Source organism: Aeromonas sp. 603079 (assembly GCF_049172135.1).
In the GTDB taxonomy this organism is placed as follows: Bacteria; Pseudomonadota; Gammaproteobacteria; order Enterobacterales; family Aeromonadaceae; genus Aeromonas; species Aeromonas veronii.
On sequence record NZ_JAAKPX010000030.1, the window covers coordinates 1 to 55045 of the forward strand.

49 protein-coding genes are annotated in these 55045 nt (G+C 58.7%); 29 read left to right on the forward strand and 20 right to left on the reverse strand.

Annotated elements, in window-relative coordinates:
• Positions 1-178: 178 nt before the first annotated feature.
• From G5287_RS18985 to G5287_RS18995, 3 genes are all read left to right on the forward strand, one after another.
• Positions 179-1351 carry a CD0519/CD1768 family membrane protein gene (locus tag G5287_RS18985; protein WP_005355060.1) on the forward strand — a complete coding sequence of 391 codons (1173 nt, stop codon included), beginning with the start codon at positions 179-181 and terminating at the stop codon, positions 1349-1351.
• Positions 1352-1804: 453 nt separating this feature from the next.
• Positions 1805-2260, forward strand: a complete 456-nt coding sequence (locus G5287_RS18990; RefSeq protein WP_421172526.1) for a hypothetical protein — start codon at positions 1805-1807, stop codon at positions 2258-2260.
• A 151-nt stretch (positions 2261-2411) separates the two neighbouring features.
• Positions 2412-3386, forward strand: a complete 975-nt coding sequence (locus G5287_RS18995; RefSeq protein WP_421172492.1) for a hypothetical protein — start codon at positions 2412-2414, stop codon at positions 3384-3386.
• A gap of 102 nt (positions 3387-3488) precedes the next feature.
• Here G5287_RS18995 and argH read toward each other — a convergent pair whose 3' ends face one another.
• From argH to argC, 5 genes are all read right to left on the reverse strand, one after another.
• Complete coding sequence (argH, locus tag G5287_RS19000) at positions 3489-4874, reverse strand: argininosuccinate lyase (RefSeq protein WP_421231727.1); 1386 nt, start codon at positions 4872-4874, stop codon at positions 3489-3491.
• A gap of 415 nt (positions 4875-5289) precedes the next feature.
• On the reverse strand, positions 5290-6525 hold the full coding sequence (locus G5287_RS19005) for an argininosuccinate synthase (protein ID WP_421231728.1): 1236 nt from the start codon (positions 6523-6525) through the stop codon (positions 5290-5292).
• Positions 6526-6593: 68 nt separating this feature from the next.
• Positions 6594-7505: an ornithine carbamoyltransferase gene (locus G5287_RS19010; RefSeq protein WP_201968011.1), complete on the reverse strand. Its 912-nt coding sequence runs from the start codon at positions 7503-7505 to the stop codon at positions 6594-6596.
• Positions 7506-7530: 25 nt separating this feature from the next.
• Entirely contained in the window at positions 7531-8310 is a 780-nt protein-coding gene (gene argB / locus G5287_RS19015; RefSeq protein WP_421231729.1) for an acetylglutamate kinase, read from the reverse strand.
• 22 nt (positions 8311-8332) lie between these two features.
• Complete coding sequence (gene argC, locus G5287_RS19020) at positions 8333-9340, reverse strand: N-acetyl-gamma-glutamyl-phosphate reductase (protein ID WP_421172488.1); 1008 nt, start codon at positions 9338-9340, stop codon at positions 8333-8335.
• A 271-nt stretch (positions 9341-9611) separates the two neighbouring features.
• Here argC and argE point away from each other — a divergent pair, with 271 nt between their 5' ends.
• From argE to G5287_RS19050, 6 genes are all read left to right on the forward strand, one after another.
• Positions 9612-10757 (forward strand): acetylornithine deacetylase, encoded by a 1146-nt coding sequence (gene argE, locus G5287_RS19025; RefSeq protein ID WP_421172487.1) that lies wholly within the window; start codon positions 9612-9614, stop codon positions 10755-10757.
• Between the two features lie 231 nt (positions 10758-10988).
• Positions 10989-13622, forward strand: a complete 2634-nt coding sequence (gene ppc, locus G5287_RS19030; RefSeq protein WP_421231730.1) for a phosphoenolpyruvate carboxylase — start codon at positions 10989-10991, stop codon at positions 13620-13622.
• Between the two features lie 294 nt (positions 13623-13916).
• Positions 13917-14381: a Cys-tRNA(Pro) deacylase gene (ybaK, locus tag G5287_RS19035; RefSeq protein WP_005336092.1), complete on the forward strand. Its 465-nt coding sequence runs from the start codon at positions 13917-13919 to the stop codon at positions 14379-14381.
• 147 nt (positions 14382-14528) lie between these two features.
• A complete protein-coding gene (locus G5287_RS19040) occupies positions 14529-15422 on the forward strand; it encodes a hypothetical protein (protein WP_421172486.1) in 894 nt (297 codons plus the stop codon).
• A gap of 67 nt (positions 15423-15489) precedes the next feature.
• Positions 15490-16281: a substrate-binding periplasmic protein gene (locus G5287_RS19045; RefSeq protein WP_421231731.1), complete on the forward strand. Its 792-nt coding sequence runs from the start codon at positions 15490-15492 to the stop codon at positions 16279-16281.
• A 111-nt stretch (positions 16282-16392) separates the two neighbouring features.
• On the forward strand, positions 16393-17277 hold the full coding sequence (locus G5287_RS19050) for a hypothetical protein (protein ID WP_421231732.1): 885 nt from the start codon (positions 16393-16395) through the stop codon (positions 17275-17277).
• Here G5287_RS19050 and G5287_RS19055 read toward each other — a convergent pair.
• Positions 17271-18155 carry a LysR substrate-binding domain-containing protein gene (locus G5287_RS19055; RefSeq protein ID WP_421231733.1) on the reverse strand — a complete coding sequence of 295 codons (885 nt, stop codon included), beginning with the start codon at positions 18153-18155 and terminating at the stop codon, positions 17271-17273. The two genes, G5287_RS19050 and G5287_RS19055, sit on opposite strands and share 7 nt — an antisense overlap.
• A 134-nt stretch (positions 18156-18289) precedes the next feature.
• Between G5287_RS19055 and G5287_RS19060 the strand changes: the two genes are divergently transcribed.
• From G5287_RS19060 to dhaR, 5 genes are all read left to right on the forward strand, one after another.
• Positions 18290-18691, forward strand: a complete 402-nt coding sequence (locus tag G5287_RS19060; protein ID WP_040069042.1) for a CidA/LrgA family protein — start codon at positions 18290-18292, stop codon at positions 18689-18691.
• Complete coding sequence (locus tag G5287_RS19065; RefSeq protein WP_421231734.1) at positions 18684-19373, forward strand: LrgB family protein; 690 nt, start codon at positions 18684-18686, stop codon at positions 19371-19373. Before G5287_RS19060 ends, G5287_RS19065 begins: the two co-directional genes overlap by 8 nt.
• A gap of 74 nt (positions 19374-19447) precedes the next feature.
• Positions 19448-20347, forward strand: a complete 900-nt coding sequence (locus G5287_RS19070) for a hypothetical protein (protein WP_421231735.1) — start codon at positions 19448-19450, stop codon at positions 20345-20347.
• 277 nt (positions 20348-20624) lie between these two features.
• Entirely contained in the window at positions 20625-21485 is an 861-nt protein-coding gene (locus tag G5287_RS19075) for a patatin-like phospholipase family protein (protein WP_421231736.1), read from the forward strand.
• Between the two features lie 122 nt (positions 21486-21607).
• Entirely contained in the window at positions 21608-23509 is a 1902-nt protein-coding gene (gene dhaR, locus G5287_RS19080; protein ID WP_421231737.1) for a dihydroxyacetone kinase operon transcriptional regulator DhaR, read from the forward strand.
• An 89-nt stretch (positions 23510-23598) separates the two neighbouring features.
• On the opposite strand, the gene G5287_RS19085 is transcribed toward dhaR, so the two are convergent.
• The 8 genes from G5287_RS19085 to G5287_RS19120 form a co-directional block, all read right to left on the reverse strand.
• Complete coding sequence (locus G5287_RS19085; RefSeq protein ID WP_064337434.1) at positions 23599-24681, reverse strand: glycerol dehydrogenase; 1083 nt, start codon at positions 24679-24681, stop codon at positions 23599-23601.
• A 138-nt stretch (positions 24682-24819) separates the two neighbouring features.
• Complete coding sequence (gene dhaM, locus G5287_RS19090) at positions 24820-25536, reverse strand: dihydroxyacetone kinase phosphoryl donor subunit DhaM (RefSeq protein WP_421231738.1); 717 nt, start codon at positions 25534-25536, stop codon at positions 24820-24822.
• A gap of 1 nt (position 25537) precedes the next feature.
• Positions 25538-26167, reverse strand: coding sequence for a dihydroxyacetone kinase subunit DhaL (gene dhaL, locus G5287_RS19095; RefSeq protein ID WP_041209684.1), 630 nt, complete (start codon positions 26165-26167; stop codon positions 25538-25540).
• Between the two features lie 15 nt (positions 26168-26182).
• Positions 26183-27253 carry a dihydroxyacetone kinase subunit DhaK gene (gene dhaK / locus G5287_RS19100; RefSeq protein WP_005340163.1) on the reverse strand — a complete coding sequence of 357 codons (1071 nt, stop codon included), beginning with the start codon at positions 27251-27253 and terminating at the stop codon, positions 26183-26185.
• A gap of 238 nt (positions 27254-27491) precedes the next feature.
• Positions 27492-28850, reverse strand: a complete 1359-nt coding sequence (locus G5287_RS19105) for an NCS2 family permease (RefSeq protein ID WP_005340164.1) — start codon at positions 28848-28850, stop codon at positions 27492-27494.
• A 305-nt stretch (positions 28851-29155) separates the two neighbouring features.
• Positions 29156-29368, reverse strand: a complete 213-nt coding sequence (cspE, locus tag G5287_RS19110) for a transcription antiterminator/RNA stability regulator CspE (protein ID WP_005316548.1) — start codon at positions 29366-29368, stop codon at positions 29156-29158.
• Positions 29369-29962: 594 nt separating this feature from the next.
• Positions 29963-30247, reverse strand: a complete 285-nt coding sequence (gene yjbD / locus G5287_RS19115) for a DUF3811 domain-containing protein (protein WP_005340165.1) — start codon at positions 30245-30247, stop codon at positions 29963-29965.
• A gap of 146 nt (positions 30248-30393) precedes the next feature.
• Entirely contained in the window at positions 30394-31296 is a 903-nt protein-coding gene (locus G5287_RS19120) for a cation diffusion facilitator family transporter (protein ID WP_167573702.1), read from the reverse strand.
• 460 nt (positions 31297-31756) lie between these two features.
• Here G5287_RS19120 and G5287_RS19125 point away from each other — a divergent pair, with 460 nt between their 5' ends.
• Positions 31757-31882, forward strand: a complete 126-nt coding sequence (locus G5287_RS19125; protein ID WP_019445191.1) for a hypothetical protein — start codon at positions 31757-31759, stop codon at positions 31880-31882.
• Positions 31883-31954: 72 nt separating this feature from the next.
• Here the strand turns inward: G5287_RS19125 and G5287_RS19130 are convergent, their stop codons facing one another.
• Both G5287_RS19130 and G5287_RS19135 read right to left on the reverse strand, forming a co-directional pair.
• A complete protein-coding gene (locus G5287_RS19130) occupies positions 31955-32698 on the reverse strand; it encodes a substrate-binding periplasmic protein (RefSeq protein ID WP_421231744.1) in 744 nt (247 codons plus the stop codon).
• 150 nt (positions 32699-32848) lie between these two features.
• Positions 32849-33427 (reverse strand): single-stranded DNA-binding protein, encoded by a 579-nt coding sequence (locus G5287_RS19135; protein WP_204480312.1) that lies wholly within the window; start codon positions 33425-33427, stop codon positions 32849-32851.
• A 426-nt stretch (positions 33428-33853) separates the two neighbouring features.
• Between G5287_RS19135 and G5287_RS19140 the strand changes: the two genes are divergently transcribed.
• From G5287_RS19140 to G5287_RS19195, 12 genes are all read left to right on the forward strand, one after another.
• The gene (locus G5287_RS19140) at positions 33854-34501 is read left to right on the forward strand and encodes a LuxR C-terminal-related transcriptional regulator (protein WP_158113813.1); all 648 of its coding nucleotides are present in this window, start codon (positions 33854-33856) and stop codon (positions 34499-34501) included.
• Positions 34501-34944: a curli production assembly/transport protein CsgE gene (locus G5287_RS19145; protein ID WP_421231739.1), complete on the forward strand. Its 444-nt coding sequence runs from the start codon at positions 34501-34503 to the stop codon at positions 34942-34944. Before G5287_RS19140 ends, G5287_RS19145 begins: the two co-directional genes overlap by 1 nt.
• A gap of 11 nt (positions 34945-34955) precedes the next feature.
• A complete protein-coding gene (locus tag G5287_RS19150) occupies positions 34956-35357 on the forward strand; it encodes a curli assembly protein CsgF (protein ID WP_227341853.1) in 402 nt (133 codons plus the stop codon).
• A 7-nt stretch (positions 35358-35364) separates the two neighbouring features.
• Positions 35365-36204 carry a CsgG/HfaB family protein gene (locus tag G5287_RS19155; RefSeq protein WP_005355003.1) on the forward strand — a complete coding sequence of 280 codons (840 nt, stop codon included), beginning with the start codon at positions 35365-35367 and terminating at the stop codon, positions 36202-36204.
• A gap of 186 nt (positions 36205-36390) precedes the next feature.
• Positions 36391-36912 (forward strand): curlin, encoded by a 522-nt coding sequence (locus G5287_RS19160; protein WP_201952781.1) that lies wholly within the window; start codon positions 36391-36393, stop codon positions 36910-36912.
• A 34-nt stretch (positions 36913-36946) separates the two neighbouring features.
• Entirely contained in the window at positions 36947-38398 is a 1452-nt protein-coding gene (locus G5287_RS19165) for a curlin (protein WP_227341854.1), read from the forward strand.
• A gap of 110 nt (positions 38399-38508) precedes the next feature.
• Positions 38509-38823 (forward strand): hypothetical protein, encoded by a 315-nt coding sequence (locus G5287_RS19170; protein ID WP_227341855.1) that lies wholly within the window; start codon positions 38509-38511, stop codon positions 38821-38823.
• Positions 38824-38912: 89 nt separating this feature from the next.
• Positions 38913-41741 (forward strand): excinuclease ABC subunit UvrA, encoded by a 2829-nt coding sequence (uvrA, locus tag G5287_RS19175; protein WP_421231740.1) that lies wholly within the window; start codon positions 38913-38915, stop codon positions 41739-41741.
• A gap of 121 nt (positions 41742-41862) precedes the next feature.
• A complete protein-coding gene (locus G5287_RS19180; RefSeq protein WP_421231741.1) occupies positions 41863-43539 on the forward strand; it encodes a sensor domain-containing diguanylate cyclase in 1677 nt (558 codons plus the stop codon).
• Between the two features lie 458 nt (positions 43540-43997).
• Positions 43998-44594 carry an OmpW family outer membrane protein gene (locus G5287_RS19185; protein ID WP_227342973.1) on the forward strand — a complete coding sequence of 199 codons (597 nt, stop codon included), beginning with the start codon at positions 43998-44000 and terminating at the stop codon, positions 44592-44594.
• Between the two features lie 222 nt (positions 44595-44816).
• Positions 44817-46796 (forward strand): HAMP domain-containing methyl-accepting chemotaxis protein, encoded by a 1980-nt coding sequence (locus tag G5287_RS19190; protein ID WP_421231742.1) that lies wholly within the window; start codon positions 44817-44819, stop codon positions 46794-46796.
• A gap of 8 nt (positions 46797-46804) precedes the next feature.
• Positions 46805-48301 (forward strand): ABC transporter substrate-binding protein, encoded by a 1497-nt coding sequence (locus tag G5287_RS19195; protein ID WP_421231743.1) that lies wholly within the window; start codon positions 46805-46807, stop codon positions 48299-48301.
• A gap of 73 nt (positions 48302-48374) precedes the next feature.
• On the opposite strand, the gene G5287_RS19200 is transcribed toward G5287_RS19195, so the two are convergent.
• Positions 48375-49175, reverse strand: coding sequence for a GNAT family N-acetyltransferase (locus tag G5287_RS19200; protein WP_421172473.1), 801 nt, complete (start codon positions 49173-49175; stop codon positions 48375-48377).
• 329 nt (positions 49176-49504) lie between these two features.
• On the opposite strand from G5287_RS19200, the gene metF reads away from it, so the two are divergent.
• Positions 49505-50395, forward strand: a complete 891-nt coding sequence (gene metF, locus G5287_RS19205; protein ID WP_005340191.1) for a methylenetetrahydrofolate reductase — start codon at positions 49505-49507, stop codon at positions 50393-50395.
• 69 nt (positions 50396-50464) lie between these two features.
• Here metF and G5287_RS19210 read toward each other — a convergent pair whose 3' ends face one another.
• On the reverse strand, positions 50465-51529 hold the full coding sequence (locus tag G5287_RS19210) for a DUF3103 family protein (RefSeq protein ID WP_227341860.1): 1065 nt from the start codon (positions 51527-51529) through the stop codon (positions 50465-50467).
• Positions 51530-51651: 122 nt separating this feature from the next.
• Positions 51652-52827: a benzoate/H(+) symporter BenE family transporter gene (locus G5287_RS19215; protein ID WP_227341861.1), complete on the reverse strand. Its 1176-nt coding sequence runs from the start codon at positions 52825-52827 to the stop codon at positions 51652-51654.
• Between the two features lie 119 nt (positions 52828-52946).
• Here G5287_RS19215 and G5287_RS19220 point away from each other — a divergent pair, with 119 nt between their 5' ends.
• Entirely contained in the window at positions 52947-53516 is a 570-nt protein-coding gene (locus tag G5287_RS19220) for a helix-turn-helix domain-containing protein (protein WP_202006101.1), read from the forward strand.
• Between the two features lie 16 nt (positions 53517-53532).
• On the opposite strand, the gene G5287_RS19225 is transcribed toward G5287_RS19220, so the two are convergent.
• Positions 53533-54729 (reverse strand): NnrS family protein, encoded by a 1197-nt coding sequence (locus tag G5287_RS19225; RefSeq protein WP_227341863.1) that lies wholly within the window; start codon positions 54727-54729, stop codon positions 53533-53535.
• Positions 54730-55045 lie beyond the last annotated feature (316 nt).

Sequence of the window (55045 nt, forward strand, 5' to 3'; positions counted from 1 at the left end):
TCCTTAGTTCAGTCGGTAGAACGGCGGACTGTTAATCCGTATGTCACTGGTTCAAGTCCAGTAGGAGGAGCCAATTCAAAAAGCCCTTGTCGCAAGACAAGGGCTTTTTTCTATTTGGCGCAGCCATTTTTTAACCATAAAAACAACCACACACGCACAGATGAACCGCAGGATAGATATGGAAAATCATGTAGTTATAGAGTCAAAGGGGCGACTTGCCGCCATTCGAAACTGGATGGAACCCGTGCTGGTGCTGCTTATTCTTGGCAGCCTGTTCGGTTACCTCGGCAGCCAGATGGGCCTCTCTGCCATGGTCAACACCCTGTTCAATACCGCCCACCAGCTGCTGCTCAATACCGTGCTCTTTATCATGGGGATCACGGTGCTCTCCGGTGCCCTGAGCCAGCTCTTGAGCGAGTTCGGGGTGATCCGCCTGCTGGAGGTGCTGCTGGCCCCACTGATGAAGCCGGTGTTTCGTCTGCCCGGTCGCACCGCGCTGGCGGCGCTGATGACCTTCTTCTCCGACAACCCGGCGGTGATCAGCCTCGCCAAGGACAGCCGCTTTCGCAAAGGCTTCACTCCGTGGCAGCTGGTGTCGCTGACCAACTTCGGCACCGCCTTCGGCATGGGGCTGATCGTGGTGACCTTTATGGCCACCCTGCAACTGCCGAGCGGTGAATCCACCGCCAGCGCGGCGCTGATCGGGCTGCTGGGTGCTCTGGTGGGCTCGGTGGTCTCTACCCGATTGATGCAACGGATGATCCGCCCCTTGGTGGGGGAAGTGCTGAACGATGACGCTGTATCGTCCGACGGCCGCAAGGTCGGGGTGACCAAAGAGGCGGCTCCCGGCTGGCTGCGGATCCTCAACTCTCTGCTCGATGGCGGCAAATCCGGTGTGGAGCTGGGGATGGCGGTGATCCCGGGTGTGCTGATCATCAGCACCTTCGTGATGCTGCTCACCTTTGGCCCGGGCGACAAGGGCTATACCGGCGAAGCGTTTCAGGGGGTTGCCCTGCTGCCGGTGCTGGCCGCCAAGGTGAGCTGGCTGTTTGACCTGCTGTTCGGCTTCCAGCAGCCGGAGCTGGTCGCTTTCCCCGCCACCTCGCTTGGTGCGGTTGGTGCCGCCATGTCACTGGTGCCGCCTTTTATTGCCAAGGGGTGGATCACCGGTAACGAGGTCGCGGTGTTTACCGCCATGGGGATGTGCTGGAGTGGCTTCCTGAGCACCCACACCGCCATGCTGGATGCTCTCGGCTATCGCCACCTCACCTCCCGCGCCATCGTTGCCCACACCATCGGCGGCCTGTGCGCCGGTGTGGCCGCTCACCAGCTCTATCTGCTGCTGGGCTGAGTCGGGTTCAGACACGGATACAAAAAGAGGCTCTTCGGAGCCTCTTTTCATTTCTATTGGTCACGCCTTGTGGGCGGATCACCGCTCGATTAGTAAGCCCGCAGGTCGTTATTCGGTGCCTGATCGCTGCGGTGCTTTTGTCAGGTTTTACTCTGTTGGTGCCATCAGCAGCGCAAGTGGCTCAAAGAGTTGGCGATCAGGGTGTGAAAGGAAGGTGTCGCGGCTCGGGTGGGCGGCAAAACGCTTTGCCACCATATTGCCACTACCGCCCGTGGCGGCAGCTACTGGCCGCCTGACTCCCCTTTGCGCTCGGCTATCTCCTGCGTGCTGCTTGAACAAATAGATCAGCCATTCAAGGGATTAGCCGGTGCGGTACGTTTTATCGCCGTGCTGGCCCCGCTTATGCACATCTCTTGGCAACACCATCAAGGGTCGTTGTCGCGGAGAGTTATCATGATCAGCAGCCTGCTTCCCCTTGCCTCGATCGCCCTCAAGCTGGGCAGTCAGCTGCTTGTCAGCAGTAGCAAACCTGAGCCTGTGCAGCCTGCCGTACAGGAGGATCGCCTTGCCCCGACTGTCCAGAGCTTGTTCCAGCGACTCGGTATCAAGGATGCCGATAGCGAACAGAACCGCTCGGCCATCAACCACTTTATGGGGGAGCTGATGCAGACTCTGGGGCAGGAGAATGGCGGTCAATCCCTCCCAGCCGCCATCGATAGCGCCCGCAACCAGCTGGCGAGCGGCATCCAGAGTACCCGCCTCGATGCGTTGCAAAGTGAACTCGATACCCTCAAGGGCACCCTTGGTGCCAGCGATCTCAACCTCGATCAGCTGCTCGGCGCCTTTAAACAGACCCTGCCCAATGGCAAGGGGGAGGGGGTTGGCAAGCTGCTCAATGCCAGTGCGTAAAATATAAGGTAAGGAAATAAGGTATTATCACCTGTTAGATTGATCCAAAATACGATAGATTAGTATCGACTTTAATTTTAAAAAATCACAATTGCATTATAAATATACAGGTTATTTTTAATGATATCTTGTTGCTTATTTTGGAGGCAGGATGGTGGATTTATTACCTATTTTTATTAAGGTGACAGAAACTATAAAAAATAACATGCATGAATGGTTTGAAAAATATCCGGATGGAATGCCATGGACTGTTGTTTCAGATTATTGTGTGGGAGATAACGAGAAAAATAACGATGTGTTTTCTTTTGTGATTATAGCTAATCATGATAAAACTGAAAACATAATGGAATATATATCTAAAGTGGCGCCTCGAGATTTGAAAAAAGTCAGACGGGTTCCTCAAGGACTAATTGACTATTTGACATGTGAATATCCTATAACATTTAGCATATCATTTGTGATAAATAGAAAGTCGGCTTTGTTACGTGATTATTTGGGTGTGGCTGAAATGCGTGAATTTATCCCAGATGTATCTAATTTAATAAATTCGCTTAAGGATAGCTCTCTTAAAAGTGATACATTAGACCCTACTTATTTCACTGATACATTGAAAAGATTGGATGTATTTTTGAATGACTTAGGCCGAAAACAGCTGAATGTTAGTCTGGCCAGACAAATTCATCTTGCATCTTCATTTGCTGCAACAGTGTTCTATCTAGTTACAAAATCAACTGGTGCGGGTCATATCAGATGGGTCTCAGATAGAGATAAGTTAATTGAACATAATGATACGGTTGTATATGACTTATCCTACATATACTTTATTTTAATGCTGTCGGCTTGTGATAATAACGAGACGAATGAATTGGGCAATGTAATATTAAACAACCCTAATGTCACTTTTGAAGTGCCAGACAAAGTAGGTAAAAATAGATTCGATGCACTGATAAGGTTGCCTGACTATTTAGCTGGTACATTAGCTGATATTAGTGAAAACCTAACCTTCTCAAAAGATAAGTTTGATGTTGTATTTCAAAGTGTTTATGTACACTCATCTAATAATTGTATTGTTCAGCTAGGATCTGATGGCGAAAATATTTTTGCTCGTTCGGTGTTATATCGCTAGTGGGCTAACAGTTAATTTAATTGAGATAAAATGAATTTGTAAGCAAAGCGGCAACCTCGGGTTGCCGTTTTGCTTTCAACTTTGGATCACAAGCCGGTTGGCTTAACCCACCCGCTTGGCCAGCCACTGCTCTGCGGCAGTAAGGGCTGCTTCTACTTGCTCGCGGGCGACGCCGCCTTTGGCGACCCGCTTGGCCAGGGTCGCTTCCAGCTCCAGATTGGGGTAGACGTCGAACTCGATCACCGGGCTGAAACGTTGGAATTCACCGATGGAGAGCTCCTCCAGCGGGCGGCCCACGCTGATGGCAAAGACCACGGTTTCACCGACGATATGGTGCGCTTCACGGAACGGAATCCCTTTGGCCACCAGATAGTCTGCCAGCTCGGTAGCGTTGGCATAGCCGCCCTGCGCCGCCGCCATGGTGCGCTCACCATTCACCTTCAGATCGATCAGCACCAGCGCCGCCATATCGAGGCAGTCGTGCCAGGTATCGAGGGCATCGAACAGCCCCTCCTTGTCTTCCTGCATGTCCTTGTTGTAGGCCAGCGGCAGCGCCTTGAGGCTCATCAGCATGCCCATCTGGGCGCCGACTACACGGCCGGTCTTGCCACGAATAAGCTCCAACGCATCCGGGTTCTTCTTCTGCGGCATCAGCGACGAGCCGGAGGTAACCGCGTCGGAGAGCTCGACAAAGCCCGCCTCGCCGGTGTTGTAGAAGATAAGGTCTTCGGCAAAGCGCGACAGGTGGGTCATGGAGAGGGACGCCACGTGCATCAGTTCCACCACGTGATCCCGATCGGAGACCGAATCCAGACTGTTGCGGGTGGCACCGGCAAAGCCCATGTCGAGCGCCAAGGCTTCGCGGTCGATGGCATAGGCGGTGCCCGCCAGCGCACCGCAGCCGAGCGGGCTGGTGTCGAGGCGCTTGAGGGCATCCTGCAGCCGGGAATAATCCCGCTCCAGCATCTCCACATAGGCCAGCGCCCAGTGGGCGTAAGTGACCGGCTGGGCCCGCTGCAGGTGGGTGTAACCGGGCAGCACCGCCGCCTGATTGGCGCGGGCAGAGGCGACCAGCCCCTGCTGCAGGGCGGTGATGGAACTGAGCAGCAGCTCGCCCTGCGCCTTGCACCAGAGTTTCAGGTCGGTGGCGACCTGATCGTTGCGCGAACGGCCGGTGTGCAGCTTCTTGCCAAGATCGCCGACGGCGGCGATGAGCTGGCTTTCGACCCAGGAGTGGATATCTTCGGCGTCCGAACTCAGGACCTGCCGGGGATCCTGCTGCACCGAGGCGAGCAGCACCTCCATCGCCTGTTGCAGTTTGCCCTGCTCATCGGCGGTCAATACGCCCACTTTCACCAGCGCTTTGGCCCAGGCCATGGAGCCTTGAATATCCTGCTCCGCCAAGCGGTAATCGAACCGCAGCGAATCGTTGAACTGCTTGAACCGGCTATCGGCTCCCTGACTGAAGCGTCCACCCCAAAGTGCCATACTGCTCTCCTTGAATGCGTTGTCGGTAGGCATTTACGCCTGCCGTACTCGCGCGGCCTCTTGGCCTGCGCGCAGAAATCTTGCCCTGTATTTTCCTGAATAACAGTGCGGTGGTGATGAGTGCTGTTGCCGTTGAACACGTCAAATCCAGCAACTGCGAATCGGTTCCCTCTCCCTCTGGGAGAGGGCTAGGGTGAGGGTAATTCCCCCCTCATCCCCGCCCCTTCTCCCGCAAGGGGAGAAGGGAGAAAATACGTCAGCATCATATTCACACAGCCCCTGTTATCTCACAGAAGTGGCCCGGGCGCTGCCGCTCTTGTCACACCCGTCGATGATGGATCAGGGGGCTGTGCTCTCTGCCTGTAGAAGAGGGGGCCATGCCCCCTCAACGGAATCAACGGGTTATCGCGCTTGCTTAACCGTGGGTGTGGTCGCCACCGATAGCCTGATGTTGCTCCTTCATGGCGCGGATCCGGCTGGCCAGGGTGTAGAGACGAATAAAGCCTTCGGCATGGCTCTGGTCATACACTTCATCGGCGCCGAAGGTGGCGAAGTCTTCGGAGTAGAGGCTGTTCGGCGACTTCTTCTGCACCGCTGTGACCTGACCCTTGTACATCTTCAGCACCACTTCACCATCCAGATCTTCGGCGATGGCGTTGGCAGAGGCGAGGATCGCCTTGCACAGCGGGGTGAACCAGCGACCGTCATAGACCAGATGGGAGAACTCGGCACCCAGCTTTTCCCGCCAGGCGCGGGTCGGGCGATCCAGTACCAGCTCTTCCACGGCGCGCAGCGCGGCGACCATCACGGTACCGCCCGGGGTCTCGTAGCAGCCACGGGACTTCATCCCCACCATCCGGTTTTCGGTGATGTCGATGCGGCCCACGCCGTGCTTGCCAGCACGCTCGTTCAGGGTTATCAGGATCTGGTGCGGGCTGAGCGGCTGGTCGTCAACGGCCACCACTTCACCCTGCGCCACGGTCAGCTTGACGTACTCCGGCTGATCCGGAGCCTGCTCGGCCGGTACGGTCCACTGCCAGACCGCTTCGGACGGCTCGTTCCAGGTGCTCTCCAGCTCGCCACCTTCGGTGGAGATGTGCCAAGCGTTGGCATCGCGGCTGTAGATCTTCTTCAAGGTCGCCTTGCAGGGGATGTTGCGGGTCTCCAGATAGGAGAGCAGATCTTCCCGGGAGCGCATGTCCCAGATCCGCCACGGGGCGATGACTTTCAGCTGGGGCGCCAGCGCGGCAACCGCACCTTCGAAACGCACCTGATCGTTACCCTTGCCGGTGCAGCCGTGGGAGATGGCATCGGCCCCTTCCGCCAGCGCGGCCTCGACCATCGCCTTGGCGATCACCGGACGGGCCATGGAGGTGCCCAGCAGATAGGTGCCCTCATAGACAGCGCCAGTCTTCAGGGTCGGGTAGACGTACTCTTTGACGAACTCTTCGCGCAGATCCTTGATGATGCACTTGGTGGCGCCGGAGGCGATGGCTTTTTGCTCGATCCCTTCCAGATCGTCGCGCTCCTGACCGACGTCAGCTACGAAGGCGATGATTTCGGCGTCATAGTGCTCTTTCAGCCAGGGAATGATGGCCGAGGTATCCAGTCCACCCGAGTAAGCCAGTACGATCTTGTTGATTCCGCTCATGTTACTTCTCTCCGTGATGATTCGATGATGATTCAATAAAGGTGTCGTGATTCAGGTTGATTGCCGCGTTACTTGTTGCCGAGAAGGGTCAGCAACACGGCGTTCTGGATATGCATCCGGTTTTCGGCCTCGTCCATGATGAGGGAGGCGGGGCCATCCATCACCTGCGAGGTGATCTCCAGCTCCCGATGAGCCGGCTGGCAGTGCAGCACATGTGCAATGCCAGTGCGGTCGAGCAGGGCCTGGTTGATCTGGTAAGGCATAAAGAGGTCTTTGACCTGCTCCATCGGGGTGTTGTCACCCATGGAGACCCAGGTGTCGGTGTAGGCCACGTCGAACCCTTCGATATCAGCCACGTCATCGCTGATGTGGATGGTCGCCCCCGACTTGGCCGCCAGTGCCTGCGCCTGCAGGAAGATCTGGGTATCCGGGCCGTGGCCTTTCGGGCAGATCAGGGTGACGTCGGTGCCGAGGGTGGCCCCCAGCAGCAGCAGAGAGTGGCTGACGTTGTTGCCATCACCGAGGTAGGCAAGCTTCACCTTCGACAGGTCGTCGTAGTGCTCGGCAATGGTCATAAAGTCGGCCAGCCCCTGACAGGGGTGGTAGAGGTTGCACAGGCTGTTCACCACCGGCACTGTGCCATGCTCTGCCAGCTCGACCAGGGTCTGGTGATCGAACACCCGGGCGACGATGGCATCACACCAGCGGGACAGGTTGGCGGCGAAATCCTTCACCGACTCCCGCTTGCCCAGCGCGCCGTTCTGCTGATCCAGATAGACGCTGTGGCCGCCCAGTTTGGCGATGCCGATGTCGAAGGTGACCCGGGTGCGCAGGGAGGGCTTCTCGAACAGGGTGACCACGCTCTTGCCAGCCAGCGCCTGGCTGTACTTCTTCGGGTCGGCCTTGACCGCTTTGCCCAGCGCAATCAGTGCCTCTATTTGGGCTTTGTTCAGATCACTGTCTTTCAGAAGATGTTGCATCGGATGTTCCTTGTTCCGGTGGAGATCAAATAGCCACTTGAGTGCCGACGGCGCCGCCAGCCAGCAGCTTGAGCAGCTGGTCCGGGTAACGCCAGCTGGCGACACAGACCGGCTTGCCGAGGGTCTGGGCGGCGTGCAGGGCCGCTTCTACCTTGACCGCCATGCCATCGCGGATCACCCCTTTCTCCATCAGATCCAGTGCGGTCAGCTTGTCGAGCTGGGGCACCAGCTTGCCCTTGCCATCCAGGATGCCGCTCACGTCGGAGAGCATCACCAGATCGGCACCGAGCGCCTCGGCAATGGCGGTGGCCGCCTGATCCGCGTTGACGTTCATCAGCTGCCCCTCGGCGGTGATGCCGATGGAGCTCACCACCGGCAGGAAGCCCTGACCTAGGATGCCTGCTACCAGCGCCGGGTTGCCCGGCTTGCACTCGCCGACCGCGCCGAGATCCGGGTCGAGCTGGGTCACCTGACAGAGGCCGCCATCCGCCAGGCAGAGCCCCACCGCTGGAATGCCGGTGGCGATCGCCTTGGCCATCATCTGCTTGTTGGCAGTGCCCGCCAGCGCCCCGGCAATGAAGGGGATCTGCTCGAACGGGGTCACCCGCAGGCCGTTCTTCTTGGTGGAGGTGAGACCCAGCCCCTTGAGCAGGTCATCCACCAGACAGCCACCACCGTGCACCAGCAACAGCGGACGGTGCTGATCGTCGAGAAAGGTTTTGAGGGTGGCGAACAGGGCGGTCAGCGCCTCGTCGTTCTCGATAAGGGCGCCGCCCAGTTTGATTACCAACGTCTGTTTGTCCATGTTCGAGATCCTTCCTAAGTCCTTAAATCAGGCCGGTGGCCGGTTCAAATCCGAATTTGATATTTATGCACTGCATGGCTTGCGAGGCGGCACCCTTGAGCAGGTTGTCGATGGCAGAGACCACCACCAGCATGTTGCCCTGCTGTTGCCAGGCGATATCGCAGTAAGGGGTGTTTGCCACACCGCGAATAGAGGGCATCTGGCCGGTGAGGCGCACCAGCGGCTTGCCTTCGTAAGCCTTGAGGAAGGCCTGATCCACCTGGGTGGGGGTTACGCCGTCCGCCAGCTGCACATAGATGGTGGCCAGAATGCCGCGCACATAGTTGCCAAGGTGGGGCTGGAACAGCACCTCCTTGCCGAGGTGGTGGCTGATCTCCGGCTGGTGTCTGTGATTGAAGGTGCCGTAGGGATTGAGGCTCACTTCGCAGAAGCTGGTGTTGATGGCCGCCTTGCGACCGGCACCGGAAACCCCTGAGACGGCGTTGATGATGGGCTGCCACCCCTTGGCAATCAGGCCATCCTGCTGCAGCGGCTTGAGAGCACAGAGGGAGGCGGTCGGATAACAACCCGGCACCGCAATCAGCTGGGCGGTAGCGATGGCATCGGCATTCCACTCCGCCAGACCATAGACGGCCTGACCCAGCCACTGTTCGCTGTCGTGGGTGAAGCCGTAGAAGCTGTCGTAAAAGCCCTGATCCTTGACCCGGAAGGCGCCGGAGAGATCGAACACCGGCAGCCCCTTGGCGAGAAACTTGGGCGCAAGCTCGGCACTCACCTCGTGGGCGGTGGCCAGCAGCACCAGATCGGCCTGGGTCAGGATCCGGGTCATGCCGTCGTCGTCCAGCGGCAGCAGCGGCTGATCGAGGGCGCCGACCCACTGGGGATGCAGGGCAGAGAAGCGTTTGTGGGCATCCTGACTGCCGGCGGAGACATAGAGGCCGAACAGTTTGAGTTGTGGATGGTTCTGTACCAGTGCGGCCAGTTCGGCTCCCGCGTAGCCACTGGCACCGACGATAACGGTGTTAAGCATGTTGAATATTCCAAGTCAGAGTTCGAGATTCACAGCATGACGCTGCAGTGCACAAGGGTGTTCGAGCGCCCCTTTGCACAAGTGCGGAGGGGCAATTCAGGCGGGTGTGTGTCGTCGGTTATAGATCAGGTGACAGAACATTAACTTTCCCTTACAACTAGAAGCCTTTGTTGATGAGCCAGATATTCAGGTAAAATTAAAGAATATTCATGCACTCACTTTGCATTTGTATTTTCTAACAGAAACATTCCGGGGACGCAAGGAGGAGCTGATGGCCAATCTGGATTTTTTTTCACTTTATAAGAATATTATTGCGATTCCCTCTATCAGCAGCACGGATCCCAAGTGGGATCAGAGCAATGAGGCGGTGATCCGGCTGCTGGCCGACTGGTTCGGTCAGCTCGGTTTTCAGTGCGAGGTGACGGCGCTCCCCGATCTGCCGGGCAAGTTCAATCTGGTGGCGACGATCGGTCAGGGGGAGGGCGGTCTGCTGCTGGCGGGTCACACCGATACGGTACCGTTCGATGAGGGGGGCTGGAGCAAGGATCCCTTCAAGGTGACGGAAGAGGGCGATCGCCTCTATGGCCTCGGCACCATCGACATGAAAGGCTTCTTCGCCTTTATCGTCGAGGCGCTCAAAGAGATCGACCTCACCAAGCTGACCAAGCCGCTGCGCATTCTCGCCACTGCCGACGAAGAGACCACCATGGCGGGGGCCCGCGCCATCGCCGCGGCGGCGGAGCTCAAACCCGACTACGCCGTGATTGGCGAGCCGACCGGACTGGTGCCCGTGGTGGCCCACAAGGGGCATATGTCGGAGGCGATCCGCATTACCGGCAAGAGCGGTCACAGCTCGGATCCCGCCAACGGCGTCAACGCCATGGAGATCATGCACAAGGCGATGGGGCAGGTGCTGCGCTTGCAGCAGGATCTGAAAGATCGCTACGCCGACCACCGCTTTGCCGTGCCGCAGCCGACCCTTAACCTGGGTTACATCCAGGGCGGCGACAGCCCGAACCGCATCTGCGGCTGCTGCGAGCTACATATCGACCTGCGACCCACTCCGCAGGTGGGGCCGGATGAGCTGATGGGGATGCTCAAAGAGGCGCTCTCTCCCATCGAGATCCACCAGCCGGGCTGCCTGCATCTGCAGCATCTGCATGAGCCCATTCCCGCCTACGCCTGCGCCGACGACTCTGTGCTGGTGCGCGAAGCTGAGAAGGCGAGCGGTCGCGCCGCCGAGTCGGTCAACTACTGCACCGAGGCGCCGTTTATCCAGCAGCTTGGCTGCCAGACCATAGTGATGGGCCCCGGTCATATCACCCAGGCGCACCAGCCGGATGAGTATCTGGACCTGTCTTTCGTCAAGCCAACCACCTCAGTGTTGCAGCACCTGATCAGACGTTTTTGCCTGTAGCGGCAGCGGTGAAAGGGGCGTAAAAACTGTAAGTAAGTTACATAACAAGCCGGTTGTGGAGTGGTGATGGAAATACATGTTCTGAATCGGCCTGTTATTTGACCTTGCGCAGACAATCTGGGTAGATTGTCACCCTAAGATGACGGAGCATATGTTGTAATCGCACAACAATAAGTGAGGTCGTCTAGCACCCCGGATGGGTGTCAGGCACCAACAAGATAAGGATGTGGAATGAACGAAAAGTACGCCGCACTACGCGCCAACGTAGGTATGCTGGGTCAGCTGCTGGGTAAATCCATCAAGGATCATCAGGGTCAGGCCTTTCTCGACAAGATCGAAACCATTCGCCAATTGGCCAAGTCCTCCCGCAAGGGCAATGAATCAGACCGGGAACGTCTGCTCGATACCCTGCGCACCCTGAGCGATGATGAACTGCTGCCGGTGGCCCGCGCCTTCAGCCAGTTCCTCAATCTGGCCAACGTGGCGGAACAGTTCCACACCATCTCCCGTCGCTGCGAAGAGCAGGTCTGCACCCCGGATCCGCTGGAGCAGATGTTCGACAAGCTGAAAGCCTCCAACCTGTCGCAAGAGGCCATCATTCAGGCCGTGCGCGAGCTGGATATCGATCTGGTGCTGACCGCTCACCCCACCGAGGTGACCCGTCGCACCCTGATCCACAAGCACGTACAGCTCAACGACTGCCTCGAGGCGCTGGAGCTTTCCGACCTGCTGCCCCGCGAGCGGGACAAGATCCTCAATCGCATCGAACAGCTCATCAATCAGGCGTGGCACACCAACGAGATCCGCGAACAGCGCCCGACGCCGGTCGACGAGGCCAAGTGGGGTTTTGCGGTGGTGGAGAACAGCCTGTGGCCCGCCATTCCCGAATTCATGCGCAATCTGGACGAGCGTCTGCAACACCATCTGGGTGTGCGGCTGCCGCTGGATGCCGCGCCGGTCAAGTTCACCTCCTGGATGGGCGGTGACCGAGACGGCAACCCCTTCGTTACCGCCAAGGTGACTGCCGAAGTGCTGGAGCTGGGCCGCTGGATGGCGGTGAGCCTGTTCTACAAAGACATCAAGGAGCTCACTTCCGAGCTCTCCATGTCCGACTGTACCGACGCAGTGCGCGCTTGCGTTGGCGATCACCCCGAGCCCTACCGTGCGCTGGTGCGCGAGCTGCGTGAAGCGCTGCGCGAAACCAAGGAGCATCTCACCGCCAAGGTGCAGGGCCAGGCGAGCGAGAGCCAGGATCTGGTCAAGACCACCGCTCAGCTGCGCGAGCCGCTGGAGCTCTGCTACCACTCATTGCACGCTTGCGGCATGGGCAACATCGCCGATGGCATGCTGCTGGACGTGCTGCGCAAGGTCGCCTGTTTCGGCATCCATCTGGTCAAGCTCGATATCCGTCAGGATGGCGAGCGTCACGGGCTGGTCTTCTCCGAGCTGACCCGCTATCTGGGTCTGGGTGACTACGCCGAGTGGAGCGAAGATGACAAGCAGGCTTTCCTGCTCAACGAACTGAATTCTCGCCGCCCGCTCATTCCTCACGACTGGGAGCCGAGCGCCGAGGTGCGCGAGACGCTGGATACCTGTCAGGTCATCGCCGAGCACGACCCCGATGCGTTTGGCATCTACATCATCTCCATGGCCGGTGCGCCGTCCGACGTGCTGTCGGTGCAACTGCTGCTCAAAGAGGCTGGTTGCAAGTTCCGCATGCCGGTCGCCCCGCTGTTTGAAACCCAGGATGACCTGATGGCAGGCACCGCCGTGATGGAGCGTCTGCTCTCGGTGGACTGGTATCGCGGCTACATTCAGGGCCGTCAGTACGTAATGATCGGCTACTCCGACTCCGCCAAGGATGCGGGCATGATGGCCGCTGGCTGGGCCCAGTACGCCGCCATGGAGTCGCTGGTGGGGCTTGCCGAAGCCAACAACATCCGCCTCACCCTGTTCCATGGCCGTGGCGGTACCGTCGGTCGTGGTGGTGCGCCTGCCCATCAAGCCATCCTCTCCCAGCCGCCGGGATCCCTGCGCGGTGGTCTGCGTACCACCGAACAGGGGGAGATGATCCGCTTCAAGTTCGGTCTGCCGAAAGTGGCGATCAAGAGTCTGGAGCTCTACACCAGCGCCGTGCTGGAAGGGAACCTGCTGCCGCCGCCCAAGCCGAAAGAGTGCTGGCGCGAGGTGATGGAACAGCTGGCCGCCGACTCCTGCGAGCACTACCGCAGCATTGTGCGCGGTCATCCGGACTTCGTCCCTTACTTCCGTGCCGCCACCCCGGAGATGGAGCTCGGCAAACTGCCGCTCGGCTCCCGTCCCTCCAAGCGCAAGCCCAACGGCGGAGTCGAGAGTCTGCGCGCCATTCCGTGGATCTTCGCCTGGACCCAGAACCGCCTGATGCTGCCGGCCTGGCTCGGTGCCCACAAGGCGCTGCAACAGGCGATCGACGGCGGCAAGCTGGCGGTGCTGGAAGAGATGAGCGCCCAGTGGCCCTTCTTCCGCACTCGCCTCGAGATGCTGGAGATGGTGTTCCTCAAAGCGGACGTGTGGCTTGCCGAATACTACGACACCCGTCTGGTACCGCAGGAGCTGTGGGGCCTTGGCAAACAGCTGCGTCAGGAGCTCGCCGAATCCATCGAGGTGGTGCTGAAACTGAGCCCGCGCGGGGATCTGCTGGAGGATCAGCCCTGGATCAAGGAGTCCATCAAGCTGCGCAACCCCTACACAGACCCGCTCAACGTGCTGCAGGCCGAGTTGCTCAACCGCTCCCGCAACCACCCGGAGACCCTGCACCCCGAGTTGGACAAGGCGCTGATGGTCACCATCGCCGGTATTGCCGCAGGTATGCGCAACACCGGTTGATCGCCAGCTCAATCCAGCAGGCTTCAGCAATATCCATCAAGCCAAAGGGCGCCAATAAGGCGCCCTTTGTTTTTGGCTGTATTTCGTTGGGGGCACGCCTTGCACCGCTCGAAAATGCTCTTTACCTAGTCTCGTTCTGTGTTTAATTCGGCAAGCGGTACAATTCACCTTGTTCATTGCTCTCTACTCATTACCGGTGATGGGTACAGATTTCCCCTCCGGCTTGCATCCCTCGCCACGCAGGCGCAGACTGTTTGGCCTTGTTTTTATGCGATTCGATTCAAGGCAACCATCATGACACCTGCCATCAACCTGCTGAAGAAGCTCAAAATTCCCCACAAGCTCTACCCCTACGAGTGCGAAGCCCACGACGATTTCGGCAAGCATGCCGCGACCCAGCTCGGGCTGCCGGAAGCGCAGGTGTTCAAGACTCTGGTCGCCCATCACGACAAGCAGGCGGTGGTGGCTATCGTTCCCTCATCCGGCATGTGCAGTCTGAAACAGCTGGCCAAGGCGACCGGTCTCAAGAAGGTGGAGATGATGAAACCGGCGGAGGCGGAGAAGCTGACCGGCTACAAGGTGGGTGGTATCAGCCCGCTGGCCCAGAAGAAATTGTTGCCCACTGTGCTCGACGAGTCGGCGCTGCAGTTTGACGAGATCCTGGTGAGCGGCGGCAAGCGCGGCCTCTCGGTCGGCGTGGCGCCGCAGGATATGCTGACGCTGATGAAGTGGATCGCCGCACCTATCGGCGAAGAGTAGTGCCGGGCACGGTGTGAACCTGCCCTCCGGGCCTGTGGCGGCCCGGATTGCCCTACCTGTGATCGGACGCGCAAGCCGTGATTGCCCCGTGCTCAACGGGGAGTGTGCCAGTCTATACTAGGTGAACCCCGTTGTATGAGTTCAGCCATGATGTACCGACTTCTGTTGCTTTGCCTCTGTTTATCCCTCCCCTCTGCCTTGCTGGCTGCCACCCGTTTTACCCTGCTCAGCCCTGAAAACAGTCAGGATATGCGGATGCGTTATTACCGTGAGGTGATGCAGCTGGCGTTGGAGAAGACTCGCCCCGAATATGGCGACTACGAGTTGCTGGACTCCCTGCCGATGAACAAGGCGCGGATGCGGATCGAGGTGCAGGAGCAGGGCAAAAACGCCCTCTTTATTCTCGACAGCTGGCCTTATCAGGGGGAGGCGGTGGCGGATCAGGTGGCATTGATCCCGTTCCCGATCGATATGGGGATCCTCGGCTATCGGGTCTGTTTTGTCGGCTCGGATCGTGCTGCCGAGCTGGCGCGGGTGAACACCCTGGATCAGTTGCGCCACTTCACTCAAGGGGTGGGCACCGGCTGGCAGGATGCGGTGATCCTGCGCAACGGCGGGCTGACGGTACATGAGGTGGATAACTACGAGTCGCTGTTTCGTATGGTGGCACGAGGGCGCATCGATCTCTTCTGTCGTGGGGCCAACGAGATCCTGCCGGAGTGGCAATCTCATCAGGGCAAGGTGGCCGGTTTGACGGTCGATCGCCATCTGGCCCTTTTCTATCCGCTGATCCACGTGTTCTACAGCAATGCCCGCTACGTTCAGGAGCGCGAGCGCCTTGAGCGCGGTCTGCAACTGGCCTGGCAGGATGGTTCGCTCAAACGGCTCTGGCGCCATCACTTCCAACCCTCGCTGGTGTTTGCCAATCTGGGGGCTCGCCAGATTGTCCGGCTCGGCAATCCGCAGTTACCCAAGGACGGTTTTGACTATCGCCCCTACCTTTACAACCCGCTGACGGATGATTTCGGTTCACAACCCTGAGCCGGGTTATCAGGTGCGCAGCTCTGATAGAGTAAGGGAGAGATCATTGCCGCAAAGGAGATGGCCCATGCACGCATCTGCCCTCTCCTTGCTCTTCATCGCGTTGCTGCTGCCTGCCACCGGCGGTGCAGCCCCGGTCTTTACGCTGCGTACCTGCCTCGAAAACAGTGACTCCTACCCCTGGCTGCTGCAATCGGGGGAGGGGATTGTCCAGTATCACCTAAAGGCGGTTGCTACCGCTCTTGATGCCGAGATCGAGCTGACGCCGCTACCGTGGAAGCGCTGCCTCTCTCGGGTGAGCAGTGGCCAGATGGATGCAGCCATCAAGATGAGCTACAGCGTCGAGCGGGCGACCACAGTGGGGGTCTATCCAATGCGTGAGGGCAAACCCGATCCTGCCAAGCGGCTGCTGACCGAGAGTTACAGTCTCTACCAGCTCAAGGGTGGCAAGAGCCAGTGGGATGGCACCACCCTCAGAGTCAATGGCGTGGTGGCGGCCCAGTCGGGATTTTCCATCGTCGACTGGTTGCAGGCTGCGGGAGCCGAGGTGGATGACTCCAGCCGTGACCCGCTGATCATGTTGAAAAAGCTGGTGATGGATCGGGCGCAGGCGACCGCCATCCAGACCGAGGTGGCTGACAGTATTCTGGCGGCACATCCCGAGTTGCAGGCCCGCATCGAGCGGCTGTCGCCGGTGCTGGTGGAGAAGCCCTACTATCTGGTTTTCTCTCACCGCTTTTATCAGGCCCATCCCCTACAAAGCCGGCAGGTGTGGGATGCTATCGAGCAGGTGCGCGACTCTGCTGCCTATCAGCGTTATGCCACAGCGCTCAGAAGCACACCTCCGGTGGGGGAGTAGGCTGATGGATGCGACTGGCCGAAAAGGGGAGGAGAGCGTGGGGTGGTGGCAGGGCCGAGTGTCCACGCTCAGGGCTACACTAAAAGTACCCCTTCAGCCAAGGCGCGGTTTATGTCACCCCTGCATCTGCTGGCCGTCGCTCTGTTCTGCGTGTTGTCGCTGACCGGACAGGCGGCCACCCGGTTTACCTTCATCAGCCCGGAGAGCGAGCGGGATCCGCGTACCACCTATGATCGGGAGCTGCTGCGGCTCGCCCTCGACAAGACCCGCGACCAGTTTGGCGACTATCTGCTGGAGCCTGCGCCGCCCATGACCAAGGCGCGCGAGCGGGTCAGTATGCAGCTCGACAGTTATCCCAACCTCTTTGTGATGGACAGCTACAGCAGCACCCGCGAAGATCTGGGGCTCGCCTATGTCCGTTTTCCCATCCATCTGGGGATCGTCAGCTACCGCATCTGTTTTGTCAGCCCGCAGCAAAAGGCGGCGGTGAGCAAAGTGACCGACCTCAAGGGGCTGCGGCAGTTCACCTTTGGTCAGGGCAAGGGGTGGCTGGATGTGGATATCCTGCGTTACGCCGGGATGGAGGTGGTGGAAGTGGAGGGGTACGAAAAGCTGTTCAAAATGGTGGCGCGGGGCCGCTTCGATCTCTTTTGCCGCGGGGTGAGCGAGCTGCGCAGCGAGCAGCTTACCCACAAGGAGATGACGGATCTGCTGGTGGATGACGCGCTGTTGATCTACTACCCGCTGCCCCGGGTCTTCTACACCAATCCCAACAATCGAGAGGCGCTCAAGCGGGTCGAGCGGGGGTTGCAGCTGGCGTGGCAGGATGGCTCGCTACAGGCGCTGTGGCGCAAGAGCTTTGGCCCGGCCATCGCTTTTGCCAAGCTCTCCCAGCGCCGAATGTTGCGGCTGGATAATCCCTTCCTCGACGGGATCAGCTTCGATTACCGTCCCTACTTCTACAATCCGCAGACCGCTCGCTTCGGCGATTACTGAGGTGCCTGCCGCTGGCGGCAGAGGGCCAGCCAGGCCTCGGCGGTGCGGGAGAGATAGCGCTCGCTCGGCCAGATCACCCCGAGTCGCCAGCTCAGTTCTGGTTCCAGCGGCCGCAGCACCAGACCATCCGGGGTCAGCCGGTGGCAGACCGGCTCTGGCAAGAAGGCGACCCCCATGCCGCTGCGCACCATGGCGGTGAGAAAATCCCACTGGCTGCTGCGCGCCGCCACCTGCGGTACAAAGCCCGCTTCCTGACACGCCTGCTCCAGCCGCTCGCTCAGAGTAAACGCCTTGGTATAGAGCAGGAAGGGCTCCTCCTGCAGCGCCTCCATCCGCAGCGGCGCATCGCCGCGCCAGCGCGGCTGATCCGGCAGCACCACCTGAATGGGATAGCGATCGAGGTCGAGGGCACTGAGCGGCCCCTCTTCCTTGGTGGGCAGCATGGTGATGGCGAGATCCAGCTCCCCCTCCAGCACCGCCTGTTCGATGCGGCGACCGCCGTACTCCACCAGGGTCAGCTCCACCTTGGGATAGCGGGTGCGGTAGGCGCGGATCAGGTCCGCATAGACGTGACCCACCATGGGGGGGATGCCGAGGGTGAGGCGACCGTGTTGCAGGCTCTGCAGATCCGCCAGTTCGGCCTCCAGCTGTTGCATCTCCACCAAGATGGTCTGGGCCCGGTTGAACAGCACCTGGCCGCTGTCGGTCAGGGTGAAGCGGCGCCCTTCCCGGTTGAGCAGGGGTTGGCCCAGCTCCTCTTCGATATTGCGGATCATCTTGCTGATGGTGGGCTGGGTGACGAACAGCTTTTCAGAGGCTCGGGTGAAGCTTTTTTCCCGTACCAGTTCGACAAAATAGCGCAGGGCGCGAATATCCATGGACTCTCTCGACTCGTGTTGGCGGGTACTGGATGAAGTATGCCTATGAGGCATGAATTCGATAATTTTAATTCATTTCTGGCAGGTTTTGCTCAACTCTATACTGTGAGCCGGTTCACAGAAAGACGATGATCATGAAAGCCCTCTGCTTGCGCTGGTTACAGACTCCCTTCCAGATTGTGTTGCTGGCAGCCATCTGGCTGCTGGCCGATACCGCGGTGCGTACCCTCCATCTGCCGCTGCCCGCCAACCTCACCGGCATGCTGTTGTTGTTGGCCTGTATCCTGCTCGGGGTGGTTAAGGCCGAGTGGTTCAGCGCGGGGGCTCGCTGGCTGCTGGCGGAGATGCTGCTCTTCTTCGTGCCCGCCGTTGTCGCGGTGGTCAATTATCAGGATCTGCTGTTGCAGGAGGGGTGGCGCATCATGGTGGTGCTGCTGGTGAGCACTACGCTGGTACTCGGCACCACGGCGCTGGTGGTGGACCGGGTCTACCGCCTCGAACTGAAACTGGCCCGCCGGAGTCGCCGTCATGTCTGATACCCTGCTCGGGCTGATCTGTTTCGCCCTCACCCTGCTCTTCTATTACGCCAGCAAATGGCTCTATGGCAAAAAGCGCATTCTGCCGCTGATGCCCCTGCTGCTGGCGCCGACCCTGCTGGTGGCCGTGGTGCTGCTGTTCCACATCCCCTATCAGGATTACATGGCGGAATCCCACTGGCTGCTCTGGCTGCTGGGCCCCGCCACCGTCGCCTTCGCGGTGCCGGTCTACGAGAACCGCCAGCTCATTCGTCGCCACTGGCTGTCGTTGTCGGTAGGAGTGATTGCTTCCGTCATTATGGCGGTGGGGAGTACCGTGCTGCTGGCTCGCTGGCTGGATCTCTCCGACATGTTGCAACGCAGTCTGGCGATGCGATCCATCACTACGCCGTTCGCAGTGGAGGCGACCCGCGCCATCGGCGGTCAGAGCGACCTCACCGCGCTGTTTGTGGTGCTCACCGGTGTCATCGGCATGGCGGTGGGGGAGAGCGTGCTCACCGTGCTGGCCATTCGCAGCCGCCTCGGCAAGGGGGCGGGGTTTGGCGCCTCGGCCCACGGCGCCGGTACCGCCAAGGCCTATCAGATGGGCAACGAAGAAGGAGTGGTCTCCAGTATGGTGATGATGATCGCCGGTATGGTGACCGTGCTGCTGGCACCCCTGCTGGGCCGGATGTTCTGGTAGGCCGGGCTTCCCTTTAGAAGGCGGCTCGTCCCGGCGCTACACTCTAGTGAGCCTGTATTTCCGGGATGAGCAGTATGGCCTTTCATCGCCTCGCTTCCTGCTTGCTGCTGTGCAGTCTTTCCCTCCTTGCCAGTCCCCTAAGGGCGAGTGACGTCATCACTCATATCAGCCCCGAGAGCGATCGGGACTTGCGTACCCTCTATTTTCGCGATCTGTTGCAGCTGACGCTGGAGAAGACCCGCGATAGCTTCGGTGACTACGAGCTGCGAACCGCGCCGCCGATGAACCGTATCCGGATGCGACAGATTGTGCAGACTCAGCAATATCCCAATCTGTTTGTGGCCGACAGTCTGCGTCCGGCTGCAGAGAGCGGAGCGCTGGATTACGTCCGTTTTCCGGTGGAGCTGGGCATCCTCGGTTATCGCATCTGCTTTGTCAGCCCGCAGCAGGCCGACGCGGTGGCAAAGGTCAATACCCTGACCGAGCTGCAGCAATTTCTGCACGGGCAGGGGCGTGGCTGGCAGGATGCTGAGATCCTGCGTCATGGGGGTTTCAAGGTGCAGGAGATCGACGGTTACGAGCGGCTGTTCAAGCTGGTGGCTCGCGGTCGCATCGACCTCTTCTGCCGCGGGGCCAACGAGCTCTTTATCGAGCAGGAGCAGCACAGTGATCTGCCCGGCCTCACCGTGGATCGGCGAGTGGCGCTGCACTATCCCTTCCTCCACCTCTTCTACACCCACAAGGATAATCAGGCCGCCATCCGCCGCATCTCGGTCGGGCTCAAGCTGGCGTGGCGGGATGGCTCGCTGCAACAGCTCTGGCTGCGCCACTTCAAACCTTCCCTCGATCAGGCACAGCTCCCCAGACGCCTGTTGTTCGAGTTGGCCAATCCGCGCTTGGATAAGGTGGATTTTGATTATAGGGCCTACCACTACAACCCCGTCGACGGGACGTTCGGGCCCGGGCTGCCTTGATCCTGATGGTGCTGTTACCGGATAAAGGGCCGTCTCTGCTGATGTGCTAAATCATGCCAAAAGGGCATGTTTTTTATTATTTAAATTCATTTTTTGAAGGTTGGTGCGCTGCATATACTGGGGGTCGCTTCACGGTTCAGGTTTGCTCCTGCCCGCTTCTGGCTTGTGCGAGTGAGCCTGAATCGTCCTGCTGCGGCGTCTTGATGTTCTGCATGAAGGCGTCCATCACTGGGCCGGGATCGATCCCGGCAGGTATTACAGCTGACGGAGCCTTGTTATGTTTAATCCCCACTCTTGCGCCCTGATTGTCGAAGGGGGGGCGATGCGCGGCATCTTTGCCAGCGGCGTGCTCGATGCGTTTGTCGAAAGTCACCACTACACGTTTGATTTCGTCATGGGCGTCTCGGCCGGTGCCACCAATCTGGTCTCCTACCTGAGCGAGCAGCCGCGCCGCAGTCACCACATCATCACCGAGCTGGCTTGCAGCTCCCGGTTTCTCGATCCCCTGCGTTTCGTCAAAGGGGGCGATCTGGTGGACATCGGCTGGCTATGGCAGGCCAGTCGCCATCGCTTCCCGCTGGATCTCGACACCTTCTGTGCCCGCGACATTCCCTTCTATGCGGTGGCGACCGATGTGGCGAGCGGCAAGGCCATCTATCTGCCGGTGCGGCCCGACAACATGGATGAGGTGCTGACCGCCACCTGCGCCCTGCCGGTGGTGCAGCATGATACCCCCTGTGTCGATGGTCGCCCCATGGCCGATGGCGGCATCAGCGACTCCATTCCGGTGATCGAGGCCTATCGGCGCGGTGCACGGCGGATGACAGTAGTGCTGTCGGAACCCCGGGGCTATCGCAAGAAGCCGGCCCGTTTCTGCTGGATGGTCAAAGCCTTGCTGAAAACCCAGCCTGCACTGGCGCAAGCTATGCTGGAGCGGGATCGCGCCTACAACCGGGCGCTCGATTTCATCGCCAATCCCCCTGCCGATTGCGAAATCGAGGTGATCGCGCCACCGGCCGATTTCATGGTCTCCCGTTTTACTCAGGATCCGGTCAAGCTGGAGTCCGGCTATCTGCAGGGCTACTGGCAGGGGCGCCAGAGCGTGTTGCGAGCAGTCAGGACTGTACGTGCAGCCTAGTGGCAACCTGACGGTTTTACACAACTGGGACGGGGTTGCCACCCTCTGAGGCAGGTCACTGAATCGGACCGGCTGGCGTGGTTAAATGGTCGGCTCACATCTTGCCGGATATTGCTGTGACCATGCCATCTGACCTTCAGCCGCTGCTCGCTTGGCCCGACTATCTGCAGGCATCCTGGCTGCGCTGCGCCCACCAGACCAGTGCCACCCTCTGGCATCCGCCCCACAGCGCCAAGGGGCAGACCTTGCAGAGCCTGCGCCAGCGCAAGCGCGACCTGCTCACCACCGGCGAGATGGCCCTCGAAGATCTCTACGAATTTATGGAGGGGCGCCCCTGCGCCCTGCTGCTCACCGACGAGAGCGGCTGTCTGCTGGCCCAGACCGGCCACCCCGACACCCTGCGCGAGCTGGCGGCGCTGGGGTTTGGCCCCGGCGCTTTTTTTAGCGAGGGGCGCATCGGCACCAATGCCATCAATCTGGCGGCGCTGGAGGGCGTGCCGCTCTGCGTCAGCGGCCCCCAGCACTTCAACCAGACCCTGCACCCGTGGCACAGCTGCGCCAGCCCGGTCTACAACAGCAATGGTCGTCAGGTTGCCATCATCGCTCTGATCTGCAAGGTGGAGGCGGCGAGCGCCGGCGATCTGGCGCTCACCGTCAGCGCCGGGCGCGAGCTGGCCCATCTGCTGCAGATGGAGACCCTGATGCAGGAGTCCCAGCACCACCTCAGCGAGCTTTACGCCCTGCTCGATGGCATGGATGACGGCGTGCTGGCCTGGGATCCGCAGGGGCGGCTGCGCTACCTCAACGCGCTGGCGGCCCACCGGCTGCGGCTCGATCCGGCGCTCTGTCTCGGCCAACCGCTGGAGCAGCACCTGTTGTTGCCCCAGCGGTTGCAGCTGGCCATCAGGGGGCAGACGCCGCTCAGCCATGTGGAGGTGATGCTGGAGCGGCTCGGCGCGCAGGAGGGGGAGTTCATCAATGCGCTGGTGAGCCTCAAGCCGCTGCCGGGGCCGGAGGGGGTCAGCTTTATCGCCCTGCTGCACCCGGTCGATCGGCTGCGGGCTATTCACCAGCTGCGCCAGACGGTGCCCGAGCTGTCGGCACTGGTGGGCGAATCGAGCGCCATGCGCAAGCTGCTGCGCTACGCCCGGCAGGCGGCCCAGAGTCAGGGGCCGATCCTGCTGCGCGGCGAGGAGGAGGTGGGCAAGGCCCAGCTGGCGGAGGCGATCCACTTTGGCAGCGAGCGGGCCGCCGGGCCGCTTATTACCCTCAACTGCAAGGCGCTGCCGAGCGAGCGGATGGCGCTGGAGTTGATGGGCTCCGACGAGGCGGGGCAGGAGCGGGCGGGCAAGTTCGAGCTGGCCCACGGTGGCACCCTGGTACTGGAGCAGGTGGAGTGTCTCTCTGCCCCCATGCAGGCGGCACTGCTGCAACTGCTCAAGACCGGCCGCATCCAGCGCTTCGATTCGGCCCGCATCCTGCCGCTCAAGGTGCGGATCATCGCCACCAGCAGCGCCCCGCTGGAACAACTGGTGCAGGAGGGGCTGTTTGGCCGCCAGCTGCTCTATGCCTTGCAGGCGTGCGAGCTGTGGCTGCCGGGATTGCGTGAGCGCGCGGCCGATCTGCCGGGCCTGATCAGCCAGCAGCTAGGGGCGCAGGGGCGCGAGCCGGTACGCCAGTTCAGTCCGGCGGCCCTCGATTGTCTGCTCGCCTATCCTTGGCCCGGCAATCTGGGGGAGCTGCGCAGCGCGGTGGAGCATGCGCTGCTTCATGCCGGTCAGGGGCTGATCCCGCCGGAGGCGCTGCCCGCCGCCATTCGTCATGGCTATCAGTTGGTGACGGACGAGGTGGTGGGGCAACCGCTTCTCACGCTGGCGGAGCTGGAGCGGCAAGCCATCTTGCGCTGCGCCCACGCCTGCAAGGGGCAGGTGAGCCAGATGGCCCATCATCTTGGCATCAGTCGCACCACCCTCTGGCGGCGGCTCAAACTGCTCGAGATCGATCCCGCCGACTATCACGGCTGACGGCGAGCCGTTGCGAACCGGCCCGCAGAAAATGAAACGGCCCCGCAGTTGCGGGGCCGTGTTATATGGCAGGGTCAGTCGTGGCGTGGTTACAGCCCCAGCTGGTGGGCGGTGACGATGGCCGCCAGCACATCCTCGGCGGTGACCTTGAACGGCATATTGTGGATGGTCTCGCCCTCGGCGGTGGAGGCTTTGGCCACCTCCATCAGGCGCGCCATATCCAGCTCCTTGACCCCCATCATATGCAGGTTGGTCGGCAGGCCCACCGAGCGGCAGAAACCCAGCACGGTTTCGATCTCCGCCATCGGTGCGTTCTCCAGCACCAGCTGCACCAGGGTACCGAACGCCACCTTCTCACCGTGGTAGAGGTGGTGACACTCGGCCAGCTGGGTCAGACCGTTGTGGATGGCGTGGGCGGCGGCCAGCCCGCTGCTCTCGAAGCCGATACCGCTCAGATAGGTGTTGGCCTCGATGATGTTCTCCACCGCCTTGGTGCAGAGCCCCTGCTCCACCGCCAGCTTGGCCTTGTAACCATCGGCCAGCAGAGTCTTGTAGCAGAGCTCGGCGATGGCCTGCGCCGCCAGCGTGGAGGCGCCACCGGCCATGGTCTGGCAACCGGAGACCTTGTTGGCGCGCGCCTCGAAGTAGGTGGATAGCGCATCCCCCATGCCGGAGACCAAGAGCCGCACCGGAGCGCGGGAGACCACACCGGTATCCATGATGACCATGTTGGGGTTGGTCGGGATCATCAGGTATTCGCTGAACTGCCCTTCCGGGGTGTAGATGACCGCCAGCGCGCTGGTGGGGGCATCGGTGGAGGCGATGGTGGGCACTATGACCACCGGCACCTTCTGATAAAAGGCGACCGATTTGGCGGTATCCAGCGTTTTGCCGCCGCCGATGCCGATGATGACGTCAAATGGGGTCTGCTTGCAACGGGCCAGCAGGCGGTCGATCTCGGGGCGGGAGCACTCGCCGTTGAAGCAGTCGAACTCCGGCTTGATACCGGCGCCGTGGAAGCTGGTGGCCACGGTATCGCCCACCAGCTTGGTGACGAAGGCGTCGGCCAGAATAAGCGGCTTGCTGCCGAGCGCTTTGACGTAGTTGCCGATATTGGCGAGGGCCCCGTTGCCTTGTACGTATTTGCTGGGGCTGATGATAATGCGGTCCATATTTTATCCCTCTCTCTTTATGAATTAAGAATCGGGGCGAAGGGGCGGCAGTGCCGGGGACTCCTTCGTCTTTTACTTGCACAACAGTGGCGCAGCGGCTGGCCGATAAGGTCGCTGCCGCGCCTTCAAACAGGCAGCTCAGTCGCCGAAACGCTCGTCGGCCAGCTGCTGGAAGCAGGCCAGGGCGGCGGTGGCATCCTCCCCGCGCGCCAGCAGGGTGAGCTGGTCGCCCTGCCGCACGTTGAGCATGGCGAGCCGGGTCAGGCTGCGGGGGTTGGCCTCTTTATCCCCCTTTTGCAGCTTGAGTTCGGCGGCAAAGGGCTTGAGGGCGGCCACCAGTCGGGCGGCGGGGCGCACATGCAGGCCGTGGGGGTTATCCACCACCACCTCGCAGCGCAGCCAGCCGTCGTCAGCAACGGGGGCTGTCTCGGTAGCAGCCTGCGCCGTGCTGGCAGGCAGCATCGCCTGTTTCGGGCCCAGCGCGCCGAGTGCCTCGGCAGCCACCTCGTCCAGTGTCAGGCCGGAACCGGCCGCCACCACAGCGGCCAGAGTGCCCTCGACCAGCGGGGCGGGGCAGAGCCGCACCCTCGCGCTCAGCTCCGGGGGCAGCAGTTCGAGGGCGGTCTCGGCGCTCAGCAGAGCGCTGCCCAAGTCCATCAGCACCAGCACGCCGCTGCCGTCATCCGCTTCTTCAATCGCACTCATCACGGCGATGGCATCGGTGCCGATGGGATGGTCGGGGTCATCGACCCCGGCCGCCAGCAGCAATCGGGCCGGGCTGCCGAGCTGGTCGGCCAGCGCTTTCAAGCCGGCTGCCAGCATGGCGCTGTGAGAGACAACTACGATTCCGATCATGTCACAACCTCGCTCTGTCACGCAGGGCGGTCAGCAGCAGCAGGGTCGAGGTGGCCCCTGCATCTTGATGGCCGATGCTGCGCTCGCCAAGATAGCTGGCGCGCCCCTTGCGGGCCTGCATCTGGATGGTCGCCTCGGTACCGGCCGCGGCGGCTGCCACCGCCTTGTCCAGCGCCTCGTTGAGGGGCAGATCTTGCTGCTGCGCCTGTTGCAGGGCGGCCAGTGCCGGCCACCAGGCATCGCACATGGTCTTGTCGCCCGGCTCGGCACGGCCGCGGGAGACGATCCCCTCGACCCCGTCGCTCAGCATTTTGCACAGCTGGCTGAGGCTGAGGCTCTGGCAGGCGTCACTGCTGGCTGCGGCCCGGATAAAGAAGGTGCCGTAGAGCGGGCCGCTGGCGCCGCCGACCGAGGAGAGCAGGGTCATGCCGGTGGTTTTCAGTACCTGACCGATATCCTTGTCCGCCACCGCCGGCAGCTTCTCGGCTACCTTGGCGAAGCCGCGTTGCATGTTGAGGCCGTGGTCGCCGTCGCCGATGTCGGTATCCAGCGCGGTGAGGTAGTCACGCTGCTCGGTAAAGATGTGTTCGCAGTCGAGCAGCCAGTTGACGATTTGGTGTTTGCTTAGCATGGCTATCGGCACTCCTTAGCAGCCGCGACGCAGGGCGGGGGTGTGAACGGGGGCATCCCACAGGGTCATCAGTTCGTCATCCACCTTGAGCAGGGTGATGGAGATGCCGGTCATGTCGAGGGAGGTGCAGTAGGGGCCGATCAGGTTGCGCACCAGATGGATGCCCGCCTCCTCGCACAGGGTGGCGAGGCGACCATAGACGCCATAGAGCTCGGAGATGGGTGTGCCGCCGAGGCTGTTGACCAGCGCGATGACCCGATCGCCTTTGTTGAGCGGTTCGATAAAGGTGTGCTCCTCCTGCCAGCTGCCGCTGGTGCGATCCCAGTGGCGCAGTGTGCGGCCATAGGGGGTGTTGTCAGCCAGCTCGCTGAACATGTCGTCCACCAGAGTATTGAGGTCGGTGAAGGGGCGACGTTCGATGCCCGGCTCGCCATGGATACCGACGCCGAACTCCAGCTCGTTGTCCGCCAGAGTGAAGGAGGGCTTGCCAGCGGCCGGCACGGTGCAGGCATGCATGGCCACGCCTATGGTGCGGCTCTGGTTGTTGATGCGACGGGCCAGCGCCTCGCAACGCGCCAGATCGTAGCCCGCCTCGGCGGCGGCACCGACCAGCTTCTCGCACAGCACGGTCGTGGCGACGCCACGGCGACCGGCGGTATAGAGGCTGTCTTTGACCGCTACGTCGTCATCGATCAGGGCGAAGCCCACCTTGACCCCGTCACCGTGCAGCAGCTCGACTGCGGTCTCGAAGTTGAGCACGTCGCCGGTGTAGTTCTTCACCAGAAACAGCACGCCCGCGCCGCCATCAACGGCTTGTCCGCACTCGTACATCTGATCCGGGGTCGGGGAGGTAAAAATCTCGCCGGGGCAGGCGCCATCCAGCATCCCTTTGCCCACCAGACCGCCGTGCATCGGCTCGTGGCCGCTGCCACCGCCAGAGACCAGCGCCACCTTGCCCATCACGGGGGAGTCGGCGCGGGTGATGTAGTGGGGCTCGATACGTACCTTGAGCTCGGGGTGGGCGGCTGCCATCCCCATCAGTTGTTCACGGACCACGGCATCGACGGCATTGATCAGTTTCTTCATGGCTCACTCCTTGGCTTGCCACCGCTCGGGTGGGCAAATGGTTGATGGAGCCAGTCTAACGACAGAAAAAGGGATAAAAATAACGGGCGATTTGGTTCGGATTTGAAACAGCAGAAGGGGGATGGGTGTTTCAATCTGAAACGGCGCAGGGCTGGCGGGCGGGAAACTGTTAGCTGACTCACAGCCATGAAAAAGGGCCCCGCAGGGCCCTTCGCTATAACCGGAATATGTGGACGGGTTAGATGGCCCAGCCACCGGCATAGAAGATCACCAGCGCCAGGGCGATGATGACGGTGCCGACGTTCAGCTTCTTCCACTCGGCAGCGAAGATGCGGCCAACGACCAGCGCCACGAAGCCCAGCATGATGCCGGTGACTATGTTGCAGGTCAGCACGATAAAGACGGCGCACAGCATGCCGGAGAGGGCATCGACCGAGTCGCTGAAGTCCAGCTTGGTGACGTTGCCCAGCATCAGCAGACCGACGTACATCAGGGCCGGTGCGGTGGCGTAAGCCGGTACCAGATAGCTCAGCGGGGAGAGGAAGATCATCAGCAGGAACAGCACGCCGACCAGCGCGGCGGTCAGACCGGTCTTGCCACCGGCTGCGGTGCCTGCGGCGGATTCGATGTAGACGGCAGCCGGAGCGCCACCAACGGCACCTGCCACCATGCTGCTGACGGAGTCGGCAGTCAGGGCCTTGCCGCCGCTGATGATGTGGCCACGTTCGTTGATGAGACCCGCCTGTCCGGCCACGGCACGGATGGTGCCGGTGGCGTCAAACACGGCGGTCATCACCAGCGCCAGTACGGTCGGAATGACTACCGGATTGAGGGCGCCCAGCAGATCCATGCTGCCTACCAGCGAGCCTTTCTCGCCAGTCAGGCTCGGCATGGCGAAGAAGCCCTGCCAGGTCACTTTCGGGTCGAAGATAAGGCCGAGGATGGAGATGGCGATGATCACCATCAGGATGCCGCCCGGCACCTTGCGACGCTCCAGACCGAAGATGGCAGCCAGACCCAGCACCGTCATGATCACCGGGAAGGCGGTCACTTCACCGAGTTGTACCGGCAGGCCAGCACCTTCGTTCTTGATCACCATGCCAACGCCGTTGGTGGCGATCAGCAGCAGGAACAGGCCGATACCGATACCGGTACCGTGAGCGATGCCGGAGGGGAGGTTATCCAGGATCCACTGGCGCACGCCGGTGACGCTGATCAGGGTAAACAGCACACCCATCAGGAAGATGGCGCCCAGCGCGACCGGAATGCTCAGTCCCTGACCCAGCACCAGACTGAAGGCGGTAAAGGCGGTGAGGGAGATGGCGCAACCGATAGCCATCGGCAGCTTGGCCCACAGCCCCATCAGCAGGGAGCCGAAGGCAGCGATCAAGCAGGTCGCCACAAACACCGGGCCCTGCTCAAAGCCGGCAGCACCCAGCATGTTCGGCACCACTATGATGCTGTAGACCATCGCCAGGAAGGTGGTCAGCCCCGCGACCAGCTCCTGACGCACGCTGCTGCCGCGCGCAGAAATGGAAAAATAAGAGTCCAGAAAGCCGCCAGTCCCTGTTTGGGCGGCCATATCTTGCTTTGCCATAACTAATCCTGAAAGTGTGAAGGAAATCGTTTGCGTTGGTGGCGCGCAAAATAGCAAGAATTCGCGGCAAATACAGCGGAGAACTGGACTTTTTCGTCACTATTTTACATTTTGAGTCCATTCGGAGCTCATTGTAAGACTCAAGCGGTGAGAGCATGTAAGGGAGGGATCAAGCGGTTGGGGGAGGGGAGATCTGTGAGGAAAAAGTGGGGAAAAACAAAAAACCCGCCGAAGCGGGTTTTTTTAAATTCTTGCAGAGCTGTCAGCAGTTGGCATGAGCCATCAGCAGCATGCTCCGGCTTGAATTACAGACCAACTACGTTGGCAGCAGCCGGGCCTTTCTGGCCTTGCTCGATGGTGAACTCAACGCGCTGACCTTCGTCCAGGGTTTTGAAGCTGGTGGACTGGATAGCGGAGAAGTGTACGAACACGTCTTTGCTGCCGTCAGCCGGGGAGATGAAACCAAAACCTTTCTCAGCGTTGAAGAACTTAACGGTACCAGTCATTTTGTTAGACATAATAATTTCCTTAAATAGTGTTGAATGCCACCTAAATGGCAATTTTTGATTTTTCGTCAGCAATACGTATGGGGAGCACTAAAGAAGGAGAATTATTTGATAAGAATTATCCGAGGATAACGCTTATGCTAATCACTGCTTTACTAAAATGACTGCCTAACATAATCAGGTCTGAACTGCCGAACCATCGAGAAAGATTAAAACACGCTCTCATTTTTAAAGCAAACTTTATCTCGATATTAATGTTTTGTAACAGCCAAAAATATCGTTTTTTATAGTAAACATGATGTATTTCAACGGCATAGAAAAATCAGTGCAGACTCATATCACCCTGTGGCAAGCCGGATTCGGCTTTTTTGTCCTGACTATGTAGCCAGTTCTGGCAAAAAATATGAGAAAAAATGAAAAGCTGGCGATAGATGGGGATTGTCAGTTGGCGTTCTCTCTAACGCACAATGTAAATCACTTCTTTGCTGCTGCGATTAGCTTCTGAGCTGCAAATCAATGGCGGCGCCAAATCTGGCTCATCGAGCATTGCCCAGACATGCAAACGCCCGCAGGCACAAGTGCCAGCGGGCGTTTTGCAAGAAGGGATCAGCGCTTGCTGCGAAACTTGTTGCTGACCGAATCAATCCAGCTGAAGGTTTCCGGCAGTACCTGATTCTTGGCACGTTCTTTGGCTTTCTCGCGAGCCAGCTTGGAGGCTGCCTTGGCTGCTTCGGCGCGGTCGGCCACAATTTTCAGGCGACCCTCTTCACGGATCTTGTTCCGCTCTCCGTTGGTCAGCTGGTGGTCTGCATTGGCTTGTGCCTTTTGCAATAACAAGGCTATCTCGGCTTTTTCGGCCTCGGTCAGATCTTTCATTTCCAGCTTTTTCACGGCGCGCTCCTGCGGCAGGGTGGTTAGACACCCTAACACAGTTGTGCCGATCACTTCTTATGCAATCGGCTTTCCGGCAGTAAAAATGCGGGTTTGTGCCAACTTTCCGTTATTTCGCTGCCACTTTCCCGCCTGTTTGCCACATTTCAGTTTATGGCGAGCGGTGAGGGCAGCTCTTGCTCCTCCGGCTCGACGTGGATCAGCACGATGGCGTGGGGCAGTTGCTCCATGATGGCGTGTTCGATGCGATCACAGATATCGTGTGCTTCACCGATGCTCATCTCCGGGGGCAGTGTGAGATGGAAGTCAATATGGCGGCGACGACCGGCACGACGGCTGCGCAGATCGTGAAAACCGCTGGCGGCAGGACAGCATTCGGTGATGATGCGGCTGGTCATCGCCAGCTCTTCCGGGCTCATGCTCTGGTCGATCAGCGGCTGGAAGGCCTCGTTGAGCATGCTGATCGCCTCTCTGACAATAAAGATGGCGACCGCAATGGCGACCAGCGGGTCGAGGATGGCGAGTGAATGGCCGAACAGACCGGCCAGCCAGATCCCGCCAAGACCGACGGCGACCCCGGCTGAAGTGAGCACATCCGCCTTGAGATGAAGCGCATCGGCAGCCAGCGCGACCGACTCCTCCTCTCGGGCCACCTTGTAGAGGTAGGCCGAGACGCCGCTGTTGACCAGCGCCGAGATCACCATCACCAGCACGCCCCAGCCAATGCTTTCAATCGGGCTGGGGGTGATCAGCTTGTCGACGGCTTCGAAGATGATCCAGCCCGCGGCCAGCAAAATAAGCAGTGCTTCGATGACGCCGGAGACATTTTCAATCTTGTCGTGACCATAGGGGTGCCGTTCATCGGGCGGGAGATCGGACTTTTTCACCGCGAACAGGGCGATCAGGGCCGCCACCAGATCCATGGCGGAGTGGATCGCCTCCGAGATGATACTGACCGAGCCGCTGGCGAAACCGGCCACCATTTTCATGATGATCAGACTGATATTGGAGCAGACCGACACCATGGCGGCTCTGGTTTTTCTGTTCATGTACAGCTTCCTGAATAAAAACGGATATTTCGGTGCGGCGCACATTATATCCGGCTGACCGGAAATAACCTATTCGGTGTTGTAACCTGATGTTTCCGGTGATATTGCGAATGCTTATTAAAATAGTGACCTCTTGTGCGGCAATAAATAATGAGAGGGATTTATATTTATCCGTGAAAATATCTAGGTAACGATGGCTTAATATAAGCGTGACAACGTTTAATAATGCGAATTACTCTTTTTTGGTCTTTCCTGTCGAGGTCCTTTGGCCTCTGCGCTCAGGGGGCTGTGCGCGACATTTTTTGGACGAGAATGAGGCTGGATCCGGATGCCGCTGGAGGGTATGCTGGGTCTGGTGATGGTCTTGCACCATCCCACCAAGCGTACTGAAGTTGATGATTCGGATGGCATGCTGGCTCCCATGAGGAACCAACTGTCTGGGTAACATTTTTGGAGTTTGATGATGAGTAACAAAGAACATCACAACGGCAAAGATGCCAAGAAAAAACCGCAGATGTCACTGAAAGAGAAACGCGAAGCCAAACGTCAGAAAGCAGAACTGAAAAACGGCAGCGCAATGAAGTAACGCTCCCCTACTGCTGTTCCTTCGGAGCCAGTACAAAGCCAGCCCTTACCGGCTGGCTTTTATGTTTGTGGCTCACGGTGTGGCGCCGTAAGCCGCGAAAATCTGGTGATAACGACCATCCTGACGCATCGCCTCAAGGCGCTTATCAAACAGATTTCGGGCATCGGCCGTTCGGAAGGCAAAGTGATAGACGGTGGGCGGGAAGAGGTCTGCTTGCCTGACCTGATTGCGCTCGTAGTGCTCGCCTGCCTGGGCGGTGGCGATCAGCTGGTCGAGGTAGTAGTAGAATACCCGCTCCTCCAGTACGACGGCATCCACCCTGCCGCGCATCAGTTGGTGCACTTGTACCTGCTGCTTGGCTACCTCCTCATAGTGGAGATTCTGGTTGGCCATGGTGGCGAACGAGCCCCCCAGAATGGTTCTTGCCCGTTGAAAGGCGGTGACCCGTTTTGAATGCAGATCGTCCAAGGTACTGATGTGGGTGCTGCGCAGGGTGAAGATCCGGTTATGGAAGGTGATAACGGGCTGGGACAGAAAATGGGGATCAACCATACCGGGTCTGACGTTGATGATGGCATCCAGCTTTCCTGAATCGAACAGGCGGAAGGTACGCTCCAGTGGCAGAAATTCAAAGCTGGGCTCATAGCCGCTGCCAGCGAACGCCTCTTTCAGCAGATCCAGCTCGATGCCACTCTGATTACTTTCGATGACATAAGGGGGGATGGCAAAGCTGACCCCGACCTTGAGTGGCGTTGCCAGCAACTGACCGGGCAGCATGCTGGTCAGCAGGAACAATAAAGGGGTGAGCAGTTTCATTGCACTTTGCACAAAGCGCTCCTGTGGAGAATATCCATCACTGTAGGGGAAGCAACCATAAAGCGTTATATCCCTTTCGGGCAGAGTGGTTCAGCCTGAGTGCATAAAAAAAAGACCCTGAGTTATCAGGGCCTTTTCAATACTCTGTTCTTAGAACGGGATATCGTCGTCGAAATCCATCGGTGGCTCGTTATATACCGGCGGCGCAGATTGCGGCTGCTGGGCAGGACGGCCATAACCGCCTTGCGGCTGCATGTTCTGCTGCGGAGCCGGCGCCGGGCGCTGCTGATTCATCGGCTGCTGCATGGCTTGCTGCGGTTGACCCCAGCCACCTTGTTGGCCACCCATGTTCTGGCCCATGCCCTGACCACCTTGCGGACGGCCACCCAGCATCTGCATGACGCCGGTGAAGCTGTCGACCAGCACTTCAGTGGTGTAGCGCTCCTGGCCACTCTGATCCTGCCACTTGCGGGTCTGTAGTTTGCCTTCCACATAGACCTGGGAGCCTTTCTTCAGGTACTCGCCAGCCACTTCGGCCAGCTTGCCCATGAAGACGACACGGTGCCACTCGGTGCGCTCTTTCTGCTCACCGGTCTGCTTGTCGCGCCAGGTTTCAGAGGTGGCCAGAGTAATGTTGGTCACAGCACCGCCACTCGGCATGTAGCGTACTTCCGGGTCTTGCCCGAGGTTACCGATCAGAATGACTTTATTGATGCCTCGACTGGCCATAATCTCTCTTCCACCTTATTTACCGGCCAGGTCGAAACCTGGTCCAACACGACTAGATACCTGATTAGTTGCTGTGTGCGGGGCGCAATGTCCCGCAGACGCATGTGACGGTCATAGTAACAGTTGCGAAGCGGATTGGCAGCATCCTTAACCGGCTTGATGTGCCAAAGGCAACGGTTGGCTCCTGCTGTGGTGATGGTCGGGTTGCATCTTTTTTCGGCGCATCCTGCATCACATTTCTGCCATATATTCCTGTTATGCTGGCAGATTGGCGAATTGGGAACAGTTTTTAAATCGACTAAAAACATATGGTTACGATATTTATGAGATCCATTCTCATACTTTTTTAATATTGTGCTCCCATACCTCCTTGGTAGACTCAGTCGGCCAGATTAGGTGGTTTACAGGTTCAAGGAAGAGCACACAATGAAAGCCGCATGCCCGATCGCACTGGTCACTGAAAATAATGTGCAGGCCAGCACATTTGCTGCCTATCTCATCTCTCATTTGAGCCGTCCCGTCCAGCTAATCCACGAGATTAATCAGCTAGATAACCAGTGTGACGGCACGCTGTTTCTCATCGATCTCGACTATATCCGCTCCGGCCAGTCACTGGGCTGGAACCGGGCGATCTCCGAACGCTTTGGCATGGCGGCCACCGTGCTGCTCAATGCTCCCACTGCGACGGATCGCGACCTGCTGCTGATGTGGCCGCAGATCTGCGGTCTGTTTTTCCGTCAGGATCCGCTCGACCGACTGGTTGCCGGGTTGCAGAAAATCCTGTTGGGCGAGTACTGGATGCCGCGCCACCTGCTGTGCGAGCTGGTCGAATACTATCGCCAGGGCAATAGCTACCTGCTGCGTAACGACACCCTGCTGACAGCCAGAGAGCAGGAGATCATCCGTTATCTGATGACGGGCGCCTCCAATGTCGAGATCGCCGACAGCCTGTTTGTCAGCGAGCACACCGTCAAATCCCACCTCTATAACGTCTTTAAAAAGCTGAACGTGAAGAACCGGATCCAGGCGGTGAGCTGGGCCAAAGAGTATCTCGATGCTCCGGACTCCCACTGATGAAAGCGTTCTCTCTGGCGTGTTGCCTTGTGCTGCTCTGGAGCTTCACGACCGTTGTGGCGGCCGAGGCCGATGCACCGCTGGAGTCGGTACAGCCGGAGCAGGAGAGTGATCGGCTGGATGTGGATGGTTTGGTGCTGGACCGCACTTTTACCCGCTTCGGTCAGGGCTTTTATAACGAATTTACCCGGTTGCGCAGTGATGAAGACCCGAATGCCAGAGAAAATCTGACGATTCATGAGCGCCCGACTGCTCGCTGGGGCAGCCTGATCTGGATCACCCATAACCGGAAGGTGATTTTTAAAACCGCGCTCTCTCCCGGCCGCAATCAGCAGGAGCAGAGCGCCAAACTGGCTTGGTCACAGGTCAGGCAGACCCTCGAACAGCAGAAGATCGCGACCCTGTTCATGGATACCTTCGATTTGGAACATGATGAACTATAAGGATATTTCTCATGCGTGCCCGGTTATTGCTAGTTGCAGCACTGATAGCGCCAGTGCTCCATGCGTCGGAGCTTGTCTATCGCCCCGTCAACCCCAGCTTTGGGGGTAACCCTCTCAACAGCAGTCATCTGCTTGGCACCGCCAATGCGCAGAATGATTACAAGGATCCCGCCAGTGGCAGTGGTAGCAGCGGCACCTCGGCGCTGGATCGCCTGACCTCCAACCTGCAATCCCGCCTGATCAGCCAGCTGTTGGCCGATATCGGCAAGGATGGCAGCCAGAGCGGCAGTCTGGTGACCGATGATTTTGCCATCAATGTGGTGGATGAAGATGGCACTCTGGTGGTTTCGATCACCGACCGGGTGACCAACCAGACCACCATGATCGAAGTGAATGGCCTGATTGCTGATTGAGGGCGCGATGAAACGACAACTGTTATTGATAGTGCCCCTGCTTGCGCTGGCTGGCTGTGCGACCCATATCGGCTCGCCCGTTGCCGATGAGAAGGCAACCCTGATGCCGCGATCCGTCTCTTACAAGGAGCTGATCAGTCTGCCCAAGCCAAAAGGGAAAATTGTCGCGGCCGTCTACGATTTTCGCGACCAGACCGGTCAGTACCTGCCAGCACCGGCATCCAACTTCTCCACGGCGGTCACCCAGGGCGGGGTAGCCATGCTGAGCACGGCTTTGTGGGATTCCCAATGGTTTGTGCCGCTGGAGCGGGAGGGGCTGCAGAACCTGCTGACCGAACGCAAGATTGTGCGGGCGGCCCAGAACAAACCCAACGTTCCCGGCAACAATGCCAATCAACTGCCCTCGCTGGTCGCCGCCAACATCCTGATCGAGGGGGGGATCGTCGCCTATGACAGCAATGTACGAACCGGTGGGGCGGGAGCCAAGTATTTTGGCATTGGTGCCAGCGGGGAGTACCGGGTCGATCAGGTGACGGTCAATCTGCGTGCCGTCGATATCCGTTCTGGCCGGATCCTGAACAGTGTCACCACCTCCAAGACAGTGCTGTCGCAACAGGTGCAGGCAGGGGTATTCCGCTTCGTCGAGTACAAGCGCCTGCTGGAGGCCGAGGCCGGTTTCAGCACCAATGAGCCGGTACAGATGTGTGTCATGTCGGCTATCGAGTCCGGGGTGATCCGGCTGATTGCCAATGGCGTGCGGGACAATCTGTGGCAACTGGCCGACCAGCGGGATATCGACAATCCGATCCTGCAGGAGTACCTGCAAGACAACGCCCCGCTGCTTTGAGTTTTCCCTCTCTCGCAATGCCCTCCCTGGTGGAGGGCATTTTTTTGGCCTCTATCGAATACGACTTAAGACTTTCTGCTCAGCGACAGGGCGGTGTTTTTCATCCTCGAATCAGCGGAGTGCCTGATAGGCCGCCTCTTGTCTGACAGGGATACTGTGGGCGTTTTCCAACAAGGCGATGGCGCGATGAAACATCTGTTGAGTGCTCTCTTTTTTCTGCTGATATCGGGCGCCCCGCAACTCGCCGCAGAGCCTGCCGTCTTTGATGAGCTGGCGATGGCAAGCGAGCTGGATTCCGGTTTGCAGAACGACGGGAATCAGGCGCTGTTGTGGCAACTCGGTAGCGAGCAGCAACTGCACCTCACCCAGCAAGGGGAGCTGAATCAGGCGCGCCTGCTGCAACAGGGTTGGGCCAATGAGTTGGCGCTCTCCCAGGTAGGAGATGAGAACTGGGTCAATGGTGCGCAACTGGGTGAGGGCAATAGCGCCGAACTCTATCAGGCGGGCATCAATAACCGGATTTGGCTGCTGCAACAAGGCAGCGGCAATGAAGCCTGGATCAGTCAGCAAGGGGCAGACAATCAGGCCCGGGCGATCCAGCTGGGTGATGGCAATCAGGCCAGCATCGAGCAGAACGGAATCGGATTAACGGCCACCGTCATCCAGATGGGGGCCAATCAGCAAGTAAATGTCGTTCAAACCAACTGAGCCTAGGCTCAACCATTAGCACGAGAGGGAAATCATGTTTAAACGTACCATCATTGCCTCGGCAGTTCTTCTGGCGACCAGCACCGCTTGGGCGGCATCTACTGGCAACCAGGCTACGGTGAACCAGGCCCAGAGCGGCAATATCGCCACCATTAACCAGGTGGTGGGAAGCGTCGATAACAAGGCTAACATCGATCAAGCTGGTAACAACAACACAGCTGTTACCACTCAAAAGAATACCGGCCAGTCAGATGCCGATACTCGGCAGGTAGGTGACAGTAACGAGGGTTACATCTTGCAACAAGGTGACACTAACCTCTCCAAAGCCTCCATCGATACAAAGGGGAACGACAACTTTGCTGATGTGATTCAGCAATTTGAGAATGGCGGTGCGGTTGCCGGGGTTGTGCAGGATGGGGATCGCAACGACGCCAAGATCAAGCAAGATAATGGTGACTTAGCTGACTCCAGGATCACTCAAATCTCGGATGGTAATCGGGCTGTCATTAATAACCAGATATCCGATTTCGCTCGGGCGAGTGTACAGCAGCTAGAAGGGGGGGCTCACCAGGCTGACGTGACCCAGACAGCGGCTGATGGAGCCAACGCCGAAGTGGTACAACGTGGAGAGAGCAATATCACCAAGGTGCTGCAGGCAACCGGTAACTATGACTATGCACCGGCGGAAGGAACATCTGCAGTGGTGACTCAGAGTGGTTCTTTGAACAATGCAGACGTCACTCAATACGATAGTGCCAACGTAGCGACTGTTGAGCAAAGTGGAACCCGCGGTGAAGTGGTGACTCTGCAGCAAGGGTCTGATGCCGGGAATGGCAACGGCCTGTTGGCCAAACAGTCTGGAACCGGGGAGTTTGCTGACCTGACACAGGATGGTAATCGCAACCGGATTGAGACCGACCAGCAAGGTACTGGCAATGATGCCTTGGTCAACCAGACAGGTGATGACAACAAGGCCGTGGTCAACCAGTTAGCCAGCAGTACCGATGGTGCGGTCACCATTGATCAGGTAGGTAATGACAACTATGCCAATGCAGTGCAACAAGCAGGCAGCGGCAATACCATCGATATCGACCAGAACGGAACTGGCAACCAGGTTGCCTCTGCTCGTGATAGTGAAGGCAAAGGCGCCTGGACCTGGGGCTCGGACAACGAGCTGGTCGTTGCTCAGAAAGGCACTGACAACTGGGCCTATGCCGATGCGTCTCACTCTGAGTCTGTGGTCAAAGTGACCCAGGATGGTGAGTTGAACAATGCCAAGGTTGAGTCCTACTTGGGTAGCGAGAACAAGCTCACCGTGACCCAGAACGGCGCTGAGCACGAGGCCAATGTCTACGTCAATGCTGGGGTTGGTGGGGGGCGCAACACCGTTGATGTGGTGCAAAACGAAAGCTTTAATACTGCCAATGTGACCGTATTGGGCAGCGATAACCATGCCTATGTCTATCAAGGGGCTGGTAGCAACTGATGGTCATCTCCGGATTCAGGGGCCTGCGGGCCCCTCTTTTATTGGTGCTGCTCTGTGGGTTGATGCTGGTTCATCGCGTCGCTTCCCCAGCAAGCGCCAGGGGAAACGAGATGGAGCCCGATCCGTCGATCCGCTTGTCCCTCAATATGGCGCAGAACGAGCAGGGGCTGTCACTTGCGCCAACGCTGCTCAGCAAGCGCGACTTGATGGTGAGTGTCAGCTTGCTGGTGCGCAGCGAAGGGGAGGCCGGGAGCACGACTCAGCGCCAGAGCCGTAATCTGTCGCTGCAGGCTGGAGTGGTCATGGCGGTTGGCAAAATAGGGCTGGGTTTGCGTTGTCCCTATCGGGTCGAGGTCACCGCTCTGATATGGCAAAACGAGCGGCTGCTGGTGGAGAAAAAAGAGCAGATGGCGTGCGCCGGATGATGCGCATTTCATCTCATGACTGTCTATTCATCCAGTAGTCTCTATGCCATACTGACTCGCTCAGGTTTCTGTATCGAGCGTGCAACAAGATGGAAAAGATCGTGGTCCGGGGTGCTCGCACCCACAACCTCAAGAACATCAATCTGACCCTGCCCCGCGACAAGCTGATCGTGGTCACCGGCCTCTCCGGCTCGGGCAAATCCTCTCTGGCGTTCGATACCCTCTATGCCGAGGGGCAGCGCCGCTATGTGGAGTCCCTCTCCGCCTATGCTCGCCAGTTCCTCTCCCTGATGGAGAAGCCGGACGTCGACCATATCGAGGGGCTTTCGCCCGCCATTTCCATCGAGCAGAAGTCCACTTCCCATAACCCGCGCTCGACCGTCGGCACCATCACCGAAATCTACGACTACCTGCGTCTGCTGTTCGCCCGGGTCGGTGAGCCGCGCTGCCCGACCCATGCCATTCCGCTTGCCGCCCAGACCATCAGCCAGATGGTGGATCAGGTGCTGGCCCAGCCGGAGGGGAGCAAGCTGATGCTGCTGGCCCCGGTGGTGCGTGACCGCAAGGGGGAACACACCAAGCTGCTGGAGAATCTGGCGGCGCAGGGTTATATCCGTGCCCGTATCGACGGCGAGGTGTGCGATCTATCCGACCCTCCCGCGCTGGAGCTGCACAAGAAGCACACCATCGAGGTGGTGGTGGACCGCTTCAAGGTGCGCGATGACCTTGCCTTGCGTCTGGCCGAGTCGTTCGAGACGGCGCTGACCCTATCCGGTGGTATCGTGTTGGTGGTGCCGATGGACGGGGAGGAGGGGGTTGCTCCCATGACCTTCTCCGCCAACTTCGCCTGCCCGGAGTGCGGCTACTCCATGTCGGAGCTGGAGCCGCGCATCTTCTCTTTCAACAACCCGGCCGGTGCCTGTCCCACCTGTGATGGTTTGGGCGTGCAGCAATATTTCGACCCGGCCAAGGTGATCGGCGATCCGGCCATCAGCCTGGCCAACGGCGCCATCCGTGGCTGGGACAAGCGCAGCTTCTACTACTTCCAGATGCTGAAATCTCTCTCCGAGCACTACAAATTCGATCTGGAGACGCCGTGGGAGGATCTGCCGCTCAAGACCCAGGAGGTGATCCTGCGTGGCTCCGGTCGCACCGAGATCGAGTTCCGCTACATGAACGACCGCGGCGACGTGGTGGTGCGCAAGCACCCGTTCGAGGGGATCCTGCACAACATGGAGCGGCGCTACCGGGAAACCGAGTCCAATTCGGTGCGTGAAGAGCTCTCCAAATACATCGCCAACAAGTCTTGCTCAAGCTGCGGTGGCAGCCGGCTGCGGGAGGAGGCGCGCCACGTCTTCGTCGACAACCGTAACCTGCCGGCCATTGCCGAGCAGTCCATCGGCGATGCACTGGCCTTCTTCGAGGGGCTGAACCTCACCGGCCAGCGTGCCCAGATTGCCGAGAAGATATTGAAAGAGATCGTCGAGCGGCTCGGCTTCCTGGTGAACGTCGGTCTCAACTACCTGAGCCTGTCGCGCAGTGCCGAGACCCTCTCCGGTGGGGAAGCGCAGCGCATTCGACTGGCCAGCCAGATCGGTGCCGGTCTGGTGGGGGTGATGTATGTACTCGACGAGCCCTCCATCGGCCTGCACCAACGCGACAATGAACGGCTACTCAAAACCCTCACTCATCTGCGTGATCTCGGCAACACGGTGATCGTGGTGGAGCACGACGAGGACGCTATCCGCCTTGCGGACCATGTGCTCGATATCGGCCCGGGAGCCGGGGTACACGGCGGGGCCATCGTCGCGCAGGGTACGCCGGAGGAGATCATTGCCAATCCCGAGTCACTCACCGGTGACTACCTCTCCGGTCGCAAGCAGATCGCCATTCCTGCCGAGCGCACGCCGCTCATCGGCAAGTGGTTGAAGCTCAAGGGGGCGAGCGGCAACAACCTGCGCAACGTCAACCTGGATCTGCCGATCGGAGTGATGACCTGCGTCACCGGCGTCTCCGGCTCCGGCAAGTCGACCCTGATTAACGATACCCTGTTCCGCATTGCTCACCGCGAGTTGAACAAGGCCACCGAATCCACCCCGGCACCCTATCGCAGTGTCGAGGGGCTGGAACATCTGGACAAGGTGGTGGATATCGACCAGAGCCCCATCGGTCGTACCCCACGCTCCAACCCGGCCACCTACACCGGCCTGTTTACCCCGATCCGCGAGCTGCTCTCCGGCACTCAGGAGGCGCGTTCCCGAGGCTACCAGCCGGGCCGCTTCTCCTTCAACGTGAAAGGGGGCCGCTGCGAGGCGTGCCAAGGGGATGGAGTCATCAAGGTGGAGATGCACTTCCTGCCGGACGTCTACGTACCGTGCGACGTCTGCAAGGGCAAGCGCTACAACCGCGAGACGCTGGAGGTGAAGTACAAGGGCAAGAACATCCACGAAATCCTCGAGATGACGGTGGAAGATGCCCGCGAGTTCTTCGATCCGGTACCGGCAGTGGCGCGCAAGCTGCAGACCCTGATGGATGTGGGCCTCTCCTATATCCGTCTCGGCCAGTCGGCCACCACGCTGTCGGGCGGCGAGGCGCAGCGGGTCAAGCTGGCGCGTGAGCTCTCCAAGCGGGACACCGGTCAGACTCTCTACATTCTGGATGAGCCGACCACCGGGCTGCACTTCCACGACATCCAGCAGCTACTCAAGGTGCTGCACCAGTTGCGGGATCGCGGCAACACCATCGTCATCATCGAGCACAACCTTGATGTGGTAAAAACTGCCGACTGGATCGTCGATTTGGGACCGGAGGGAGGCGCCGGTGGTGGCCGCATTCTGGTGACGGGGACGCCGGAAGAGATTTGCACCAATAAAGAGTCTCATACAGCTCGTTTTTTGCGGCCACTATTGGCGCGATAAGCCGTTATAATCGAGGGGCCTTTGGCCCCTTTTTGTTATAAAAATCGGGAGCATAGGGGGAAGCTCGTCAAGTGTGGGCAGGCTTGGCATCTCAGCATCATGGTAATGGATATATCGGGTTATGGCTCAGGCTCCGCGCACGATTGATCATCAGTTGGCTTACTCCATGTTCCCCATCTGGCTGGGGGCGATCCTGCTATTGCTGGTCCTGCTGGCGTGGGCCCAGATCCCGGCTGCCAGCCGGATTGAAGAGCAGCGAATGAAGGAGCATCTGCTGCGCGTGACCAAGGCGGTGCAGGCGGATGTGGCCGCTCTGGATGCATTCAGTCGGGATTGGGGCATCTGGGATGACAGTCACCGTTTTATGGACAACAAAAGCAGGGCGTACATCGAATCCAACCTGTTCAGTGATATGCCGATGCGGGATTTTAGTCTCAACCTGATGAGCTTCATGGATCTCGCCGGTTACGAAATCTGGACGCGAACCCTGCTACCCGATGCGCCGGGGATCAATCCGGACCAGTTTCCCTACTTCCTTGATGAACTGAAAAAGCAGTTAAGGGCGCGCTCGGTGGCGCAAGGGGGCATCAATCTGCATGGGATCCGTGCTTCCCAGTGGGGGCCGCTGATGTACTCGTGGCAGCCGATCAGAAACAGTGACGAGTCGGCACCGTTCAACGGTTTCTTGCTGGTTGTACGTTGGCTCGACAAGGCCTATCTCGAGCAGGTATCGGAGCGTACCGCGCTGCCACTGGCGATCTCCCACGCCAATCTGGATGTCACCGCTACCTTCAAACCACTGAAACCGCAAATAACGTATCGCCTGATCGACCTTGGGCTCACCCGGCTCAGGGGAGAGGTGCGACTGCTCAACAGCGATAACCAGCCGGTGCTGACTCTGGTGATTGAGGAGGAGAGAAAGATCTTGAGTGGCGTCATGGAGGGGGCGCTCTGGACCTTTATCGGCATGCTGTTTATCAGTTTTATCTGCGTCATGATCGCCATGTACCGGCTCAACAGCATTGTGCTTACCCCGTTGCAGCAGCTGGTGTCGGCGCTGCAACGCTTTGGCGATCGGCCAGATGCCACCTTGATCCCCTATATCGACAGCAGCGCCGAGATGGCGACCTTGAGCGGCAAGTTCAAGGAGATGGCCAGCAAGGTCAGTCAGCAACACGATGATTTGTTGGAAAAATCCAGCCAGATGGAGATGGCGGCATTCACCGACCCCTTGACCCGTTGTTTCAATCGTCGCTATCTGGATAGCTGGTTGCAAGACAATTGGGCCCGCCCTTGTCAGCTGTTGCTGCTCGATCTCGATCATTTCAAACGGATCAACGACCGATTTGGTCATGATATGGGTGATCTGGTGTTGCAGCAGCTGGCAGAACTGCTGCACAAGCTGGTGGTGAGTGACGCCGAGCCCGTTATCCGGTTGGGAGGGGAGGAGTTTTTACTCCTGTTGCAGGTGGATAATGAGCAAGAGTTGGTACAGCGTGCCGATTATCTGAGGCTTCGTGTTGTTCAGCACCGTTTCGGTTCGGAGGAGAGGCCGCTATGGTTAACGGTTTCATCGGGATATTGTCGGTATCCTCTGCATCCGGCGTGCCCCGATACCTTCTGGAGCCACAGTTTCAAGCTGGCCGACCTGGCGCTCTATCAGGCAAAACTGAGGGGCCGTAATCGATGCTGTGGCTATTCGGGCACTCTGTCTGTTCGGGAGGTGATGGAACAGACCCCGGAGCAACTTGTCGAAGGGAATAGTCTTGCGTTGCAACATACTGTCAGCCCGGATTAGCCCTGCCGGACCAATACCAGATAGGCTAGGGCGACAATAAAACCGAGCAGGATAAAGAGAAAGGATCCGATCCCCCAAACGGCCGCGAGAAAGGCCCCCACCTTTTGCCATTTCGACTCATTTTTCATAAATAAACCATTACTTCCCAGTAACTTGCATGGCGCAAAAAATACGCTGGTTTGCCCATATTAACAACAATTAATAGCCACTCTGCCGAGCGATAAGGTGTGGTTTGCTTGCTTGTTTTGGCGCTGAATGGGGTTAGTTACAACCTGTCGCAACAGGTATTCCGGCTTGTTGTCTGGGGGCTCAAGGAGATTGGGATGGCGCGCAAAGATGTCACACCAATCGATTTATTTCCGCGCAACCTTTGCTTCAAGTCAATAACTTTGCATTTACAAGGGCATATAGTCAGCGGGCTTACAGCATCAAATGAAAACAAAAAAAGGGATTACGTGATGAAAAAATTACTTCCTCTGATGATTGCCGCTGCAGTGGCCTCTCCTTTCGCCATGGCCCATCAGGCTGGCGACATTCTGGTTCGTGGTGGTTTGGCATTTGTATCGCCGCAGGAAAGCAGCACGCCTGTAGAGCTGGAAATTAATGACAACATGCAATTGGGATTGACTCTCTCTTACATGATTACTGATAACTGGGGTGTCGAATTGCTGGCTGCAACCCCCTTCTCTCATTCAGTCAAACTGGGTGGCGCTGAAGTTGCCAAGATCAAGCATTTGCCGCCGACTCTGATGGGTCAGTACTATTTTGGCGATGCTCAAAGCAAGGTTCGCCCGTATGTCGGTATTGGCGTGAACTACACCACCTTCTTTGATGAAGAGGGTCGTGGTGCACTGTCAGGAACCGATGTCAAAGTCGATGACTCCTGGGGTGTTGCCGGACAAGTTGGTATCGATATGGCGATCACTGACCGCTGGTTTGTCAACGGTTCAGCCTGGATCATGGATATCGATACCGATGTGCATACTGCGATTGGCACCATTAATACCAAGGTCGACCCGATGGCCTTTATGGTGGGTGTTGGCTACCGCTTCTAATGATTCTGACTGCGGCTCTGATCGGACCGCGGAAGATAGCAAAGTACGTCTCTTTCAGCCCGGCTTGTGCCGGGCTTTTTTCGTATGGCTGATTTTGTCTGGACTGTGATCCAACCCGATACAAATCAATTAAATACCTGCCGCTTTATTTCAGTTATTCGCCACCCCTGCCGATAGTGACTATGTTCACTTTACCTTCCCCCAATGAGTGAGGATGTCTCCATGGGCTTATCTATCGTGCAGCGGATCATCGCCGGATTCGTGTTGATGCTGCTGTTGCTGATCCTGCTTGGTGTGATCAGTACCTTTAAAATCAAGGGTATAAATGACGGCCTCTCTGCCGTATCTGACCGCGCAACCCCGCTGGTGGTGGCTGTCGCAGGTCTCAAGGGGGCACTGCAGGATAGTAACCGCTGGGTGTTGGTCTACCGCACCAGTGAAGATGCTGCCCAGTTGCCGCAGCTGGCCAATCAGTTCAAGGAGCAACAGAACCGCTTCGCCCAGCTGAGTCAGGAGATGGGTAAATTTACCGATGTAGCGGATGCTCGTGCCCGCTTCCAGCAGGTCGAGAGTGCTACCACCCAATTTTATGGCTTGGCGGATCAGGTGTTGGCCCAGCATCGGCAGTGGGTCAGTGCGCTGGAGCAGCGCCACAAGCTGGAGATGGAATTTATCCGTCTTGAGGATACCTACCAGTGGGCGGCGGATCTGCTGCTGCAACAGGCCGCCAGCAAGCGCTCCATGCGCAACAAGGCGGAGCTTATTACCTCGGGTATCGCCCGCGATCTGAAGAATATCCGCCGTGCCGATGCCAAAACCGACCTGAATGAGCTGGAAAAGGTGTTGAGCAAGGACATCGAAATGGCCCGCAAGCGGTTGGAGCGGGTAGTGGTGCCCGATGATGTAAAAGCGCGCTTTGTCTCCAATCTGGATCGGATGCAGGAGTTGGCGCTCGGCGCTCAGGGCTTGCTGGCGACCATGCGTCAGGCTCAGCAACTGGAGCTGTCGCTGGCCACGCAAAATCAGCAGCTGGATGCCAGTCTGGTCAACAGCCTCAATTTGCTCGATGAGATGGGCAAGTCCGCCGGTGCCATCGCTAGCGATAGTCGGATCAACGCCGATGCCGCGGTCAGCAGTGCCAGCTTCTGGATCCTGGTGGTTGCCGCGATGTCGGCCGCTGCCGCACTGGTGATCGGCTATACCACGGCGCGCAGCATTCAGCGCCCGTTGCAGATGATCAACAAGGAGCTCGATTGCATGGCGGCCGGCGACATGACCCGCCGCATCAACTACCGCAGCAGTTGCGAATTTGGCAGCCTCTCTCGCTCCATCGATACGCTGGCGGGCAAGACCGGCGAGCTGCTCTCTCAAATCAATGCGGGCTCCCGTCATCTGGTGGATGAAGCGAGCCGCGCCGCCGAGATCAGCGAACGGGCCATGTCCCGGGTACAGGAGCAGAAGAGCCAGACCGATCAGGTGGCCGCCGCCATTACCGAGCTGGAAGTGAGCGCCACCGAGGTGGCCCGCTCTACCGATGGCACCAAGCGGGAAGTGGATCTGGCCGATGAAGAGGCGCGCAATGGTCGCCAGAAAGTGGCCACCACTCGCCGGATCACCGAGCAGCTGGCTGGCGCCATGGAGGAGGCGGTCGGCATCACCTACAAGCTGGGCGAATTCAGCAACAACATCGGCAGCATTCTCGATGTGATCCGCAGTATTGCCGAGCAGACCAACCTGCTGGCCTTGAACGCTGCCATCGAAGCTGCCCGTGCCGGCGATGCCGGCCGCGGTTTCGCTGTGGTGGCCGATGAGGTGCGGGCGCTGGCCAATCGCACCCAGACTTCGACCGAAGAGATCCAGGGGATGATTGAGAACCTGCAGAGCTCCAGCAAGCATGTGGTTGAAGTGATGGGGCGCAGCCAGGAGCAGACCCAGAGCTGTGTCGAGCAGACCCGCGAGATGGATGTGGCGTTGCAATCCATTGCCGATCGGATGGGAGCCATCAAGTCGATGGCGGATCAGGTGGCCCATGCCGCACAGGAGCAGATCTCCGTCAGTCAGGGGGTCGCTCGTCATATCGCCGGTATTGCCGATGTGGCATACGAGACAGAGCGGGAGGCGCGTGAATCTGCCAGCAGCAGCGAAGTACTGGCCGACCTGGTCGCCAAACAGCAGCAATTGATCGCACATTTCAAGGTCTAGGAGGGCTTATGTCTAAAAAGTGGATTGGAGCCCTGAGTCTCCTGTTGTGTGGCCAGCTGATGGCCAGCGAGCTGGTGATTGAAAGCTGGCGAACCGATGACAAGGCGTTGTGGGAGCAGAAAATCATCCCGGCGTTTGAAGCGGCGCATCCCGGCATCAAGGTGAGTTTTCATCCGGTGCAGAACGTTAACTACATGCCTACCTTGCTGGAGAACCTGAAGGCCGGCAAGGCTGGGGATCTCATTACCTGTCGTCCGTTTGATGATTCGCTTGCCCTGTTCAAGGCGGGCCATCTGGCCGAGCTGACCGAGATGGCGGGGATGGAGAACTTCCCGAGTTTTGCCCAGTCACCCTGGCAGACGGATTCCGGAGCCCAGACCTTCTGCGTACCCATGGCCTCGGTGATCCATGGCTTCTTCTATAACAAGAATATTTTCAGTGAGTTGGGGCTCACCTTGCCGCAAACCCGCGATCAGTTCTTCGCCGTGCTGGACAAGATCAAGGCCGACGGTCGCTATGTGCCGCTGGCCATGAGTGGTTCCGAGAGCTGGGTTGCCTCCGAACTGGGGTTCCAGAACATTGGCCCCAACTACTGGAAGGGGGAGGACGGCCGTCTGGCACTGATCGGCGGGCAGGAGCGGTTGGACAACCCCCAATATGTGAAGGTGTTCGACGAGCTGGCCCGCTGGCGTTCCTACCTCGGTGAAGGTGGCGAGAGCCGCGATTATGCGACCAGCAACGAGCTGTTTACCTCGGGCAAGGCCGCCTTCTACGTGGCGGGCTCCTGGGAGATTGCTCCCTTCACCGGCAAGGTCGATTTTGGCGTCATGCGCCCGCCGGTGGCCAAACAGGGTGATGGCTGTTTCTTTACCGACCACACCGATATCGGTATGGGGATGAACCCGGCCAGCAAGAACAAAGAGGGGGCGATGGCTTTCCTGCAGTGGCTGACGACGCCGCAATTTGCCGATCTCTATACCAACTCGCTGCCGGGATTCTTCTCCCTCTCCAACCACTTCTTCGATGTCACCAATCCGGCGGCCAAAGAGATGATGGAGTGGCGCGATCAGTGTGACTCGACCATTCGGGTGGCGACCCAGATCCTCTCCCGTGGTACGCCCAAGTTGGGGGATGAACTGGCCGAGGTGAGTCAGGCTGTGTTGCTTGGCAAGATGGAGCCCAAAGCTGCCGCAAATCGACTGGAAGGTGGCTTGAAGGGCTGGTATGCCCCTCATCAGGGCAACAAGGCCAAGAGCGCGGATTGTCAGTGTGATACGGTTGCCCCTGCCCCTGCCCCTGCCCCTGCCCCTGCTCCTGCTCCTGCTCCAGTTTCAGCGCCGACGACTGAGGTGTCCGCAGCTCCCGCGACCAGTGAAACATCGGCCGTGGTGGCACCAGCTGTGACTCCCGCAGAACCCGCATCAGCGGCCGCTGCCCCATTACCGGCGCCGTCGGATGAGGTGGAACAGGCGCTCTCCAACGAGCTGGAGGCGCCACAGCAATAGGTCATCTGCATCAATAAAAACGGGAGGCATCAGCCTCCCGTTTTTTTATGGCTCGCGGCCAGCATGTATCGCTTTATTGTGCTTCGTGGGGCCAGCGGCAGAGGCTGCCGATGCGGGCAACCGGGGCAAACCCCAGAGAGCGGTAAATGCGCTGGGCATGGTAATGCTCGTCAGCCACTATGATCAGCTGTTTGGCACGGGATAATCCTGCGCGAGCCACTTGACTCAGCAGCTGGCGGCATAACCCCTGATTGCGCCACGCATGGTGCGTGCGTACCAACTGGAAGCGCCCAAGTGTGCCGCAAAAGAAGAGGCCACAGCTGGCGACTAGTTGTTCCTCTTTCCAGATCCCCCACCAGTCCCCGAGACCATCGGCAATCATGGCCTGATAGAGCGCCTGGCGGGATCGCAGATAGGGAAGATAGCTCTGTTCCGAGTGTCCCTCATCCCGTTCATTGAGTTCGAAGTCGAGCCACTCAGGCCAATCAGCAGTAGTGAAGGTGCGTGCCTCAACCTTGTTCATGTCGTCGTGAGGAGGTGGGCAGCTCTGTTCATCCAGCGCCAGTACCACGCACTCCATATATTGGTAACCTGTTGCGACAAAACCGGCGATCCGGCTGTTTTGTCCGGCCGCCAGTGGCCATTGGAAGGTGCGGTGGCGCACTCGAGGATCCTGGCCGATCAGTTGATCAAATGTGGCTTCCAGCCAGCCTTTGTCACGGTCGCTGGGTGGGTTGGGGAGCAGCAGGTAGTTGCCGAAGTAATAGCCGGGAGCATCCGGCGTGCGAACCGCCCAGAACTGATCGTGCTGAACAACCTCGCCCTGATAGCGATCGAACAGCAAGTCGGTGGCAAAGCCGGGGTGGGTATCCATGATGGTGCTCCTGCAAAGACTCATTCTGTTATCGGCAGGAGTGGGAAATAGATGAAAAGGGGCCGGAGAAACCTCCGGCCAAACAATCACACGCAGATTCAGAACGTCCAGGACGATCTGCCCCCATCATAACTCGACTGGGGCGATTTTGGGATGGGCACTTTTCGGTTACGTACCGTTAATTTTGTAAATATGAAGTTCGTCAGATCGGATGTGAGGTAAATCCCTGTTGACTTTGTGTCGTTTTGCTCATAAATATAAAGACGTTTAGACGTCCAAACATCCGTTTTGACGTAGGCAGATGGATTGCAGGACAGGGAGAAGAGCAGATGGGATTTCACAGTGCACGTCAGGTTGAGGCGCTCAACCAGAGCTTGGCAGATTTGAATGGCGATATATCGGTCAGTTTCGAGTTTTTTCCGCCCAATAGTGAAGGGATGGAAAATACCCTCTGGCAGTCCATCGAACGGCTGAAAGTGCTGGAACCCAAGTTCGTCTCCGTCACCTATGGCGCCAACTCCGGCACCCGTGATCGCACCCACAAGGTGATCAAGGACATCAAGGAGCGGACCGGCCTGATTGCGGCGCCGCACCTGACCTGTATCGATGCCAGCCGCGACGAGCTGCGCACTATCGCCCGCGACTACTGGAACAGCGGCATTCGCCATATTGTGGCTCTGCGCGGTGACTTGCCGCAGGGGCTGGAGAAGCCGGATATGTATGCCACCGATCTGGTTGCTCTGCTCAAGTCAGAGGCCGACTTCGATATCTCGGTTGCTGCCTATCCGGAAGGGCACCCGGAGGCCAAGAGTGCGCAATCCGATCTGCTCAACCTCAAGCGCAAGATCGATGCCGGTGCCAACCGTGCTATCACCCAGTTCTTCTTCGATGTGGAAACTTACTTGCGCTTCCGGGATCGCTGCGCGGCCATCGGTATCGATGCCGAAATCGTGCCGGGGATCCTGCCGGTCTCCAACTATCAGACCCTGGCCAAGTTTGCCGGTTTTACCAACGTGAAGATCCCGCGTTGGATGCATCAGCGTTTTGAGGGGTTGGATAACGATCAGATGACTCGCAATCTGGTGGGGGCTAGCATCGCCATCGATCAGGTGCGCGTGCTGAGTCAGGAAGGGGTGAAGGATTTCCACTTCTATACCCTGAACCGCTCCGAGCTGACTTATGCCATCTGCCATACTCTGGGGGTTCGTCCCAAGGGTTGACCGGTGGTCACCGCGATAAAAGCAAAAAGCCAATGAGTTGCTCATTGGCTTTTTCGTTATGGCCGATTATCAAGGTCTGGTCGGGGCGATCTCTTTTGGCTCAAGATCGATAACCGCATTACCGGCAGCCCCCGGATACTGGTGATAGACCTGATCCTGCTCCAGTGTGTAGAAGGTATCCAGATAGTCGTCGTTATTGGTCATCCAGGAATCGGGCAGTGCCTTGACGATGCGACCGCCGAGATCGAGGAAGGGCAGGGCTTCCGGCACGCCACCCGCGGTAAAGCCGAGTTTGAGGGCTTCAATCAGCAGGGCGCTCAGCTCCTTGTAGTTGACGTTGTCATCCTGCTCCATCATCACCACATCGACGGCACCCCAACGATAGCGATCCCAGTAAACCAGGATCTGGTTGGGGGTGTAGTCTGTGTTGTCATAGTCGAGGTAGGGCATGTCGACAATATCGACTACTGGCTCATCCCGGCTGGGGTTGACCCCTGCGACCACTGCATACACTTCGGCTGCGCCGAGCAGCCAGGGCTCCTGATCATCCTTCAGTCTGATCTTTTTCAGGATACTGGTCTTGAGTGGCGCTGTGCTGGCCGCCACTCGCGGAGCGCTTTGCAGATCAGCATCGGCCAGCGCCTTGCGCATTACCTTCAAGCCTGCGTTCTTGGCTTTGACGGGATCGGCTTCGACTACCAGAACCGGCCGGGCCGGTGCCTTGTCCACATCCAGATAGACTGGATTACCGGCGCTGTCGAACGCTTCAATGGCGCTCCAGCTCTTCTCATCCCCGCTCGGAACATAGGCGACCAGCGGTTCGACCCCCTGTTGCAATGCTGCGGCCTGATCGGTGTTGGCCAGCCGCAACTGCATCAGTTGCTTGACCTCGCCATCCAGTCCTTGTCGGCTGATGGCCGCCTGGTTGGCATTGGTCGCCTGCCGCTTAAGGCGCGGGCTGGCCTTCTGCAGCAGGTTGGGAAGCGGGCTCTGGTATTGCTGATTGCTCAGTAGGGGCAGCAGGTTTTTCTGCTGAAGTGCGAGCTGGCGAGCCAGCTCTCGATCCGTATCGGCAGCCTGGACGCTCGTGGCACCCAGTATGGCCAGTAGTAACAAGACAGCCTGATTTTTCATTTTTATTCTCCGTTGCATGGAACCTGACAGGGCACCATGTCCGGGAAGATTGGTGCCCTGGCACCACTAGAAGGAAATTAGTTTCACTTGTGAATCATTTTATCTGGATAGTGTGCAGAGGTTCACGGTTTGAGGTTCAATTGATTCCTTTGTCGATATGATTGGAACTGATAGATCGCCAGACCAATCAGCAGACCCCAGCAGGCTGCCGCGATGCCGAGCAGGCTGATCCCGGACGCGGTAATGATAAAGGTGAGCAGCGCAGCTTCTCGCGTTTCATCCTGGTGCAAGGCAGAGTGCAGGCTGCTGCCGATGGTACCTAACAGGGCCAAACCAGCGACGCAGGTGACAAGGGCTGCCGGAAAGGCGCTAAACAGGGTCGCGACGGTCGCACCGAAGCAGCCGGTCAGGAGATAAAAGCAACCCGCCCATACCGCAGCTGGCCAGCGGCGCTTGGTATCCGGGTCGACCTCTTTGCCCATGCAGATGGCGGCAGTGATGGCGGCCAGATTGAAGGCATAGCCGCCAAAAGGGGCGAGCAGCAGGCCAGTCAGGCCAGTCCAGCTGATCAGCGAGGAGGTGGAAGGCTGATAGCCGTGGGCCCGCAAGATGGCAATTCCCGGCATGTTTTGCGATGTCATGGTGACAATGAACAGCGGCAGCGCGATACCAAACAGAGCATCAAGGGAGAAGGCTGGCCATGTCCAGACCGGGCTGGCGAGTTGCCAGTGAAGGGTGCCCATTTGCAAATCCCCCCGCACGCTGCAGATCAGCATCCCCACTCCCAGTACTAGCACCATGGTATAGCGGGGCCAGAGATGACGACCCAGCAGGAAGGCCAGCAGCAGGGTGCCAAGCAGCAAGGGATCTTGCGGGGCGACCTTGAATAGATCCAATCCGAATCTGAGCAGCACGCCAGCGAGCATGGCGGCGGCCAGTGGAGCCGGAATATGTTTCATCAAACGGTCGAACCAGCCGCTGATGCCACACAGAGTGATCAGCAGGGACGAGATCACAAAGGCGCCGATGGCTTCCGCCAGAGTGAAGTTGCCCAGCGTGGTGATCAGCAGTGCCGCGCCCGGTGTGGACCAGGCGGTTAGTATGGGTATGCGGTAATAGAGAGAGAGGCCGATGCAGCTCACCCCCATGCCGATCCCCAGCGTCCAGAGCCAGGAGGCAACTTGGGCAGTATCAGCATCCGCTGCCGTGGCGGCCTGGATGATCAGGATGACGGAGCTGGTGTAGCCGACCATCACGGCGATAAAGCCGGCGACCAGATGGGGGAGGGCGAAGGGCATGAGACTTCCTTTTGGCGTTGTGACGCGCTGTGCGTTATTACGTACAATACAGCTTTGACTATATCTATGTGCGCTATAGCGCACAAGTCGCATCATGCAAGAGTAATAAAGAGGCAGTTATGCAAGAGATGAGTCAGCATCTGGCTGCTCGACTGAAGGGGTTGCGCAGCGAGCGCGGCTGGAGCTTGGATGCCGCCGCGCGCGAAACGGGTGTCAGCAAGGCGATGCTGGGGCAGATTGAGCGGGGAGAGTCCAGCCCAACGGTGGCGACGCTGTGGAAGATAGCCACCGGTTTTCGAGTCTCATTTTCCAGTTTCATTGAGCCCACACCAGCCGTGCAGGAGGAGGTGCTCTATCGCACCGCCGATGCCATTCGCCAGCAGCCTGCGGGAGAGGGCATGCAAGTTGCGCCGCTCTTTCCTTATGAAAACCGGTTTGGTTTCGAGTTGCTTGAGCTGACCCTGTTGCCGGGTTACCAGCGTGAATCCGAGCCCCATGAGCCGGGAGTGACTGAGCATGTCATCGTCATCAGCGGCATGATGGAGGTGCTGGTGGAAGGGGAGTGGCGCTCACTGGTGCAAGGGGAGGCGGTGCGTTTTGCTGCCGATCGTCCCCACGGTTATCGGAATCTCGGCATAGCCCCGGCGATCTTCCACAACCTGATCCACTATCCGCTGGCAACACCCTGAACATGTTCCGCAGTCATCAACCCGGTCGACCATCTGCTCTGGGGCGGATTAGTATCGGGGTATAGACCCAGACAAACAGACCATAGGCAGCGATCCAGGCAAGCGCGCTGAGGTTCCAGCCATGCAGTGTATAAGCAGGCCAGAACAGCGGAATCGCTACCCGCATTGTGGCGGCGGCGATAACCAGGGCGAATGCGCCAGTGATCCTGCGTCCTACCTGCAAGGCCCGACCGCTATGGCCGAGGGAGACTCGCGCAATCATGCCCAGGATCATGGTGCCCATACAGCCTGCGCTGAGCAGGTGACTGGCCATCGACAACGTGATGGGCAGACCCGCGCTATGTGCCGCAAGGGAGAGCAGGCCAAGAGGGATAAACAGATAGGCGATATGGAGTGACCACAGCAGGGGATGCGCAAGGGTCGATGGCAGATGCCAACGTAGTTGCCGCCACAGATGCAAACTCGCCGCCACTATATAGAGAGGCACTATATATATGCTGGTGACCCATTGGGTGGGGAGCAGCAACCAGCAGAGCAAGATAAGCCACTGTGTCGCGAGCGCAGTCCGTTCTAGCCAGAGTCGAGGTGCAGCTTTCTCCTGACCGGTTGTTCGGGCGGTGAAGAACGGAATCACCCTTCCACCCATCACGGCGATCAGGGTGGTAAACAACAGCACAGTGGTGATCAATAGGTGCTCAACGGTGGTCCAATCGGCCTGCCATAACCAGCTGGCACCATTGAGCAAGGTCAGTATCAGCAACAGGGGCACGAAGAAGAGGTTGCGCCATTGCCGGGTTATCAAGATAGGCTTGGCAAGGAACCAAGCGCAAAGCTGCAACCAGAGCAGGTCTGCCAACATCAGAAGCATATTATCTTCACCCAGCCAGGGTAACAAGGTCCTTGGCAACATCCACACCCCCACCACCATTACCAATGGCCAGCTCCGAACACCGGGATGGGCCGTCCAGTTCTGCACCGCGGTGAGCAGAAAACCCGCGACGATGGCAGTCCCGAAACCAAACAGCATCTCATGACCATGCCACCAGATTGGGTTGGCAATCCCTGGCAAGGTTAGCCAACCGTTGAGCTGCCCCAGCCAGAGCAACATGGCGACGGCAGCAAACAGAGCCCCGAACAAGAAGAAGGGTCGGAACCCCAAGCGGAACAGCGGGACGATTTGCTCTTCCTTATGGCTATCGAGGATTTGATGCATGAGGGCATTCCAATTGAACATTTGAGATGGCAATTATAAATTGGCTTTTCAAATGTTCAATTTAAATCCGGCAATAGTCAGGATTGATGTCATTTTGAGCATGAAAAGAGGCGGTTGCTTGATATCTGAGCGAACGAACTTTTTTGCTGAAAAAGCCCTTGTCATCCCGGCGCGGCTCCCTATAATGCGCCCCTACCAGCACGGCGGAACACGCCTACCTGATGAGCCAGCTTCCTAGTGAAGTGGGCGCCGAAAGAAAAGCGAAAACAATCGCTTGACTTTCGAAATGAGAGGCGTATTATGCGCATCCTCAACG

Bases quoted from the DNA above. Each gene is read 5' to 3' on its own strand.
- G5287_RS19170 (WP_227341855.1), top strand. From the start codon at position 38,509: ATGGAGCCCGATCCGTCGATCCGCTTGTCCCTCAATATGGCGCAGAAC.
- dhaL (WP_041209684.1), bottom strand. From the start codon at position 26,167: ATGCTAAGCAAACACCAAATCGTCAACTGGCTGCTCGACTGCGAACAC.
- G5287_RS19145 (WP_421231739.1), top strand. From the start codon at position 34,501: ATGAAAGCGTTCTCTCTGGCGTGTTGCCTTGTGCTGCTCTGGAGCTTC.
- G5287_RS19165 (WP_227341854.1), top strand. From the start codon at position 36,947: ATGTTTAAACGTACCATCATTGCCTCGGCAGTTCTTCTGGCGACCAGC.
- argE (WP_421172487.1), top strand. From the start codon at position 9,612: ATGGCCAATCTGGATTTTTTTTCACTTTATAAGAATATTATTGCGATT.
- G5287_RS19010 (WP_201968011.1), bottom strand. From the start codon at position 7,505: ATGCAACATCTTCTGAAAGACAGTGATCTGAACAAAGCCCAAATAGAG.
- dhaK (WP_005340163.1), bottom strand. From the start codon at position 27,253: ATGAAGAAACTGATCAATGCCGTCGATGCCGTGGTCCGTGAACAACTG.
- G5287_RS19065 (WP_421231734.1), top strand. From the start codon at position 18,684: ATGTCTGATACCCTGCTCGGGCTGATCTGTTTCGCCCTCACCCTGCTC.
- ppc (WP_421231730.1), top strand. From the start codon at position 10,989: ATGAACGAAAAGTACGCCGCACTACGCGCCAACGTAGGTATGCTGGGT.
- G5287_RS19005 (WP_421231728.1), bottom strand. From the start codon at position 6,525: ATGAGCGGAATCAACAAGATCGTACTGGCTTACTCGGGTGGACTGGAT.
- argB (WP_421231729.1), bottom strand. From the start codon at position 8,310: ATGGACAAACAGACGTTGGTAATCAAACTGGGCGGCGCCCTTATCGAG.
- argH (WP_421231727.1), bottom strand. From the start codon at position 4,874: ATGGCACTTTGGGGTGGACGCTTCAGTCAGGGAGCCGATAGCCGGTTC.
- G5287_RS18995 (WP_421172492.1), top strand. From the start codon at position 2,412: ATGGTGGATTTATTACCTATTTTTATTAAGGTGACAGAAACTATAAAA.
- G5287_RS19140 (WP_158113813.1), top strand. From the start codon at position 33,854: ATGAAAGCCGCATGCCCGATCGCACTGGTCACTGAAAATAATGTGCAG.
- G5287_RS19050 (WP_421231732.1), top strand. From the start codon at position 16,393: ATGTCACCCCTGCATCTGCTGGCCGTCGCTCTGTTCTGCGTGTTGTCG.
- G5287_RS19185 (WP_227342973.1), top strand. From the start codon at position 43,998: ATGAAAAAATTACTTCCTCTGATGATTGCCGCTGCAGTGGCCTCTCCT.
- G5287_RS19160 (WP_201952781.1), top strand. From the start codon at position 36,391: ATGAAACATCTGTTGAGTGCTCTCTTTTTTCTGCTGATATCGGGCGCC.
- uvrA (WP_421231740.1), top strand. From the start codon at position 38,913: ATGGAAAAGATCGTGGTCCGGGGTGCTCGCACCCACAACCTCAAGAAC.
- G5287_RS19220 (WP_202006101.1), top strand. From the start codon at position 52,947: ATGCAAGAGATGAGTCAGCATCTGGCTGCTCGACTGAAGGGGTTGCGC.
- metF (WP_005340191.1), top strand. From the start codon at position 49,505: ATGGGATTTCACAGTGCACGTCAGGTTGAGGCGCTCAACCAGAGCTTG.
- G5287_RS19105 (WP_005340164.1), bottom strand. From the start codon at position 28,850: ATGGCAAAGCAAGATATGGCCGCCCAAACAGGGACTGGCGGCTTTCTG.
- G5287_RS19225 (WP_227341863.1), bottom strand. From the start codon at position 54,729: ATGCATCAAATCCTCGATAGCCATAAGGAAGAGCAAATCGTCCCGCTG.
- dhaR (WP_421231737.1), top strand. From the start codon at position 21,608: ATGCCATCTGACCTTCAGCCGCTGCTCGCTTGGCCCGACTATCTGCAG.
- G5287_RS19190 (WP_421231742.1), top strand. From the start codon at position 44,817: ATGGGCTTATCTATCGTGCAGCGGATCATCGCCGGATTCGTGTTGATG.
- G5287_RS19150 (WP_227341853.1), top strand. From the start codon at position 34,956: ATGCGTGCCCGGTTATTGCTAGTTGCAGCACTGATAGCGCCAGTGCTC.
- G5287_RS19085 (WP_064337434.1), bottom strand. From the start codon at position 24,681: ATGGACCGCATTATCATCAGCCCCAGCAAATACGTACAAGGCAACGGG.
- G5287_RS19135 (WP_204480312.1), bottom strand. From the start codon at position 33,427: ATGGCCAGTCGAGGCATCAATAAAGTCATTCTGATCGGTAACCTCGGG.
- G5287_RS19200 (WP_421172473.1), bottom strand. From the start codon at position 49,175: ATGGATACCCACCCCGGCTTTGCCACCGACTTGCTGTTCGATCGCTAT.
- argC (WP_421172488.1), bottom strand. From the start codon at position 9,340: ATGCTTAACACCGTTATCGTCGGTGCCAGTGGCTACGCGGGAGCCGAA.
- G5287_RS19055 (WP_421231733.1), bottom strand. From the start codon at position 18,155: ATGGATATTCGCGCCCTGCGCTATTTTGTCGAACTGGTACGGGAAAAA.
- G5287_RS19195 (WP_421231743.1), top strand. From the start codon at position 46,805: ATGTCTAAAAAGTGGATTGGAGCCCTGAGTCTCCTGTTGTGTGGCCAG.
- G5287_RS18985 (WP_005355060.1), top strand. From the start codon at position 179: ATGGAAAATCATGTAGTTATAGAGTCAAAGGGGCGACTTGCCGCCATT.
- G5287_RS19120 (WP_167573702.1), bottom strand. From the start codon at position 31,296: ATGAACAGAAAAACCAGAGCCGCCATGGTGTCGGTCTGCTCCAATATC.
- G5287_RS19215 (WP_227341861.1), bottom strand. From the start codon at position 52,827: ATGCCCTTCGCCCTCCCCCATCTGGTCGCCGGCTTTATCGCCGTGATG.
- G5287_RS19070 (WP_421231735.1), top strand. From the start codon at position 19,448: ATGGCCTTTCATCGCCTCGCTTCCTGCTTGCTGCTGTGCAGTCTTTCC.
- G5287_RS19210 (WP_227341860.1), bottom strand. From the start codon at position 51,529: ATGAAAAATCAGGCTGTCTTGTTACTACTGGCCATACTGGGTGCCACG.
- G5287_RS19060 (WP_040069042.1), top strand. From the start codon at position 18,290: ATGAAAGCCCTCTGCTTGCGCTGGTTACAGACTCCCTTCCAGATTGTG.
- G5287_RS18990 (WP_421172526.1), top strand. From the start codon at position 1,805: ATGATCAGCAGCCTGCTTCCCCTTGCCTCGATCGCCCTCAAGCTGGGC.
- ybaK (WP_005336092.1), top strand. From the start codon at position 13,917: ATGACACCTGCCATCAACCTGCTGAAGAAGCTCAAAATTCCCCACAAG.
- G5287_RS19040 (WP_421172486.1), top strand. From the start codon at position 14,529: ATGATGTACCGACTTCTGTTGCTTTGCCTCTGTTTATCCCTCCCCTCT.
- G5287_RS19180 (WP_421231741.1), top strand. From the start codon at position 41,863: ATGGCTCAGGCTCCGCGCACGATTGATCATCAGTTGGCTTACTCCATG.
- G5287_RS19075 (WP_421231736.1), top strand. From the start codon at position 20,625: ATGTTTAATCCCCACTCTTGCGCCCTGATTGTCGAAGGGGGGGCGATG.
- G5287_RS19125 (WP_019445191.1), top strand. From the start codon at position 31,757: ATGATGAGTAACAAAGAACATCACAACGGCAAAGATGCCAAGAAAAAA.
- G5287_RS19130 (WP_421231744.1), bottom strand. From the start codon at position 32,698: ATGAAACTGCTCACCCCTTTATTGTTCCTGCTGACCAGCATGCTGCCC.
- G5287_RS19155 (WP_005355003.1), top strand. From the start codon at position 35,365: ATGAAACGACAACTGTTATTGATAGTGCCCCTGCTTGCGCTGGCTGGC.
- dhaM (WP_421231738.1), bottom strand. From the start codon at position 25,536: ATGATCGGAATCGTAGTTGTCTCTCACAGCGCCATGCTGGCAGCCGGC.
- cspE (WP_005316548.1), bottom strand. From the start codon at position 29,368: ATGTCTAACAAAATGACTGGTACCGTTAAGTTCTTCAACGCTGAGAAA.
- G5287_RS19045 (WP_421231731.1), top strand. From the start codon at position 15,490: ATGCACGCATCTGCCCTCTCCTTGCTCTTCATCGCGTTGCTGCTGCCT.